The 43,516-nt window shown below is 46.0% G+C and carries 42 protein-coding genes and 1 pseudogene; 20 read left to right on the top strand and 23 right to left on the bottom strand.

Features of this window, described 5'->3' with window-relative positions; genetic code table 11:
* Positions 1 to 44: 44 nt before the first annotated feature.
* From NC796_RS22910 to NC796_RS22900, 3 genes and pseudogenes are all read right to left on the bottom strand, one after another.
* Positions 45 to 242 (bottom strand): annotated as a pseudogene (locus tag NC796_RS22910) (IS110 family transposase); the annotation flags it as partial.
* Between the two features lie 225 nt (positions 243 to 467).
* Positions 468 to 863 (bottom strand): PIN domain nuclease, encoded by a 396-nt coding sequence (locus NC796_RS22905; RefSeq protein ID WP_310688147.1) that lies wholly within the window; start codon positions 861 to 863, stop codon positions 468 to 470.
* Positions 860 to 1,057, bottom strand: a complete 198-nt coding sequence (locus tag NC796_RS22900) for a type II toxin-antitoxin system VapB family antitoxin (RefSeq protein WP_310688146.1) — start codon at positions 1,055 to 1,057, stop codon at positions 860 to 862. Before NC796_RS22900 ends, NC796_RS22905 begins: the two co-directional genes overlap by 4 nt.
* Before the next feature lie 361 nt (positions 1,058 to 1,418).
* Between NC796_RS22900 and NC796_RS22895 the strand changes: the two genes are divergently transcribed.
* The 7 genes from NC796_RS22895 to NC796_RS22865 all read left to right on the top strand — a co-directional run bounded on the left by NC796_RS22895 (position 1,419) and on the right by NC796_RS22865 (position 6,848).
* Positions 1,419 to 2,459 (top strand): serine hydrolase domain-containing protein, encoded by a 1,041-nt coding sequence (locus tag NC796_RS22895; protein ID WP_310688145.1) that lies wholly within the window; start codon positions 1,419 to 1,421, stop codon positions 2,457 to 2,459.
* Between the two features lie 87 nt (positions 2,460 to 2,546).
* Entirely contained in the window at positions 2,547 to 3,290 is a 744-nt protein-coding gene (locus NC796_RS22890) for an NAD(P)-binding oxidoreductase (RefSeq protein WP_310688144.1), read from the top strand.
* Positions 3,291 to 3,557: 267 nt separating this feature from the next.
* Positions 3,558 to 3,941, top strand: coding sequence for a DoxX family protein (locus tag NC796_RS22885; protein ID WP_310688143.1), 384 nt, complete (start codon positions 3,558 to 3,560; stop codon positions 3,939 to 3,941).
* A 9-nt stretch (positions 3,942 to 3,950) separates the two neighbouring features.
* Positions 3,951 to 4,529 (top strand): YdeI/OmpD-associated family protein, encoded by a 579-nt coding sequence (locus NC796_RS22880; protein ID WP_310688142.1) that lies wholly within the window; start codon positions 3,951 to 3,953, stop codon positions 4,527 to 4,529.
* Between the two features lie 53 nt (positions 4,530 to 4,582).
* Positions 4,583 to 5,161 (top strand): DUF4256 domain-containing protein, encoded by a 579-nt coding sequence (locus tag NC796_RS22875; RefSeq protein ID WP_310688141.1) that lies wholly within the window; start codon positions 4,583 to 4,585, stop codon positions 5,159 to 5,161.
* Positions 5,162 to 5,207: 46 nt separating this feature from the next.
* Positions 5,208 to 5,567, top strand: coding sequence for a YciI family protein (locus NC796_RS22870; protein WP_310688140.1), 360 nt, complete (start codon positions 5,208 to 5,210; stop codon positions 5,565 to 5,567).
* Between the two features lie 42 nt (positions 5,568 to 5,609).
* Entirely contained in the window at positions 5,610 to 6,848 is a 1,239-nt protein-coding gene (locus NC796_RS22865; protein WP_310688138.1) for a DUF6596 domain-containing protein, read from the top strand.
* A 25-nt stretch (positions 6,849 to 6,873) separates the two neighbouring features.
* Here the strand turns inward: NC796_RS22865 and NC796_RS22860 are convergent, their stop codons facing one another.
* Positions 6,874 to 7,335 (bottom strand): hypothetical protein, encoded by a 462-nt coding sequence (locus NC796_RS22860; RefSeq protein ID WP_310688136.1) that lies wholly within the window; start codon positions 7,333 to 7,335, stop codon positions 6,874 to 6,876.
* Between the two features lie 48 nt (positions 7,336 to 7,383).
* Positions 7,384 to 7,845, bottom strand: coding sequence for a MarR family winged helix-turn-helix transcriptional regulator (locus tag NC796_RS22855; RefSeq protein WP_310688134.1), 462 nt, complete (start codon positions 7,843 to 7,845; stop codon positions 7,384 to 7,386).
* Positions 7,846 to 8,176: 331 nt separating this feature from the next.
* Between NC796_RS22855 and NC796_RS22850 the strand changes: the two genes are divergently transcribed.
* Complete coding sequence (locus NC796_RS22850) at positions 8,177 to 8,641, top strand: cytochrome B (RefSeq protein ID WP_310688132.1); 465 nt, start codon at positions 8,177 to 8,179, stop codon at positions 8,639 to 8,641.
* A 32-nt stretch (positions 8,642 to 8,673) separates the two neighbouring features.
* Here NC796_RS22850 and NC796_RS22845 read toward each other — a convergent pair whose 3' ends face one another.
* The 4 genes from NC796_RS22845 to NC796_RS22830 all read right to left on the bottom strand — a co-directional run bounded on the left by NC796_RS22845 (position 8,674) and on the right by NC796_RS22830 (position 13,770).
* Positions 8,674 to 9,174, bottom strand: coding sequence for a hypothetical protein (locus NC796_RS22845; RefSeq protein WP_310688130.1), 501 nt, complete (start codon positions 9,172 to 9,174; stop codon positions 8,674 to 8,676).
* 65 nt (positions 9,175 to 9,239) lie between these two features.
* Positions 9,240 to 9,563, bottom strand: a complete 324-nt coding sequence (locus tag NC796_RS22840) for a metalloregulator ArsR/SmtB family transcription factor (RefSeq protein ID WP_310688128.1) — start codon at positions 9,561 to 9,563, stop codon at positions 9,240 to 9,242.
* A gap of 238 nt (positions 9,564 to 9,801) precedes the next feature.
* Positions 9,802 to 12,186 (bottom strand): glycoside hydrolase family 95 protein, encoded by a 2,385-nt coding sequence (locus NC796_RS22835; protein ID WP_310688126.1) that lies wholly within the window; start codon positions 12,184 to 12,186, stop codon positions 9,802 to 9,804.
* A gap of 489 nt (positions 12,187 to 12,675) precedes the next feature.
* Positions 12,676 to 13,770: an ROK family protein gene (locus tag NC796_RS22830; protein ID WP_310688125.1), complete on the bottom strand. Its 1,095-nt coding sequence runs from the start codon at positions 13,768 to 13,770 to the stop codon at positions 12,676 to 12,678.
* Positions 13,771 to 14,195: 425 nt separating this feature from the next.
* Here NC796_RS22830 and NC796_RS22825 point away from each other — a divergent pair, with 425 nt between their 5' ends.
* A complete protein-coding gene (locus NC796_RS22825; protein ID WP_310688123.1) occupies positions 14,196 to 16,175 on the top strand; it encodes a M1 family metallopeptidase in 1,980 nt (659 codons plus the stop codon).
* Between the two features lie 686 nt (positions 16,176 to 16,861).
* On the opposite strand, the gene NC796_RS22820 is transcribed toward NC796_RS22825, so the two are convergent.
* On the bottom strand, positions 16,862 to 17,809 hold the full coding sequence (locus NC796_RS22820) for a sugar phosphate isomerase/epimerase family protein (protein WP_310688122.1): 948 nt from the start codon (positions 17,807 to 17,809) through the stop codon (positions 16,862 to 16,864).
* 133 nt (positions 17,810 to 17,942) lie between these two features.
* Positions 17,943 to 18,491, bottom strand: a complete 549-nt coding sequence (locus tag NC796_RS22815) for an RNA 2'-phosphotransferase (RefSeq protein ID WP_310688120.1) — start codon at positions 18,489 to 18,491, stop codon at positions 17,943 to 17,945.
* Between the two features lie 222 nt (positions 18,492 to 18,713).
* On the opposite strand from NC796_RS22815, the gene NC796_RS22810 reads away from it, so the two are divergent.
* Both NC796_RS22810 and NC796_RS22805 read left to right on the top strand, forming a co-directional pair.
* Positions 18,714 to 19,436, top strand: a complete 723-nt coding sequence (locus NC796_RS22810; protein WP_310688118.1) for a hypothetical protein — start codon at positions 18,714 to 18,716, stop codon at positions 19,434 to 19,436.
* Positions 19,436 to 20,206 (top strand): hypothetical protein, encoded by a 771-nt coding sequence (locus tag NC796_RS22805; protein WP_310688116.1) that lies wholly within the window; start codon positions 19,436 to 19,438, stop codon positions 20,204 to 20,206. The genes NC796_RS22810 and NC796_RS22805 overlap by 1 nt, the downstream gene beginning before the upstream one ends.
* A 648-nt stretch (positions 20,207 to 20,854) precedes the next feature.
* On the opposite strand, the gene NC796_RS22800 is transcribed toward NC796_RS22805, so the two are convergent.
* Positions 20,855 to 22,942: a CARDB domain-containing protein gene (locus NC796_RS22800; RefSeq protein ID WP_310688114.1), complete on the bottom strand. Its 2,088-nt coding sequence runs from the start codon at positions 22,940 to 22,942 to the stop codon at positions 20,855 to 20,857.
* A 309-nt stretch (positions 22,943 to 23,251) separates the two neighbouring features.
* Here NC796_RS22800 and NC796_RS22795 point away from each other — a divergent pair, with 309 nt between their 5' ends.
* Positions 23,252 to 24,586, top strand: coding sequence for an OmpA family protein (locus NC796_RS22795; protein ID WP_409070411.1), 1,335 nt, complete (start codon positions 23,252 to 23,254; stop codon positions 24,584 to 24,586).
* Between the two features lie 42 nt (positions 24,587 to 24,628).
* A complete protein-coding gene (locus NC796_RS22790; RefSeq protein ID WP_310688109.1) occupies positions 24,629 to 25,084 on the top strand; it encodes a hypothetical protein in 456 nt (151 codons plus the stop codon).
* Between the two features lie 114 nt (positions 25,085 to 25,198).
* Here the strand turns inward: NC796_RS22790 and NC796_RS22785 are convergent, their stop codons facing one another.
* Complete coding sequence (locus tag NC796_RS22785) at positions 25,199 to 27,340, bottom strand: M3 family metallopeptidase (RefSeq protein WP_409070410.1); 2,142 nt, start codon at positions 27,338 to 27,340, stop codon at positions 25,199 to 25,201.
* A 540-nt stretch (positions 27,341 to 27,880) separates the two neighbouring features.
* On the opposite strand from NC796_RS22785, the gene NC796_RS22780 reads away from it, so the two are divergent.
* Positions 27,881 to 28,144, top strand: a complete 264-nt coding sequence (locus NC796_RS22780) for a hypothetical protein (protein ID WP_310688105.1) — start codon at positions 27,881 to 27,883, stop codon at positions 28,142 to 28,144.
* 477 nt (positions 28,145 to 28,621) lie between these two features.
* On the opposite strand, the gene NC796_RS22775 is transcribed toward NC796_RS22780, so the two are convergent.
* From NC796_RS22775 to NC796_RS22760, 4 genes are all read right to left on the bottom strand, one after another.
* A complete protein-coding gene (locus tag NC796_RS22775) occupies positions 28,622 to 28,954 on the bottom strand; it encodes a hypothetical protein (RefSeq protein ID WP_310688102.1) in 333 nt (110 codons plus the stop codon).
* A gap of 247 nt (positions 28,955 to 29,201) precedes the next feature.
* A complete protein-coding gene (locus NC796_RS22770; RefSeq protein ID WP_310688100.1) occupies positions 29,202 to 29,735 on the bottom strand; it encodes a hypothetical protein in 534 nt (177 codons plus the stop codon).
* Positions 29,736 to 30,607: 872 nt separating this feature from the next.
* A complete protein-coding gene (locus NC796_RS22765; protein ID WP_310688098.1) occupies positions 30,608 to 30,736 on the bottom strand; it encodes a hypothetical protein in 129 nt (42 codons plus the stop codon).
* A 97-nt stretch (positions 30,737 to 30,833) separates the two neighbouring features.
* On the bottom strand, positions 30,834 to 31,217 hold the full coding sequence (locus NC796_RS22760) for a hypothetical protein (RefSeq protein WP_310688096.1): 384 nt from the start codon (positions 31,215 to 31,217) through the stop codon (positions 30,834 to 30,836).
* Positions 31,218 to 31,328: 111 nt separating this feature from the next.
* On the opposite strand from NC796_RS22760, the gene NC796_RS22755 reads away from it, so the two are divergent.
* The 3 genes from NC796_RS22755 to NC796_RS22745 all read left to right on the top strand — a co-directional run bounded on the left by NC796_RS22755 (position 31,329) and on the right by NC796_RS22745 (position 34,386).
* On the top strand, positions 31,329 to 32,279 hold the full coding sequence (locus NC796_RS22755; RefSeq protein WP_310688094.1) for a DUF5996 family protein: 951 nt from the start codon (positions 31,329 to 31,331) through the stop codon (positions 32,277 to 32,279).
* 159 nt (positions 32,280 to 32,438) lie between these two features.
* On the top strand, positions 32,439 to 33,389 hold the full coding sequence (locus NC796_RS22750) for an NADP-dependent oxidoreductase (RefSeq protein WP_310688093.1): 951 nt from the start codon (positions 32,439 to 32,441) through the stop codon (positions 33,387 to 33,389).
* A 568-nt stretch (positions 33,390 to 33,957) separates the two neighbouring features.
* Positions 33,958 to 34,386 (top strand): fasciclin domain-containing protein, encoded by a 429-nt coding sequence (locus tag NC796_RS22745; protein WP_310688091.1) that lies wholly within the window; start codon positions 33,958 to 33,960, stop codon positions 34,384 to 34,386.
* A gap of 1,169 nt (positions 34,387 to 35,555) precedes the next feature.
* Here the strand turns inward: NC796_RS22745 and NC796_RS22740 are convergent.
* Positions 35,556 to 36,437 (bottom strand): hypothetical protein, encoded by an 882-nt coding sequence (locus NC796_RS22740; RefSeq protein ID WP_310688088.1) that lies wholly within the window; start codon positions 36,435 to 36,437, stop codon positions 35,556 to 35,558.
* Positions 36,438 to 36,898: 461 nt separating this feature from the next.
* On the opposite strand from NC796_RS22740, the gene NC796_RS22735 reads away from it, so the two are divergent.
* The 3 genes from NC796_RS22735 to NC796_RS22725 are packed head-to-tail and all read left to right on the top strand — an operon-like array spanning position 36,899 to position 39,741.
* Entirely contained in the window at positions 36,899 to 37,777 is an 879-nt protein-coding gene (locus NC796_RS22735; RefSeq protein WP_310688087.1) for a hypothetical protein, read from the top strand.
* Positions 37,764 to 38,222: a hypothetical protein gene (locus NC796_RS22730; protein WP_310688085.1), complete on the top strand. Its 459-nt coding sequence runs from the start codon at positions 37,764 to 37,766 to the stop codon at positions 38,220 to 38,222. The genes NC796_RS22735 and NC796_RS22730 overlap by 14 nt, the downstream gene beginning before the upstream one ends.
* Positions 38,223 to 38,268: 46 nt before the next feature.
* Positions 38,269 to 39,741, top strand: a complete 1,473-nt coding sequence (locus tag NC796_RS22725; protein WP_310688084.1) for a serine hydrolase domain-containing protein — start codon at positions 38,269 to 38,271, stop codon at positions 39,739 to 39,741.
* 24 nt (positions 39,742 to 39,765) lie between these two features.
* On the opposite strand, the gene NC796_RS22720 is transcribed toward NC796_RS22725, so the two are convergent.
* From NC796_RS22720 to pdhA, 5 genes are read right to left on the bottom strand one after another with little or no spacing between them, the layout of a single operon-like run.
* Complete coding sequence (locus NC796_RS22720; RefSeq protein WP_310688082.1) at positions 39,766 to 40,014, bottom strand: acyl carrier protein; 249 nt, start codon at positions 40,012 to 40,014, stop codon at positions 39,766 to 39,768.
* Positions 40,011 to 41,141 (bottom strand): dihydrolipoamide acetyltransferase family protein, encoded by a 1,131-nt coding sequence (locus tag NC796_RS22715; protein ID WP_310688079.1) that lies wholly within the window; start codon positions 41,139 to 41,141, stop codon positions 40,011 to 40,013. Before NC796_RS22715 ends, NC796_RS22720 begins: the two co-directional genes overlap by 4 nt.
* Positions 41,068 to 41,295 carry a biotin/lipoyl-containing protein gene (locus tag NC796_RS22710; RefSeq protein ID WP_310688077.1) on the bottom strand — a complete coding sequence of 76 codons (228 nt, stop codon included), beginning with the start codon at positions 41,293 to 41,295 and terminating at the stop codon, positions 41,068 to 41,070. The genes NC796_RS22715 and NC796_RS22710 overlap by 74 nt, the downstream gene beginning before the upstream one ends.
* Positions 41,288 to 42,286 (bottom strand): alpha-ketoacid dehydrogenase subunit beta, encoded by a 999-nt coding sequence (locus tag NC796_RS22705; RefSeq protein WP_310688075.1) that lies wholly within the window; start codon positions 42,284 to 42,286, stop codon positions 41,288 to 41,290. The genes NC796_RS22710 and NC796_RS22705 overlap by 8 nt, the downstream gene beginning before the upstream one ends.
* A gap of 12 nt (positions 42,287 to 42,298) precedes the next feature.
* Entirely contained in the window at positions 42,299 to 43,300 is a 1,002-nt protein-coding gene (pdhA, locus tag NC796_RS22700) for a pyruvate dehydrogenase (acetyl-transferring) E1 component subunit alpha (protein WP_310688074.1), read from the bottom strand.
* Positions 43,301 to 43,516 lie beyond the last annotated feature (216 nt).

Below are 43,516 nucleotides of genomic sequence, written 5' to 3'. Positions count from 1 at the left end.
ACAAAGTCGATGTCTTCAGCCTCACACAGGTCCGCCAGCCCCTACCAGCAGAAGATGCATTCGACCCCAACGACGAGATCTTCGCGGAAAGGAGTAATCGCTTTTAAAAAGCGCTCCGGAGTGCAGGGGATATTCTTGTGATAGACGATGTTCCCGAGCGCATCCAGGATACAGACGTACATACTTCTTGCATGCAAATCGATTCCACAGTAATATGAGTGTTGTTTATTATAGACTTTCATGGCTTTCCTTCCCGAAAGGGTTCGGGACAGGCTCTTGGGTTTATTAGGGTTGTACAGAACCGTAATCTACGATTCCGGGAGGAGGCCATGAATAATATCACGCGCATTAAGCGGAGGTGCCTCGTCAATTCTTTGCCGCTCTTGGTTTTAAAGTTCATCTTTCGTTAGTTGCTAGTTCAGCATTGATTTGCGTGCAGCTTATGCAAGGTCGTTAGGTGTACAACTTTAATCAGCGTAAATTTGCAATGGTAACTGGGTTGCTATCTGATCAAAGTCTTTATCGTTATGGAGCAACTCCATCTCATGCTCTATGCACCAACTTCCAATGAGCATATCTACTGTTTTTCGAATTGTAACACCTTCCGAGCGGAGAAAACGAAAATTAGATGCTGCTTTTATGGCCAGCGACTTCCCTCCAAGATGAACACAATCGAGCGGTTCAAGAGCTTGTCTGGCCAGTCTATACTCTTTATCACTATCAAAACCTTGCAGAATTTCAGTAAGAATAATATCTCCGATAAGTACTGTTTGCTCAGAAAGAATCTGGTCGAGGCTTTCGGTTTGTTTATTTTCTATGCCGTTGAAATAATCAATCCATACGCTGGTATCTACTAAAATCACTTCTCGTCAGTCCTCATATCTTCCAAATCGCCTTTCCAGTGCAATTTTCCTCGTAAGTCTTTGATATTTTCCTGCTTCTTACGCTGTACTAATAACTTCAAGCCTTCTTCGACGGCATCTTTTTTCGTTTTTAATCCACTTACCTTCAAGGCTTCATCCATCAAATCATCATCGATCACGACATTCGTTCGCATAATTGTATCGATTTAGTTAATGTGTATTTTTTACCAATCTATACACATAGCAGCTAATTTCCTAACTTTATTGTAAACGTAACAAGGCGCTTCAACGGGACGCACCTCGCCCTCATTTGCACACTTTTGGCTTTTTAGCTTTCCGTTCATTATTTACCAACTCGACATTCTTGGGTGCGCCCGTTATGCGCAATATCGTTAAATGGCTTACCATTTTAATATTAAATCTGAGTCCATCATGTTATCTTAATTATTATTAGTAACATTAACTTGAGCATGCAGTAAGGATAACATCAAGAGTTAATAGAATGCCATTGCAATAAACCTTTATTGGAATACCGCCCTGAAATAATATGAAACTATGAGGAAGGAGAAGACAAAACGAATACTCAGAATAGCATTGCCTATTGGTACCCTAATATCCATGTTTTTCGTCCCATGGATTTTGGTATGGGCCTGGATACTACCACTACCAGATACGGTTCAAGAACAAGTAGATGACGCCATTGGTAATGGGTTTGATGGAATCATTGTTTATGTGGACCAATCAGGCAACCCGCCGGAGTTTTATGCAGCTGGCTGGCATGACCGAAAAAATAAAATACCTGCCGACCCGAAAGCCTTGTTCAAGATTGCCAGCATCAGCAAGTTATATGATGCTGTTGCTATCACTAAATTGGTACTTGACCAGCGCTTGTCTTTGGATAAAACGCTCGCTGATTACTTTCCGGAACTCGTGGGAAGAATTGAACATGCTGGGAAAATTACCTTGAGAATAATGGTGCAGCATCGGAGTGGCATTCCCAATTTAACGGATACCCCAAATTTTTGGACAAACCCACCAAAAAGCAGCAAAGAAGCGCTTGAACGAGTACTTGATTTGCCGGCCAACTTTGAGCCGGATGAAGACTATGAATATTCAAACACCAATTATTTGTTGATCTCCGAACTTATTGAAAAGGTAGCTGGAATGAGTGAATCCCAATATATCAAGGAGGAAATTTTAGTACCCCTTGGGTTGAAGAATACTTTTAGTTCATTGAGTGATGTGGATATGGAAGATGTGATGAGTGGTTATTACGTTGGCATTGAGGACGATATCAAGACGGCTGATTATGGCTCAATGTTGGCTACAGCAGAAGACGTGGGCATATTCTTGCGGGCATTAAACGATGGGTCATTGTTTGAAGAAGGGGAACAGGAGATCTATTCCTCCATTTACGTGTATGAACATGCGGGTCTGGTTCCCGGCTATCAGAGTATTGCAAAATACCACAAAGATATCGACACGGTTGTCATTCAATTTGTGAATACAACTAATTTTGATGGATACACGTGGAATTTATCTGAAATTACCTATAACCGAATCGTAAAAATATTGAGGAATAAAAAAAGCTCGTAACAACATTAATCCGTGCGTACCTTATGCGCAAGATCGTTATACCCAAAAACAGCATCGAAGAAATCCAACCCCAAATACCCTCCTATAGTGAAAATCCTTGTTAATGGAGCAACTGGCAATACAGGACGAAAACTTGTAGCAGAGCTCATAAATCGCGGGCATCATGTCACAGCAATTGTACGATCACCTCACAAGCTACCCCTCGAAATAAGGGACTCCGACCAACTCTCTGTGATCCATGAGAGTGTCTTGGATCTCAGCAACAAAGAAATAGCTCATTGTGTGAAGGGATGTGGTGCAGTAGCTTCATGCCTGGGACATTCGATGAGTGCCAAGGGCATTTGGGGAGCCCCGCGCAGACTTGTAGCAGAGGCCACCCGACGTTTCTGCCGTGCAATAAAGAAAAACAACTCGAATACACCCACTAAGTTTGTGCTCATGAATACAGCAGGCTTTCACAACCCGGATCAGGATCAACAAATCTCTTTTGCCCAGAAATTTGTCCTGGCACTCCTTCGCCTAACGCTCCCACCTCATGCAGACAATGAAGAAGCTGCGAACTATCTCCGCAGAGAGATTGGCCAAAACGATCAATCTATTGAGTGGGCTGTGGTGCGTCCAGATAATCTGACTGACGACAATCGTATTTCAGAATACGAAGTGTATGACTCACCCAACAGAAGTGCATTGTTTGATGCCGGTGAGACCAGTAGAATCAATGTAGCTCACTTCATGGCTGACCTCATTGCTGATGATACCATATGGGACAAGTGGAGGGGACAAATGCCTGTGATATATAACAAGACGTCTAATCCAATATCTGGAGCATAACAGGACTTGCCTCGGCTCTCCTACGCCCTGAAAGTCGGGCTTCGCTGTGCCGGCTCATTTCTTTTCATTTTCATTTTTTAGCTCCTTGTTCATTTATTATCAGATTGGCTTAAACCGCCCACACATTACGTGCAAATGCCGCTAGCGGTCTTTATTCCGGTGCTTAAAATTAATATGTCCAATTTCTGCCATCTCAATCATTATAAGGGTGTAATACAAACATTCACGTAACCGATCACAAAAATAGTAAGCATAAAACAACGCCTTATGACAAAGAGAAATAAAATTATTTATTGGATTTCTACCATCTGGCTTGCATTGGGAATGCTTTCAAGTGGAATTGTGCAACTTTTTAAAATGAAAGAAGAGATAGATTTTATAATAGAATTGGGCTATCCTGTCTATTTCATGACAATATTAAGTGCCTGGAAAATATTGGGAGTTGTAGCCGTGCTTGTTCCTAAATTCCCTTTACTGAAGGAATGGACTTATGCAGGCTTTTTCTTTTCCATGTCGGGTGCGATATTTTCGCATATCGCAATGGGGGATCCCGTGAACGAAATATTTCCCTCGCTGCTATTGCTAACCCTGACGGTGGTATCCTGGTATTTCAGGCCTGCAGACAGAAAAATTGTTACCCTTAATCAATAAAGGAGCAGTATGAATCCAGAGATTGATAAATTTTTAAACAGCGCTAAACAATGGCAGGAAGAGATGGAGCAGTTGAGAATGATCAGTCTCGACTGCGGGTTGACGGAAGAATTGAAGTGGGGTAAACCCTGTTATTCGTTTCAGAATAGTAACATCGTTATCATACAGCCTTTTAAAGAATCTTGTGCACTCATGTTTTTCAAAGGGGTCTTGCTGGAAGATCCCAATGATGTACTGGAGAAACCCGGGGAGAATTCCAGGGTGGCACGTCGGATTCCTTTCACCAGCGTTCAGGAAATTGTTGAGATGGAGCCGATCCTGAAACGCTATATTTTTGAAGCCATAGAAGCGGAGAAAGCCGGTTTGGAAGTGGATTTAGAAGAGAAACCAGAACCTATCCCTGAAGAGCTTCAAAAGAAATTGGATGAAAATCCTGCCTTGAAAACTGCTTTTGAGGAATTAACACCGGGACGGCAAAGAGGTTACATTCTTTATATTTCTGATGCCAAACAATCCAAGACCCGAGAGCGAAGAGTTGAAAAATATATCCCAAAAATTCTTGATGGGAAGGGATTACACGACCAGTAAATTCGATAAAGAGTAAATTATTCCAAATTTAAGATATTACCTCGCTTTTGAGAATGAAACACATTAATAACAACAAGACGTTATCACCAGAACAACGGGAAGGAGTACTCAGGACATTACAAGTCCGTTTTGAAAACAATAGGAACCGCCATAAAGATCTTGAGTGGAAGAACGTAAAAGCAAAGCTGGATTCGCCGGCTGGTGGAGGAAAACTGTGGTCGCTCAATGAAATGGAAAGAACCGGCGGTAAACCGGATGTTGTTGGCTATGATAAAAAGACGGGGGAATACATTTTTTATGATTGTTCCCCGGAAAGCCCCAAAGGTCGCAGAAGTGTTTGTTATGATCGCAAAGGACTGGAGTCACGAACGAAACATAAACCGGAGAATAACGCTGTCGATATGGCTGCCTCCATGGGTATTGAGTTATTAACGGAAGAGCGATACCGGGAGCTGCAGCAACTTGGAGATTTCGATACGAAAACGTCGAGCTGGATAAAAACACCTGCTGATATCAGGGAGCTCGGCGGTGCTCTCTTTTGTGATTTTCGCTATGGCCATGTCTTTGTGTATCACAACGGAGCGGAATCATACTTTGGCGCCAGAGGGTTCCGGGGCTCGCTAAGAGTGTGAATATTAAGGTTCTATCACAAATACTCACTTCAAATAATTAAAGAATATGAAAGAATTCGTGTTATTATTCCGACAACCGAGCTATGACTATAGTGAGGTTTCTAAAGAAGAGATGGCCGAACTCTCAAAAAAATGGAAGGAGTGGTGGCAGGGCATCGAAGAACAGGGCAAACTGGCCAGTCGGGGACCGCTTTTGGAGATGAACGGTAAAGTTCTAAAGCCGGGTGGCGTGGTTACCGACGGCCCGTTCGTTGAGATCAAAGAAAAGCTGGGCAGTTTCATTATCGTAAAGGCAGAAAACCTGGAGGAGGCCACAACGCTGGCTCATGGCTGTCCGGCGCTGGATCAGGGCGGAAGTGTTGAAATCCGGCCGGTGGGAAAACCATGGTCAGGGACGAAGGGATAAATCTCATATAATCTCCATGAATAATTGGGATAAGGTACACATGTGGAACATCAGACCATAAAGCAGTTATTTCACCAGGAATTTTCAAAAATGGTTGCTGTCATCAGCAAGCTATATGGATTGTCTAATATTCAGATTGCTGAAGACGTTGTTAGTGAAACCTTTCTTCAGGCAGCAGAGACATGGGAGACGGAGGGTATTCCGGAAAACCCCACGGCTTGGCTATACGTGGTGGCCAAACGAAAAGCTTTGTACCATTTCAGGCGGAAAAAAATATTTGGCAATAAAATAACCCCTGAACTGACGTTAAGACAGCAACAAGATGATGGGATACCGGAGCCGGATTTTTCGCTGCAAAATATCAAAGACAGCCAGCTGCAAATGCTTTTTGCCATATGTCATCCCGCCATTGCCAGTGAAGCCCAGATTGGACTGGCCCTGCGTTCGCTCTGTGGCTTTGGCATTGATGAAATTGCTGAGGCATTTTTGTCTAATAAAGGTACCATTAATAAAAGATTGTACCGGGCCAGGAAAAAGCTGCGGACGGAAAACATCAAGATGGAACTTCCACCGGAAGATGAAATTAGCGAACGCCTCGACAGTGTGCTGCATATTATTTACCTGCTATTCAATGAAGGATATTACTCTAAAACACAAAACCAGGTTTTGAGGAAGGACCTGTGCCTAGAGGCCATGCGGCTGGGGCTGCTGCTAACCGAGCATGAAGAAACGGATCAACCCAACACGAACGCCCTGGTAGCTCTCATGTGCTTTCATGCTTCCCGGTTTGATGCCCGCCAAACCGCGGGGGATTCTATGGTCCTGTATGATCAGCAAGACTCAGCATTGTGGGACAGGGCATTGATCAAGCAGGGCATACGCTTTCTGAAGCGTTCGGCTGAAGGAAATGAAATCAGCTCATATCATTTGGAAGCACGCATCGCCTACTGGCATTGCATAAAAGAAGATAGTCCGGAAAAATGGGAGGAGATTCTCGACCTCTATGATCAGCTTTTGAAGGTCAATTACTCTCCGAATGTTGTTTTAAACAGGGTATATGCTCTTTACAAGGTGAAAGGAGCAGATGCTGCACTGGCCGAGGCCGAAAAACTGAGTCTGGAAGACAACCACTTTTATTTTGTCCTCTTGGGTGAACTTTACAGGAATAAAAATGCTAAAAAGGCAAAGAATCATTTTCAAAAAGCCCGGTCTTTAGCCAAAACACAGCCGCAAAAGCAAGTTATCCAGGCAAAAATTGACGATCTTCCCGATTTTTCCTGAAGATTTATCTATTTTTACCCAGTAATCATGCTTTCTGTTTTCTGATTATCCTTCCACTTAACATAAATCCCTCCTTCATGTTCAGCCCCATCAAAAAGATGTTGGCTGCCCCGGCTACTAGTTCTACTGCCTGCACGCTATAGAACAACATGCCAAATGCATTGAATTGAGCCAGATAGTTCAACAGGAAGGCAGCGGGGATCAATACCGCTACGCCCAGCATCATAATCCTTTTCATCCGGTTCTTCTTTTGTTGAATTAAACGCGCTCTGCTTTTCCCGGACAACTTGGTCCCGGTAAAACCGGTTACGGCCATCGCCGGCGCTAATAGTCCTATTCCATATACTATATATCGCTTTACCATTTGGATTTGTGTTATATCACCCTGCAGTTCCACTACTACTGTAGATGTAAAGAAACTTAGTATCAGCAATAACGCCAGGGTGCCAAACCCGGCATGCATTCTAACGAGTACTTTTCTATCCATTACCGTGCTCCACTTAGTTGTTTAGACAACTATTTTTGTTTTAAAAAATTAGTCATCCTGTTTGGGTTGATCTTCCAGTCGTCTCCTGAATTTCTTCATCGTTTCCAACAGCTGGTCCAATTCCTCTTGACTTACCACATCAAAGATCTCAGAAAAGTGATCTAACAGCTTTGTTCTTACTTCTTCTCTTCTGTTCTTTGCCCACTGTGTCGATTCTATGATATAGGCACGTCCATCTGTGGGGTCCTGACGACGCTTTATCCAGTTGTTTTTCTCCATACGGGCAATCATCCTGGAGATGTTATGCTTGTCCTTCAGGGTGAGATAGGCAATATCATTTTGATTTACCATATCATCAGTTGACCAAAGGGTCTGCATGACCTGCCATTGTTCGGGCGTTAAGTTATACTCCGAAAGGGCAGTCTGCAGCTCTTTGCGAAACAGTAATGCCACCCGGTACACATTAAAACCGACTGCGTCATCTAATATCTTTGGTATTTGGTTTGCCATGAGCTCAGATTATTTGATAGAGTATATAGTTGTCTATGCAACTAAACAAATAATTATTGAAAATTTATCTTCTGGAATTAGGCAAAGACCTTAAACTATGAGCGAGCACACTGTGAAAGGAGGCATACCGTTAAAAGTAAAGTACCATCCCAGTAAGGATACTCTCTTTCGGGGGTTGGGTAAGGTATCCAATAGAAGATGGAATGTTCCAGGCAAAAGTGGGGATTAGAAGTAAATACCCCTACATTTCCATTTGCTATAAATTTTGCTATATCATTGATTGATAAAAAGTTAATCCAGTACAAGAAAGTCTGAACTAAAAAAATCAGTCATGCATTCTGCCATATTAGTGCTTCATTCACTCTTCCGTTGGTTTGTTTTGATCAGCCTGCTCTATGCCATATACCGTGCCTACAGCGGCTGGTTTTCAAATAGAACTTTTTCACCATTTGACAATTCGGTTCGTCATTGGACGGCGACAATTGCACATATTCAATTGCTCCTGGGACTTTGGCTTTATTTTATAAGTCCCACAATTACCTATTTTCTGAATAATTTCCAAGAGGCTGTCAAACAGAGTGACGTTCGCTTTTTGGGGATGGAGCACAGCGTAATGATGCTTATTGCGATCATTATTATTACAATCGGCTCCGCTAAAGCGAAACGCAAAGAGACCGACCTTGAGAAATTTAAGACCATGGCCGTTTGGTTCAGTATCGGGCTGCTGATCATCCTGGTTACCATACCGTGGCCCTTCTCACCGCTTGCCAGCCGTCCTTATTTCAGGCTCTTTTAGCAACAGATACAAAGAATATTCGCGCTGCCAAACTAACTTTTTCGCTCGTACTCAAATGTCCCAGGCATCTCTTTATCTCCTTCACTCCAGGTCCAAACCTGGTTGAAGTGGTTGTCATCCACAAAAATTACTTTGAGTCCGGTCATATGTCCTTGAGAACTGCTGCTCAGATTAGTGGCATCTACAAAACGGAAATCTAAATTCCCGTCCTCAGCGGCAGATACTTCCATACGTGGCTGATTGCCGGCTGAGCAGTAATGCGTCATCATCAGTTTATCTCCATTCATATGATAAACCGACACCATACTGGGCTCACCTTCTGGAATCATTGTCTCAATAATAGCCGAGCCCCTGGACATAACTTTATACGAAACTTCTACCTTTTTACCATCCGGTTTTACACCTATCCATTCTCCCTCCAACTTTTTGAGCTGCTCAAAGTTGTCAGAAGACATTTCCTGTGCCCATCCATCGGTCACCATCAGGCAACCTAAAAGGATCCCAAAAACAATGTATACAACTCGCTTTTTCATAGTTTATCTCCGTTTATTAATGATCCATCCTGATATATTACGAACCAAGTTGATGATTCATCCCCTCAACTATTCTCTTTGTCTTTTTGCTCCTCCAGAAATTGCTCCAGCTCATCAAATCGTGCTTCCCAGAACTTACGATAGGTTTTAATAAGCTCTGAAACCTCAACCAGTGGCTCATAATTCATCCGACATAAATATTTACGCCCCTCTTTTCGCCGAACCACAAGGTTTGCTCTCTCCAGTACCTTCAGATGCTTTGATACAGCAGCCAGGGAGATATCGTAAGGTTCGGCAATTTCATTCACTGAGCGTTCCTCGTCAGCCAAACGCATAAGGATATCACGTCGCGTGCTGTCGGCTAAAGCATGTAATGTTGAATCAAGCATTCTTTGTAATCTTGGATATTAAACCTATTAGTTAAATATAAGAATAAATCCTGTTTATTCAACTGGAAGGTTAAATAAAATGGATCTCTTTATACCTCACTTTTACCTCAACCGGCGATTTTATTGAAAAAGTTTTTAGTCGGACTTTTAACGAATTTTTATAGGCAAAAAAATGTCTCTCTCCCAAGCCATGGGAAAGAGACATTAAAATCAATAGAAATGCCACTTGGGTGTTAAATCACTCCTGCTCTCCCAGCGAATATGTAGTACCCGCTTTGGCATAAAATTCGATAGTATTTTCTCCCACCGAGTACGTTTTGACCTGCTCTCCATTGTTATAAACCGCAAGCTTGCGGTCGGCTCGTATGCGGCACGGACCAGATTGGGTAACCTCTACTTTTCCAGAGGTGATCTTACCGTCTTGCCACGAAAAATCGACCTCGTAGCCACCACGGGCACGAAATCCTTTCACCGATCCATCCGGCCACGCCTCGGGCAGGGCGGGGAGGAGTTCGATCTCATCGTTTTGGCTCTGAAGCAGCATTTCAGCGATACCGGCTGTACCGCCAAAGTTCCCGTCAATCTGGAATGGGGGATGCGTATCAAACAGGTTCGTCAACGTTGACTTTCGGAGCAGGGCATACAAATGATCGTATGCCTGATCGGCATTAAGCAGTCGAGCGTAGAAGTTGATCATCCAGGCACGGCTCCAGCCGGTGTGTCCACCACCGTGCTCCAACCGACGTTCAATAACTTTAAGTGCAGCCTCCGCCAGCAACGGAGTCTCCCGCGCTGAAATCTGGTCGGCGGGATGCAACGCATACAAGTGCGACATATGGCGGTGTCCCGGCTCCACTTCCTCAAAATCTTCAGCCCACTCCAGGATACGGCCGTCGTCGCCAATCTCTATCGGTCGCAGCCTGCGCCGGATATCCAGCAACTGGTTGCGAAACTCGGCATCGGTGTTGAGGATGCGACTCGCTTCAATGGTGTTGGTTAGCAGATCCCAGATAATTTCGATATCCATGGTAGGTCCCATGCTGAGGTTGGCTACCTGCCCATCGGGGGTTCTGAACTGGTTTTCCGGGGAATTGGACGGGCCGGACACCAGGTAGCCGGTCTCGGGATCCTCCACCAAGTAGTCCACGAAAAAGAGGGCCGCTTCCCGCATCACCGGGTAAGCTTTCTCCCGCAGGAAGGTCGTGTCCTGCCCAAACTGGTAATGCTCCCAAAAGTGACGGGTGCACCAAGCCACGCTCATCGCCCACATGCCCCACTGCGGCTCCCCGATGGCAGAGGTCCAGTGCCATACGTCGGTGGTGTGATGGGCTACAAAGCCGCGGCTATTGTAAGTATTTTGGGCCGTAACACGTCCACGTGGTCGCAGGCTGTCGATCAGAGTAAAAAACGGGTGATGCGTCTCCGCCAGGTTGGTCACCTCGGCCGGCCAGTAGTTCATCTGGATATTGATATTGATATGGTAGTCGGAGTGCCATGGCGGAGTAAGTCCCTCAGCCCATATGCCCTGGAGGTTTGCGGGCAGGTCATCTTTGCGGGAACTGCTGATCAGCAGGTAGCGGCCATAGTTAAAATAAAGCTCTACCAAATCGGTATCGGTGCCGCCATTTTTGACAGCCTCCAGCCGCTGATCGGTGGGTGCATCGGCATTGGAAGAGGCGCCCAGGTCAATGGACGCCCGGTTATACAGGCGCTGGTGCTCCGTAATATGATCTTTCTTAATCTGCTCATAGGACTTGGCGGTTGCCTTTTTAAGTCGCTCGTTGCAGACGGCATGGGGGTCTTTTCCCCAGTAGTCGCTGGTGGCTACCAGGCGCATGGTCACGCTGTTGGCCCCGCGTACTATCACGCTGTCTCCCGCCGCTTCAAGGGAACCACCCTCGTTATCGATCTTGAGCTGCGTTTCATAATGTACACCGGGATGCTGTCCCTGCGTATCAGCATCGCCGCCGGTTACCTGTCCCTTCATGGTAATAATCCCATCTTCCTCAGCACTGACCTCGGCGTCTTTGGGGCGCGTCAATTTTGAAGAGAGCGTTATCATGTTGGACTGGTCAGACGTAATGTGTACGATTAAGCTTTGGTCCACTGGACTCGAAAATATTTCGCGGGTATAATTCACCCCGCCAACGGTATACGTGACCCGCGCGATAGCATCTTCGAGGTTCAATTCACGCCGATAATTGGTTGCTTCTCCACCGGAATGAGAAAAAGTAAGACGCAGATTGCCCAGCGTCTGGTAGGAGTGTCCCTCAATCCGTTCACTCATCATCTTCTCGTCGACCAGGGCTTCCGCCTTTTTGTATTCACCGTTGAACAGCAGTTCACGCACTTTCGGCAGGTAATCGCCGGCGTTGGGCAGCTCGCGTTCCACCGGGTGACCGGTCCAGATGCTCTCCTCGTTAAGCTGGATGCGCTCGCTGTGTACTCGTCCGAATACCATGCCACCCAAGCGGCCGTTGCCAACAGGCAGGGCTTCCACCCATTCTTCGGCGGGTTGTTCGTACCAGAGGGTGTGCTGGGCCGTCATGGTTGGAGTAATTCCAAAGCTCAACAGAATTGTCAACAAAAATGATAAGCGGAATGCGGGTGTCTTAGGTTTCATCTGGTGTAATTTTAGTTTTTTTGGGGGTCACTAAATTTTGACTGCTCCATGGGGACAACTTGTTTGTTCTAAAAGCAGGAAGCGATAGTATAATAATTTAGAGGCTCTGATAAAGCGACGAGTTTAATTGATATCGAAATAATATTGACAATAACTTCACAGTAAATAAGACGTAAGGGATGGATAAGAGCTTGAACGGTATTTGGTAGTTACAGTTATAAGGGGAAAACCAGGTGCATCTCTTAAATCTACACTTTTATTCACCCAACCATCACCTCTCATCTTTTTTAGAATTTTTCTTTTAACTTCCCCAAGGTTCTTGAAAAAACGTTGTCAATAATCCTAAAAAGTGATTAATGAAATTTCAAACTTTGATAACACCGCTATCTTCCTAGATCCAACTCAACGCATCTGCATGTGAATACAGTTGTAATTAAGTCAGCGTAAAACCCAGAAAACAAGACTAGACTGTGTCGCACACCATACCTTTCAAAGCTGGCTCAAGGCATACGCATAGGCCCCCAGTGCCGTGGCTTTGCTGGTCCCCAAGCGGGTGATGCCGACCGCCAGTCGTTTTTGCGGAACGTGGGACACCTCCTTCTCAGAAAACGGAACTGACACTTTCTCTGTCTCAAACTGATAAAAAGCTTTGGAGGATCGCTCATTTTCCAAATTGTACACAGCGGAAACCAGGCGGGGCACTTTCCCACCGCCTTTTTTCTCAATCTTTCCGTTCATATGCTTTACTGCTTTCGAGAGAAAAAACTCATATGCCCCACAGATTCCGCCGCCAATTACGATTAGACCGTCAACCAGCGTCACAGCATTGGCCAGGGCTTCCCCGAGCACGACCGCCATATCCTCAAAAGCCTTTACAGCGGCATCCCGGTTTCCTTTTTTCTCCCCGCGGGCGATCTGGAAAATTTCTCGAACCGTCATAACCTCGCTGTTTTCAGGTGCATATTCATTATATGACCGCTGTATGGCACGAATGCTGACACCTTCTTCAGAAAATAGTTTATCGTTACTGTAATTTCGTGACAGCCAAATCTCTCCAGCTGCAGAGTTATCACCCAGGCAGAGGTTGTTGTTCATGACAATGCCGCCACCAAAGCCGGTTCCGATCGTGATTCCCAGCAAATTCTGGTATTGTTTGGGGATCTTATTTTCTCTCAACTTACGATTCACCTCTGGCAATAGTCCCCCCATCGCCTCACCGTAGGTAAACAGATTTCCATCGTTATTGATAAAGACCGGCAGGCCAAACTGCTCCTCCAGCATGGGACCAAGTGCCACACCGCCGCGATAGCTCGACAGATTGGGTAAATTCCCAATCACCCCAGAAGCATAATCAGATGGGCCCGGGAAGGCAAAACTGATGGCATCGGGCCGCCCGTCAATTTGTGACTCCACTTCCTGAAATCCACGAATCATATTCTTGAGTGAACGATCCAGATCATCCGCCTGGGCAGGTAACGTTACCGGCTCCATAATCTCTTTTCCACTCTGCAGTGCAGAAAACACAAAGTTCGTCCCTCCCGCATCCAGCGTCATGACTGTTCGGCTATCACTGAAAACATCCATAATACAACATGTTGAATTAGATTTTAAAAACAGTATTTCCTCTGCCGGTAAAGATCAAATGGCAGAAACTCGTACCCTAAAAAATTGGTTAACAGACTGATTCCCAAATAAACCCGGTGATTAACATCAAAAGAATATTCCCACAAGAAGTATTTAACCTTGTTCTGATCCCCTGCCATAACCCTGATTGTGAAAAATGACTACTACTTATCGAATTATTTTCTGAATAATACGTTTAAAATATACGTCTTTCCATTTAGATGTATAATCCAGTTGACCGTCAATGATAAAGGTTGCAAATGTATGACCTGTTACCCTTGAAGAAATCCATTAAATTTTGAACCTTCTCATCATTCACAAAAAAATATGGTCCGCCAAGAGGCCATTCGTCAGCTATAACACAATTAACAGAAAACATACCTGTCATGAATTTCAAAGAATCATGTCTGATCTTCCTCTCGATACTATTATTCACTACCACCGCAACCGCCCAGGAGAGTAACCCGAACGTACAGGAGGCATTTCTTCCTTATGAAACGGGGAAAAGTACAATCTACCGAAGTGCCAGCGGAGCACCCGGAGAAGCCTACTGGCAAAATAGTGCTGATTACAACTTTGATGTGGCTCTTCATCCAAATCAACACAGCGTAGAGGCAACTGTTGAAATCCAGTACACCAATAATAGTCCTGAGGCACTTGAAGCGCTCTGGCTACAACTGGATCAAAACCTGTTTGACAAGGATTCCTGGGGATCAAAACTCACCCCACATACAGGCTCGCGATTCGGCAATCGGGGTTTTGAAGGCGGAATCAGTATAAACGAGATTGAGATTACCCACAACGGTAATATTTACGAACCCAAGCGCCACATGGTGGATACCAACATGAAGTTGCACCTGCAGGAGGCCCTGGATGCAAAAGGTGGAAAAATCGAAATCACGATCGACTACCAGTTCCAGATCCCGGAATATGGCTCGGACCGGATGGGGCGCCTTGAAACGAAAAACGGCTGGATCTACCAACTGGCGCAATGGTACCCCCGAATGGCAGTGTATGACGATATGGAGGGCTGGAACGTTCGCCCTTACCTGGGAGCCGGTGAGTTTTATATGGACTACGGCACTTTTGATTATGAGATTACCGCTCCTTCCGAGTTTGTGGTCGTGGGCTCCGGTGAACTCCTGAACAAGGAGGAAGTACTGACCGAAGAGCAGCAAAAACGGTGGGAAAAAGCGCAAAACAGTGATGAGCGCGTCTACCTGATTACCGAAGAAGAATTGGGCACCGAGGAATCACGTCCCAATCCCGGTGGCCGCCTCACGTGGCATTACCGCATGGAAAACTCGCGCGATATCGCGTGGGCTGCTTCCAAGGCATTTATCTGGGATGTTGCTCGCATTAACCTGCCGGAGGGAGACCAGGCGCTGGCGATGTCGGTTTACCCGGTGGAAAGCGCGGGCGACCCAGCCTGGGGACGTTCCACGGAATATGTGAAAGGGTCGGTTGAGCACTACTCCGAGAAGTGGCACAAGTATCCATACCCGATGGCGATCAACGTGGCCGGTACCGTGGGCGGCATGGAGTATCCCGGCATTATGTTCTGCAGCTGGAAGGCGACCGGCGGCAGCCTATGGGGCGTAACGGATCACGAATTTGGCCACATCTGGTTCCCGATGATCGTCGGTTCAAATGAGCGAGAGTATGCCTGGATGGATGAAGGCCTGAACACATTCATGAATGGCTACAGCACCATGGCGTTTAACAACGGAGAGTACGGCGGACACCGTATCAGCATCCGCGGCATCACCAACTGGATGAACAGTCCGGCGCATGAACCAATTATGACACATCCCGACCAGATCCAGACGGACAACTTGGGCTATGTGGCCTATTTTAAACCGGCGGTGGGGCTCCGCATTCTGCGTGAAACGGTTATAGGGCCCGAACTTTTCGATGAGGCGTTCCGCGAGTATATCGATCGCTGGGCCTACAAGCATCCCACCCACGAGGATTTCTTCAACACCATTGAGGATGTGACGGGACATGAACTCGACTGGTTCTGGAGAGGCTGGTTTGAAAAGACCTGGAATATGGACCAGGCGGTGGATTCCGTCAGTTACGTGGATGGTGATACCACCAAGGGGGCGCTGATCAGCATCAGCAACAAAAATAAGCTGGTGATGCCAGTGATTATGAAGGTTACGCTCGCTGATGGATCCACGCAAACCGTCAACCTGCCAGTGCACGTATGGCATCGCGGCAACACTTGGACGGAAAAACTGAACACCGACCAGCCCATTAAAAGCGTACAGCTGGACCCCAACAGGGAACTCCCGGATATTGATGCTTCAAACGACTACTGGACGGATAGCCAAAGCTCTGGTAAGAGTTCCGGTTCAGAGTAAAACATTCGACACAAACTCAAACTTTAAGAGCCTTATCATTTAGCATTGAAGTTCAATTCTGTGCTGGTGATAAGGCTTTTTCATTAAGTCCAGTTGTGAAAGAATAAATCACACCTTCAAGAGTCCCTTGGATAGTCGACCGCTATTTTAACGTAGTTGCATTATAGTTGGGAAGTAGTACTTAGTGCTTTACTGCCCAGGCTGCCTGTCCTTAAAAGCACCATGTCTGTGATATTATAATCTCATGCACTTTGATATTACTATATCACTGTGAATGATATACTCATATCATTCTGTCTGATATTACCATATCATGGTATGTGATATTACAATATCAGGCAGCGCGATATGCTAATATCATGGAGCACGATACAGTAATATCGGAGTGCGGAAGGTAGTAATATCGAATAGAATGTGCAGTAAGGATATCCCGGCTGTAGTTAGAAGGGCAGACAGGTTGTGGTTACAAAGAGGAAAGAATTGACAAGCGCTTACCAGTGTATGAGTGGTTCCCCAAGGTGCCCCATCTGTCTTTTCATGAAGCCTCAAAATCAAAACGGTTAGCAGATCGTTTGACACAAGTTGCAAACTTGCGCCAGAATGGGGATGATTCCGATACAGCCACAGTGTTAGACTACATTGATTCCCCTGTAAATACTCAATCCTTTATCATAATAATCATGACCTCATCCCAGCCCATGTTCACTCAGCCAGCCACGCAGGGTTTCAAGATCACGCTTTAATGCTTTTAACACTTCCTCTTCCGGAATAGTCAGTGTGGAGTCCCCGTGATTGGCGCCGCCCAGTGGATACTCGTAGTGCACCGACATCGGGGCCGTGACGCCATATTTCTTTAGGAGCTCGAAATACCGGTCAAAGTCGACCTGTCCCTCTCCCAATGGTACATTTTGTACCTGCCAGGACCCATCCTGTTTTGTCCAGTGAAAATCCTTTATGTCCAGCGTGCCAATGTGAGGATATATTGCCTTAAAGCCCACGGGCCACGATTCTGCTCCCTCGACTGTAGCGTGACGGATATCATATTGGGCGCCCAGCCAGTCGCTGCCGATCTCCTCCAGTACCATCCACAGGTCCAGGATAGAGGCCCCAAAACCGGAACCGGAGTGATTCTGGTAGTCGCCCTGGATCCCAAGCTGTTCGTTAAGATCGGCCAGGCTACTCAATCGCTCCTTAAACTGCTCCAGGTTCTGCTCAAACGAAATCCCGTCATCATATTCATACCAGTCGGTCCGGTAGTTGGTGATACCCAAGTCGCTCGCCGTTTTTAGGATGGGCTCGGTATGCTGCTGGTCTACACCCCCGATGGCAGTGCTGATCATCAAGACCTCCAGGCCAGCATTCCTGACCGCTTGCACCGCCTTCGGAAGATCCCTCGTTACATTTTCAGGCAACACATGACCGCCCGGGCGTACCGTCAGGTCGACCCCATCAAAGCCGAGCTCGGCAGCTGTTTCAGCCATCGGTTTGTAATCCAGCCACTCAAGGTGCTTGGAGAAGACGGCTACCTTTATAGATTCTGCTGACTTATTGATCTTCGATTTTGGGGGTGAAAAATTTTCAGCCAATGGACTAAGTCCTGTAGAAAATCCCGCCGCAGCGGCCAGAGATTTCATGATAAATCCTTTTCTAGTAGTTCCCATATTCCGAACACCTGTTTTGGAATTAAAATAAATATATGCTTCACTTACTGGAATATTTGCTCCCGCTGATTTCGCTGATACCGTAGATTACAGAAGTAAGAAAGAATTATTTTTCAATAAACGGAGGCGGCACCGATTCCACAAGCCATATATTGGGCTCGCTGTCTGATTGGTAGAATGGGTGTCCGGCATTATACATCTTCAGCGAAGCAATAGTAAGCAGGTAGGGCCTGCCGTGCCGCGATCCGACTTCCATTGCGTCACTTATATTTGCCGAAAGGTGCACCAGGTTCCGACTGCCGGGGTGGAGACCTTTGGCTAATATCGAATCCAGATTTTTCTTTGCCGTACCGTGGTAGAGTACGTCCGGCGGCCGGATCGGGTCAAGGTCCAAATCAACGTCAATGGAGTGCCCATAGCCCGCTCGAATATAATTGCCATCATCACTCAACCTGAACCGCTGCTTATCGCTCTGTGCAATTATTTTCTGAATTATATCTTCTGATACAGATCGACCGCTATTATTTGCTTTTTCCACCAGGCTCGGAAGATGGGCCCACCCTTGCCGGTCAACCTCAAGCCCGATGCTTTCCGGGTGATGTCGCAAAATGTAGCTTAGAAATTTGCTGGTTTTTTTGAATTTTGGAGAATTCATGCAGAACATGCCATTAACTTAGTTGTGAAACCAACATAGTAACGTAGTATTCTTTTTTTCAATGAAAAATAATGAAATCCCAAACAGTGAAAAGAAATGAGGTTTTTAGCGGAGATCATTTAACTTAGGCGGACAACAGTAAACATTCTCAACTCTTTAATTCTATTTGTGAGACCGAAGCTACTATCTCAAATACTACTCCTCCTTTGGGGAACTTTATTCTTGCCACTCCAGGCAGCAAAGGCCCAGGTATTTGAAACCTGGCTGGGCGTGGAAGGCGGGTACTTGCACCAAAAAATAGTGCCCATGCGTTTTACTCCCCCGGTATACCAAACCGCCGGTGGATTTAACTCCGGGCTATCTCTCTATTATGCTGATCAGGGCTCGTATCACCTGGCTACTTTTTCATACTCCCTGCAAAATGATCCCACGCTTAAACCCTCCAATATCCGATCATTCACCGATCGATACCTGTCGCTGAATATCGACTATGAATACAGCTATTTCTTTCTTACAGATATATTGGATCTGCACCTCGATTTTGGTGGCGGACCCTATCTTTTTGTGCAGAATCAGATCTCTGCCCTGATGGCCAGCAGGGAGATTCCCGTGGAGTATAACGACCTGTTCTATGGCGGAGCCCTGAACCTGGTATTGCGATATAATCATTCCGAACAACCGCTTTCCGGTCGCATTAATGTGGTGAATGGAGGCTTCTGGGGACGCCAGGAAATAAACCAGCAAAACAGCAGCTATGCTGATATTACCGCCAATGGATGGCTGTCGTCTGTTCAAGGACGGATAGGATACAGGTTCAATCCCAATTGGAGAGGACACCTGCAATACCAATGGACCGAGCGCGTGGAATACTCTTCTTCTCAAATAAACAGGAGAACGCTGCAGGGCGTTGGTTTCGGCGTAAGTTACAGGCTGGAGGACGACTAATGCGGATTAAGATAACATACTGGATTTTAGTTCTATTCTTTGGCATAAGCTGTACCAGGATTGTAGATTCGGTCGAGCAAAAAAGTAGTTCCTGGAATGAATATGAATCTGAACACTACATCTTTTACGTGCGGGAGGGCAGCCAAGCCGAAGAATCCATTGAAGCCATTAAAGTTGAGCAGGAGCGCGCATATCGGGAGCTTAATGAACGGCTTGGCCTTACTTTCGACCGAAAACTGCTGGTATATGTTTATGAATCTCGGCAGGATTTTGGAGAAACGGTAAGAACAGGGCGGGCACACCCAGAGCTTGGAATGATTGAAACAATATACGGCTCAGACGCCAAGACAATCGGGATGCGTGGCATTTCGCTGCATGAACTGAGTCATATTGTAGCGTTTTATGAATGGTGCCCTGTAACCGAACGATTGTTTTCTGAAGGACTGGCCGTATGGCTGGACGACTACTGGCGGGCTCCATCCATTACCTCAACCGATTTATTCCAGATAAGTAAAGTCCTCTTGCGCCGGGGTCAACTACCCAGCGTAGAAGATATGATAACCCAATGGGATGAGCTAGAGTCCCAGCATTCATATCCTGCGGCCGGGGCCTTCACAAAATTTTTAATCAGGGAATATGGCCTGGATTCTTTCAAGAGGCTCTATTGTGAGGCACGGACCCGCAACTTTGACTCCGTTTTCTTTGATATTTATGGGAAACGATTTTGGGAGATCGAGGAGGTGTACCATTCCTTTTTGCGGAATTATTAGGGTAATAAAATTTTCCTAGCATAACGTCAGTTCGAAATAAGGATCACAATAATCATAGCTGTCATCGCGAGGAGGCGTCTTTGATAGTAGTGGGCTCCATCGTGAGGTCGACGTGGCGATCTCACTGCCCAATTTTTTGTTCATCCTATTATGTAGATTGCCTCCCAGGCTACTGTCAGGATCCCGATGGTCGCTGAATCCCCCTTTGCAATGACAGTTTTTGTATCGAATTTAGGTTAGCATATGCTTTTGAACAGATTAAAGAGAACTCTTTTTATGTAAAAGACCTCTACAAAACCAAGGCCTTCTACAAGGACAAGCATCAACTGGTGGTTATGGGCAATGAGGAAGGTCGCCATATTTCTTTAGAACGGGATCCTCATACTGCTGTGTTTCATTGCAGGTAAGACGAAACTAGGTGAGAATTTGCCTGCCCCTTTTGAAGAGGGAAAAATGGATATCGCTTTTAGGCGCCAAAAGAAAAATACGAGGCTGCTAAAGCCTGGTTACAATCGAGAGGTATTGAACTAGAGCATGAGCAATCAGGGGGCGCGATTTCAAATCATGCTATTATCGCGATCCGGATGGCCATTCCCTCGAGATTGTGCCTTCCGGCATGTAGGGCTAGTTCTGCCTCAACAGCAATAATTAATCATCATCCAGCAATCGTTGCAAAGTAACTGTAGTAGATCTTGAGTTATTGTCCGCGTCGACATCTTCAAAGTCATGCGATGCAACGAGTGTGTGTTCACCGAGCCGGCTGTCAAAGGTCTGCCAAGTGAAATTCAATGTTATACTATCATCCTCATCAAGCCCATCATTCAGTACTTGTCCCCCAATAAAATCTCCACCGGTTTCATCAATTAAGCTTACCGAAATGGGCTCGTTTACATCCTGGTTGCCTATATTACGTATGGTGACCTGCACTTCTACCGGAAATCCCCTGTATGCAGTAGAGGGGGCACTGACGGCCGTGATAGCAATATCCGAAGTTATAGGCTCATCTATCGTTATTGTGGCCGACCTCATGTTGTTGCCCGGGGTTTCGTCGGAAAAATTATGTGAGGCCACCAAGTTGTGGCTCCCAACGCTTGCCCCTTCGGTATTCCACGAATATGTCAGCGTTACTGATTCCCCCTGGTTCAGTTCGTTTACATCTTGGCTGCCTATGGCCACACCGCCTGTCTGATCGGTGAGAGTTACCGTAAAGGGATTGGTAAGATCCAGGTTGCCAACATTCTGCACCGTTACCGCCGCCTCTACCGTCTCTCCCTGCACAGCAGTGGAAGGCACCGATATCCCAGCAATAGCAATATCTGCTTTCCTGGGTTCATCCACTCTGATGGTGGTCGTCTCAGAATCATTGCCGGAATTGTTGTCGTCAAAATTATGATGTGCCCGGATGGTATGAATTCCGGTTCTGGATTTTTCGGTGCTCCAAATGAATGTCAAGACTTCGTTTGCGCCACTGTTCAACCCATTGATGGTCTGTTTATCGATAGTTTCCGAATCGGTTTGATCGACCAGCGTCACATCGATTTTTTTGTCAGTATCGCTATTCCCGAGGTTACGCACTGTTACAGAAATAGTGGCATTGTCTCCCTGGAAAATGGATGACGGGCCATTAACTGCTGAAATGGCAATATCCACCACTTTTGGTTCATTAATTGTGACTGTTGTTGAGTTCACATTGTTATCAGCATTGTCATCATCATAGTTGTGGGTAGCAGAAATCGTGTGCTGGCCCAGCGAAATGTTGTCGGTATCCCAGGTAAAATCTAGTTTCTGGAATTTGCCCACTTCAATTCCGCCCTCAATGGAATTTGAACCGATACTTGTTCCATTGTCATTCACAGTCAAGGTTACATCTTCCGTAACATCCCGGTTGCCCGTATTTTTCACTACCACAGAAATCGTCACTTGCTCTCCTTGTGTGGCAGAAGATGGAGCAGTCACTTCTGAAATAGCTAAGTCCCAAGCTGCGGCCTCATTAATAATAACAGCCTTAGATACGGAATTGTTCTCAGCATTATCGTCGCCAAAGTTGTGAGAAACAAGAAGGACGTGATCGCCCGTGCGCTCTTCATTCGTGTTCCAATCGAAACTAAGTACCCTGGAATCTCCGTGAGCTAAACCCTCGTAGATAGTATGGCTACCGATCGATCTCTCCTTGGTTTGATTCACAAGATTCACAGTTATCGCTTCACTGACATCCTGGTTCCCCATGTTCTCAATAGTGGCTTCTACTGTCAGGACTTCTCCTCGTACCACAGATTCAGGAACATTCACTGTTGATATGGCGATGTCGATCGATTCGGGCTCATTAACCATCACCTTGGCGGAACGCTTATTATTTTCGACATCATCATCATCGAGGTTATGAATGGCTGAAAGGGTGTGCTCTCCAATGGAGGATTCCCCGGTATACCAAACATAGTTCAGGGTTGTTACCGTATCGGCCCGTAGCCCTCCATCGACAGACAATGTGGCGATGGTATCACTTTCGGTCTCATCTACGAATATGACAACCAAGTTGTCGGTAAAGTCATGTTTTCCAACGTTTTGAACAACTATTGACACCTCCACATTTTCACCTTTGGTGGCTGTGGAGGGCAGATTTACTTCAGCAATCGTGATATCATGCGAAGTGTAATAGTCGGACTCGTTGTTAAATAGGAGATCACACGACGCAGTTAAAAGTATTATAAAAATCAGCAGGACAATTTTATCCGTCATGACAGCCTCTGCTTTCCTGAATAGCTAAAAGTACTCTCGAATCATTTTATTTTTTGATTCAATGTATTAATATCATTTATGTGTATATTACATAAAAAGAAGATAAGCTTATAATAAATAATAGTTTACTTGAAAATATTTTTCCAAGAGCGGTAACATAATTGGGGCTGCGAGTATGATTACCCAGTAAAAATACGTTAGGGGTTATCCTGAAACAGAGAGACTTCTTTTAATCCCTAAATATGTTAACGTAACCCATTTCTTAAAGAAGAATGGCTATTCCAACATTATGTAAAGAGTGAAGTAAATATGAGAGCTTTGTTGGTAAGTTTGATATTGGTGCTGAATTGTTGGTTCGTAACTTTCTTCGATGCCCGGGCGCAGACAAGGATTGAACCTACGTGGATTTCCTTTAATTTTGGCCAGCAAGAATATTATGGAGATGTGGGCAATGAAACTGCACAGTTCCGATGGGGATATGACTGGGCATTGGGCATAGCTGTCAACCAATACTTAGGTCCCAGTTGGAATCTTGAGTTTTCTACAAACTACGGGGAGTTGGATTATGAGAATTTTTTTAATAGGTCATTTCTCAATACCCATGCGCTTCTTCAATTAAAGCCTCTTGGGGGCGCGGTTCAGCCATATCTGGGCACTGGGGCAGGCTTTATCACGTACTGGGAAAACAGTAGTAGGGTTGAGGAAAAGGGTTCCGCTTTCCATCTGCCCATCCAGGGAGGTGTCGATTTTCGCATTGCTGAGCGAACAATTTTGACAACAAGCGTTACCTACAACCGTACGTTCTCAGATGGAATTGACGGGTTTAACTTGGATGACAGGGACCATGACGACTTTATCGTTTACTCGGTGGGTTTTAAAATTGCTCTTAAAAAGGGAAATGACCCCGATAGAGATGGGGTTGACAGCAAACGTGATTTGTGCCCGGATGAATATGGAGAATCGTTCTGGGGTTGTCCTGATGGAGATAGCGATGGTATCCTCGATGCTGATGATGAATGTCCAACGCTTGCAGGATTTAGTGCCAAGGGAGGATGCCCTGATAGTGACCTCGATGGCATTATTGATTTAAAGGATTTGTGTCCGCAAACTCCTTCGGGTAGCACCGGAATAAATGGCTGTCCTTCCGAAACAATAGATGATATGACGGAAAGTATAACCATGACCCCAGATGATTCCACCAGTGTTGCAGGCATTCCAGAAGATTCCGTGGCTAATATTGCTGTTGCTCCAGATGATTCCGCAGAGAGTGTTGCTGTGACCCCTGCTGAAAATGAAGTCCCGAAAGGATTAGCAGAGTTGGAGCAGGAATTGGGAGGTATTTCATCAAACATTTTATTTGAAAACAACACGGCCGCGCTGGATACGTCTTCTTATGATGATCTTATCTTTTTGTCTGAACTTATGAGAGCAGATATAAATCTAAGGCTGATCATAAGAGCCTATACTAACAGTGCCGGAAAATCTAACGAGAATCTTCAATTATCAATTGCACAGGCAGAAACAATAAAACAATATTTGGTAAATCTTGGAATAGAAAATGAACGAATCTATCCATTTGGGTATGGGGATACAAAATCCTTTATGAGAAGTAGGGTTGAATTGGTGCCCTATTATCCCCGGTAATACCTGACGTGTCGGGGACAAGATTGAATAAACTAAGAGAGCATGAAGAAGCCATTATATTTAATAATCATTTTTTTGTTGATGGCATGCGAGGGACCAACAGGACCACGTGGGCCCTCGGGTACCGCCGGGGTGGCAAACATCCAAAGTTTTGAGTTTGAGTGGACCGAGGATGATGTAGTGTACGATGAGGATGACATTAACCTCGCCTATGTGACGTTCAGCCTCGAGGAATTAACAGAATCGATTGTTACCAATGGCGCAGTGCAGGCCTACTATTACAACGATTTTGTCACCAGCTCCCTCTGGCAGGCACTCCCCTACACACGGGGTATAGACGATAATGGGGATCAAGTGATTGATGTCCTAATCGAATTTACATATGGTTTTGCAGCCGGTGAAGTATCCGTAATATTTTATAATTCAACCGGGAGTGGTTTAATTTCCGGGGATGTCCTTGCAGGAAAAGTCCGGTTTGTGCTCATTCCTCCCGGATAACCACTACCAGAATAGCAGTGCTATTTTTTACCATCTGCGCAATCAGCAGCAGGGTAAAATTCCCACAGATGGCGCAGAAGTCATGGATGTCCTAAGCCCAGTATTACGCCGCACCTAGTCGCTAGTGTTTAGCCCTCTTCGCTCCAGCAGGTGTTTCACTTCAGGCTCTTGGCCGCGGTATTCTCTATAGAGCTCCATCGCTTCATCGCTGCCACCGCGGGAGAGAATATGCTGCCGGAACCGGTTGCCGTTTTCTCGTTCCAGCCCGCCCTCCTGCTGCATGTAGGCGAATGCGTCGGCAGCCAGCACTTCACTCCAGATATAAGCGTAATAGTTTGCCGAATATCCACCAGAAAAGATATGGGCAAAGTATGGCGATTTGTACCGCGGGGGCACGGCCTCCATATCCAGGTTGTACTTGGCAAGGGCCTGGTCCTCAAATGACTGCACATCCCCAGGAATATCCTCGGTCCCCAGCAGGTGCCATTCCATGTCCAGCATAGTCGCCGCCAGGTATTCCTGGGTGTCAAAGCCCTGGTTGAAGTCGCGGGCAGCAATCACCTTGTCGAGCAACTCTTGGGGAATTCGTTCCCCTGTTTCATGGTGAACGGCGTAGTTTTCAAGCACATCCGGCTGGATCGCCCAATCTTCCTCAAACGTAGAGGGGAACTCCACAAAGTCTCGGGGTACCGACGTACCACTCTGGGATGGGTATTTTACATCCGACAACAGCCCGTGTACCGCGTGCCCCATCTCGTGGAACATGGTGGTGACATTGTCAAAACTGATTAGGGCAGGCTCCCCTTCAGCCGGCTTGGGAATGTTCATGACGTTAACAATCACCGGTTTTTTGTCCAGCAAATGCGACTGCGAGACGAACGAATTCATCCAGGCCCCGCCCCTCTTGGAGTCGCGTTCAAAATAATCGGCATAAAACAGCCCGATCTGCGAGCCATCCTTGTCAAAGACATTATAGACGCGAACGTCCGGGTGGTATACCGGCAGGTCCTCCCGCTCCTCAAACGTGATGCCGAACAGCTTGTTCATGGTATAGAAGACGCCGTCTTGTAGCACGCGGTTTAGTTCAAAATAGAGGCGTACCTCCGATTGGTCGATGTCATACTCGGCCTGCCGAACCTTTTCGGCGTAGTAGTTCCAGTCCCACGGCCTGACTTCACCCTCAATACCATCCTTGCGCATCATTTTCTGTATGGCTTCTGCCTCTTGCCCGGTGTTTCTAATGACCGGTGGAATAAGGTCTTTTAGCATGTCGAGTGCCGCCTCAGGGGTCTTGGCCGTTTGGGGATCCAGCTTGTAAGCGGCGTGATTGGGGTAGGCCAGCAGCTTGGCTTTTTCAGCCCGTAATTTCACCAGCTCCAGGATAAGTGGCCGGTTGTCAATGCCGCCATCCTGACCGATACCCCGGTATGCGGAGGCTTCCCAGACCCGTTTCCTGAGTTCGCGATTATTCAGTTCCTTCAGTATGGGCACCCGGGTGGTATTGGTAATTGAAATCAGGTATTGACCCTCATCTCCGCGTTCGGCTGCGGCTTCCCGGGTCGCGGCAATGCGGTCGTCGCTGAGCCCGTCGAGCTGTTCTACATCATCCACCAGCACAGCACGCTCTTTGGTGATAGCCAGCAGATTTTCCTGGAATTCGGTCGTCAGTGAGGAGAGCTGCTCATTTATTTCACGCATGCGTTGTTTCTGCTCCTCGCTGAGCTGGGCTCCGGCGCGGACGAAATCACGGTGTGTATCCTCCAATAGTTTCAGGGAAGCCTCATCCAGGTCCAGCTCCTCCCGTTTATCATAGAGCGTTTTCACCCGATCGTACAGGTCGGCATTCAGCAGGATGTTGTCGGAATGGGCGGCCAGCTTGGGCGCCATCTCCTTTTGGATCTCTTGAATTTGGTCGTTGGTGTGGGCGGACGTCAGGTTGTAAAATACAGCGCTGGTCCGCCGCAGCAGGGCTCCACTTTTCTCCATCGCCACGATGGTATTTTCAAAGGTTGGGGCCTCGGGATTGGAAGCAATTTCTTTAATCTCCTCCAGTTCCTGCTCCATCCCCGCCTCAAAAGCCGGGCGAAAATGATGCACTTTGATAGCATCAAAGTCAGGGGTTTCAAACGGTAAAGAACTGGGGGTAAACAGGGGATTCGCGTTCATTTGGTCTGTATTGTTACTATTGGTTTTACTGCAGGATGATAACAATAGGCTACCTGCCAGGATGATAATTAGTGGAGTAAAAAGTCTCATAACGGGTAGATTGAAAATGAATGATATCATTGATCTAGAGCCATAAACGTAAATTGGGTAAAAGCTGGAAAATAAATGTAGGTATTACTCTTTTGAAAAGGTAACTCAATAGGAAATTTCGACTTGGCGTTCCATATGCAACTGCCAACCTAATCAACCAAAGATGAAAGCACAACCAGCGTACTTTGCCTGTGAGAAAAAACAACCCCGGCCGCGATCAAACAGCCGGGGTTCCATTCATTCATCAATAACACTATGTCTATTTCATATCACTAGGTCCCAAAGACCACATGACATTTATAGATCGGTTTCAAAGCAAATCCTTACAAAAAAATTTAATTTTTTTTCTCGGACAGAGAATGAGGCTATTTGTTGATTCAGGTATTACGACTAAACATCGGTTTTGGACACAAGAACAACCCCTATAATTCTAATAAATAACAGTATAAATCATAGGTTAAATTAATTATTTAGGAATTTGTTTTATTTGCATTAATAAATTAAGTTTTCAAAAAATTTGAATCAAAAAGGATCAGCGCATTGAAGACCTGGAAAAAGTTCAAGAATCATGATGGAATCTATGAGTATAGTGGGTTAATTATAACCCATGAGCTCATTTTGGATCCCGAATCTTCTCTAAAACACAGAATGATGTGCGAGAGAGATTACATTCGCAGGCAGGAAAAGAAAAGCATCAAGCTAGAAGTCATTGGTGAGACATATATCCAGGCGAAAGAAAAAATGATCAGTGATATTAATGGATTAAAGAAGTTAGCTAAAGAGTGGCGCCCGATATTGGGTTGAGCTAGTGAAGGTATTAGAGATATTTCTAAATCCCAGGGCGTAATACAGATTTATTCCTGAACATGAGAAAGAACTGTTGAGGATAGGTATTTTCAAGTGAGACCAAAATAAAGAACCCCGGCCGCGTTCAAGCGACCAGGGCTAACTTTCAAAGAGAAAGTTAATGCCGAATCTGACACTTCACTGAACAAACAGCCTATCAAAGTAAACCGAGCCTCTGCTAAAGGCCCATAACCCATATTCTCCAGATAAATGTAAGCTCTGATATTAACACGCTTTAAGCTTTATTAGTCAATACAAGAATTTGTAGCGTATGGTTGCCTAGGCAAAGGTAATTTTTTGCTTTTAGGTGCGGAAAGCCAATGGGATAAATTTCATGGGAAGAAATGCGGGCTAATTCTTAAAATAGTAGGAGCCTTTCAAGCGCAGTCCTTTAAAAAATCTTGATCTCGCATAGTAGGGAAGTGGCGTATAGTATTACTTAGCACCAGCGATTATATCATTTGCCCGGCCCAGCTTGTCAAACCATTCCTGGCGTTTTTCGTTGGGTTTTGGAAGTTGATCGTATGCAGCTTCAATTGCCTGGTAATATTCAGCTTTAAGAAGATTTTGACCACTGGATTCATCTTTTTCTTTTAGGTCAAACTGCATTTTCTTTTTAATCTCATTGAGTTCCCGGATGATATTGGCCTGGACGGCGTCCTCTTCAAAGGGTTCCTTGCCAACCAGGAAGTTAAACATGGAATCCAGCTCGTTGTTATACCAGTTAATGCGTTCATCAAGCGACGTGTTTAGCCATTCTTTTTCCATAGGTAATCCCCCCGAGTTTCAATGAATACACTGCAATATAACAAAGAGTTACTCGCGGACAACTATTAATCAAGTGGGTGAATTTATTGAGTGGGGAGATCTTACATCAAAATAACCCCTGCAGCGATTAAGCAGCCCGGGTTTCTATATTCATCAACAATTATCATCTAACCAGGTCCCAAGACTAAACCGGGCGGTAATCAGTATGATTTCACCCTTCAAATTATCTTGGAGGCAATCCTAACTATCATCTGGGATGAAGTTTATTAGCTTCTATTTCCTTGATAAAAGACTCCACCATCCATCCAAAAGGATTGAACTCTCCTTCATAATAATTTAAATCAGAATCCCAATAACCAGTATGAAATTCTGTTTGGCCGAATCCATAACTCATTTCAACGATGACAGGGCTATCATTATCAAGGATAAAATCAAATGCAACTGTTTGTAATTTTAGTTTTTTTGCGATTTCAAAAGCGATTTTTAAAGCCTCCTCCGGGACCTTGCTGGTGTCAAAGTCAAATAAACCACTGCCAGATGCTCTGAAATCATTTTTTCTGACTTTGCGTCTCGCTCCGGATGCTTTTCCATCAATGATGTTAATTCGTATATCATGTTTATTCCCCGGGATAAAATCCTGGAAATAGATATAGCCTTTTTCCCGGCCTGCTATGCGATCAAATTTCGGCCGGTATCCGAGGCGTGCGAACGCTTTTGCCATATCGGTCCAGTCTGTCTTGCCGAGTCTGCGTTTACGCCATCTTTCTTTAAAATTAGACACCGGATTATACTGCCTGAATCCAGATCTGAACGCTTTCTTGACACATTTTTTTGCAGTGGCCACATCTTTAATTAGTCGTACACTGGTAGCACCTGCTCCTGTTCGCAGTTTTAACACCTTGGGGAAATTTGTGTTTTTTACCCACTCCAATGCTTTGTCTCTGCTGTAGAAAACATATGAGGGAATGAGTGGGGCATTAATAGCTTCAAAAAGATATTTTTGGCCTACTTTGTCATTAAAATGCCAAGAGGTATAAAAATCGGGAAAATACATTAAAACCTGCAGAATGCAGCGAAAAAATCAATTGTTTGGCAAACAATATATCTTTAGGGTTGGACTGGTGAAAGTGCCACATTAATCCGTCACAATCTGAGATATTTTTAATGATGTCATTCTCATAACAATTCACCAATTTGAAAGGAATTCCATTCTCTGAGCAGTATTCGACCCACCTCTTACTAAATCCACTATTCTTTTGATGTATAGCAATTGTCATAATTAAAATATTATCTCTGGCATGTCTATTTATGCCGGAAAGGCCATTCGCATTATGAATATTTTACGAAAAATTTGACAGATTTCAATTTGCTTTGTAAAAGCAGCCAACATTTAAAACATAGTAATAGCTTTGAAAACCGACGTTCAAGTTTCCATCAACAAAATAACCCCGGCCGCGTTCAAACAGCCAGGGTCATCATTTAACCGATTACCATTGTGATCTTAATGATCACATGACATCTATAGATCGGTTTCAAAGCAAATCCTTACAAAATAATTTAGATTTTTTTGAGGTTATCGCTAGTATGAAGTAATTACTTGGGTTACGGGCTTCCCAGCACGGCTCGAAAACCCTGGTTACCCGTCAATCCTTTTTATCCTTTTTTCTTCCACTGGTCATAAACAATCGGGATGATAAAGAATGAAAATGCAACAATACTGATAATTATAGAGGATAGATCGACATCCATCTTGGTTAATTTTTGATTTAAGGTATTAGCCATACCAGCTAAGCCTGGGTAAAGCAGACTCAGTGGGCCTGGCGTGTTTATCTGGACGGAATGATTGCCTTTTGGGACAACCCGGTACTACCAAGAGGTGTTACAAGAAAAAGTGGAAGGGAAAAATGAGATTCTTAACTGTAAAACCGTGTTCTATGGTCCTTGAGACAGATAGGTAAGTTGAAGCATGTCGTTGGGAGAGCGCTTCAATAGCATCGATTGCGTGCTTGTCGTCATCAGCGTCATGCAGAACATTCGGAATAGAAAGCGTGTTTGATGTATTGATGCCGCTTTCTGCCTGGTGATGAAGCGTAAATAGAGCTGCTCCGCCTAACGGATGGGTCGACGTAGTGCTTTCAGCTTTGACAGGAAGGATTTCTGCTGTGTCATAAACAGGTTGATTGTCACCCTGCCCCGACATCCCTAATGGGGTGAAAAGGACAAGAAATAAAGCTAGTATTTTCAACCTAGTATTATTCATCACTGGGTGATGATACGAAATAAGCGAGACAATATTAGAAATGTTTGCCTGCAAACCGACCTTTCTAATTCGATTTTGTTAGTTAACGTATAACCCTCTTCAAATACATATATCATGAATCAAGAAAATTCTGTAAACGACAGCAATCATTCCTGGCCCGAACTGCCGATCCCAGCCGAGTGGGAGAAGACGCTGGACGCCGTACATCTCTGGTCACAAATTATCGGGAAAATCCGTCTCGAACATATGCCCTGGATTAACCACTGCTGGCACGTCACACTGTATGTTTCCGCCCGCGGCTTAACCACCTCGTTAATTCCGCATCCGTCGGGCGGTTTCGAAATTGAGTTTAACTTTTTGGATCACAGGCTGGATATTCGAAAAGTAACGGGCAAAAGGATTTTCTTTGACCTGAAACCGATGTCGGTCGCCGATTTTTACGTTAAAACACTGGACGGCCTCAGGCAGCTGGATATTGCAACGGATATCTATCCCAAACCGGTTGAGCTTCCCGATCCCATAGTACCGTTCCCAGAAAATACCGACCAGGCTCCCTACCATGCAGAAGCGGTACATCATTTCTGGCGGGCTCTTACGGATGTCCACCGGGTGTTTACCCGTTTCCGGGCCGACTTTACGGGCAAGGTAAGCCCGGTTCACTTCTTTTGGGGTGCGTTTGACCTGGCCGTGACCCGCTTCTCTGGACGATCAGCCCCGAAACATCCCGGAGGGGTTCCCAACTGCCCCGATTGGGTCATGGAGGAGAGCTATTCCCATGAACTGTCGAGTGCAGGGTTTTGGCCCGGCACCGGTTTGGGAGAAGCGGCATTCTATTCTTACGCCTACCCCGAGCCCGAAGGATACCGCACTGCCGATATCGAGCCCGGTGAAGCCTGGTATCATGAGGATCTGGGAGAATTTATCCTGTCCTATGAAAGCGTCAGAACCGCAGAAAACCCAGATAAAACACTGCTTAAGTTCCTGCAGAGTACCTACACCGCAGCGGCGGCCAACGGGAACTGGGACAGGAATGCGCTGGAACCAAAAGGGCATCCGAACCATTAAAATGGCCTCGAACAGGGCAAGCCTGATCTGCATTTCCGGGTCCGTTTAGGCACGCTTGTTATGAGGGTCGATTTTCCTGCAGCGGAAACGACACCCGGGTATTGGATGTTAATAAGACCCCATTACGAGACGTTTTTAATCAACCCACACAGAATTTCTATGAGTTCACAAATGAAGGCATCGTATTTTGATGAATTTGGAGAGCTGGACAATATTAAAACAGGTACTCTTGAACGCCCCGAAGCCGGTGAAGGCGAGGTGCTGGTACGCGTGAAAGCGGCGGGTGTCAATCCCGTGGATGCCGCTATCGCACGTGGTATGTTGAATGAGGCCGTACCCGCAGAATTTCCGGCGGTACCGGGCTGGGATATGGCTGGAGTGGTTGAGGAGTGCGGATTTTCGGCTCGTCGTTTCGAAGAGGGGGATGAAGTGTATGCGTATGCACGTCGGCCAACCGTACAACACGGCACGTTTGCCGAATATGTGGCTATTCCCGAGAGCTACCTGGCCCATCGCCCGCAGCAGGTTAGCATGGAGGAGTCCGGCGGTATTCCGTTGGTGGGACTGACGGCCTATCAGGCGCTCTTCCAGTTTGGCAACCTGCAAGAAGGGCACACACTGTTGATTCTCGGTGCGTCGGGAGGCGTGGGTACGCTGGCTATTCAGCTTGCAAAGGCAAAAGGAGCGACCGTGATCGGCGTGGCCAGCGGGCGCAACCAGGAGTATATGGCAGGGCTCGGTGCCGATGAGACCATCGATTACAGTGCCGGCGATGTGGGAGAGCAGGTAGAAGAAGTAGCGCCTGAGGGCATTGACTTTATTTTCCACTGCTCCCGCGGCAATTCACTGAAACAAAGCATTAGCACGCTAAACAGCGGGGGACAACTTGTTTCTATCACCAACCGTAATCCGGATGTTCCGGATGATATCAGTTTCCAGTATGTGTTTGTAGAGCCCAATGCGAAACAGCTTCAAAAGATAAAGGAGCTGGCCGATGAGGGGCATATTGAGGTACCGATCTCGCAAACGTATTCACTGGAGGAGACTGGGAAAGCGCTCCGGGAAATTGAATCCCTTCATTCGCGGGGAAAAACGATTATCACTCCGTAATCCAGCTGTTGTTTTTAATGGATTCTATTTAAAGCAGTTCGATATATCAAGCTGCCTTGCGAGGGATTTCAACGTTAGCATGTACTTCAATAAAATAACCCCGGCCGTTTTCACGCGACCGGGGCCTATCCATCAAGAGAGTCATCATGCCAATTAGATCCAATGACCACATAACATTTATAGATCGGTTTCAAGGCAAATCCTTACAAAATAATTTGGATTTTTTTATCTAGTGAGAAATAAGTGTGCGATTGGTAAAAAATGGCCTTAATAGAGCCTATTCGTTGTTTTTCAGTTTCCCAGGCGTTACATTAATTCAAGGTAAAGCATTCACTCCATCCAACATGACTGGTTGAAGGTCAGATTCTGTTCGAAGAAAGCGTTTGATATCTCACAACAAGTCCCACCTTTTGAAGAAAAATATTGCACAAATAGAGCATATTATTTGGAGCTTTATTAGCCAGAAACAAAAAGCAGCCTTTGCTATATAGTATTAATGAAGCGCCATTAAACAGAAGTGTAATTGATTCTTTTAGTTGTAATCCTACTTAAAAAAATACATAGTATTATGGAGACACTATTTAAACGTTTCTTTGCAGGTTCTTTAATGTTAGCTTTTGCAGTACTATTCATTTCCAATACTGTACATGGACAGAATGATTCCGAGTTGGACACCCAGCAAAAGACCGTGTATGAGGTGGTAAATGCCAATGATAATACCTCAGAATTTGCCACTCTATTGGATAAATCTGGTTACGGCCGGATTTTGAAGCAACCGGAAAGTACCTTCACAGTGTTAGCCCCAAGTAATGAGGCAGTACAAAACGCAGATACCAAACTGAAAGCAAGTCCCAAAAAATTGATGCAAGGACAAATCTTCCAAGGAGAGGTAACGAAGGACCAGGTTGAAACCCAAACAGGAGTGACAGTACAAGAAACAGATAAATCTGCGGCCAACGGTGTAGTGTATATTGTAGATACGGTGGTTACACAGTAGTCTTAACAAACAGTTTTCCCAGATAGAAAGCCTTTCCATCAGTGGAGAGGCTTTTTTATTGCATTTTCAGATGCAATAATTTCATGTATAAAATGCTCTGATTCCCAGCTGACAAATGAATAGGTTTAAACTTTACGTGTCTGCTCTCTTTGCTCACGGTAAGCATACACCACTAATACAAAATAACCCCGGTCGCTGTCAACGACCAGGGCTAACTATTCAAACATGAGTATCTCCTATTCGCCACTCTATAGATCGATTTTAGAGCAGATCCTTACAAAATAATTTAGATTTTTTTATTTGGAGGGGTAAAAAGGGTAAAAGTGCCTTAATAGACGTTATTCGGGGGTTTTGCCATTACTCGGGCTTTGCATTTTGCCGAGGATAATTACTCATTCCACTTTAAACGACGGGGGGAGGCAAGAATTCTGTGCGTAAAGAGCGGCTGCATCCAACAAACAGGCCTCAAATTCCACATCATTTTAGAGCACTACGGAGAGATCTTCCCGCACCATACATTTAACACCGTTCCCTCGCACATTTTGGCTCTACAACGGTGCAATCCATTCACTTAATGGCACCGACACCTCTAATATTCACGCTCTGCACCTAATAACACACGATTTATTTTTTTGTAACCAGCTGGAATTCAAAAAGATATTTAGGGGCTAGTTTGATTACTACACGTAATGTACGTAGTGAGTTGAACAAAAAATCAGAACTAGGATTTACGGGATTAGACGATGAGCAGGATGGAATGTTATGCTAATGAATGATTCTGGAAATCCAGTTAATCCTGCCCATCCTGATTCTAAGTATGAGATGATGAACTAGGATAATATCATGGATAGGACGATCGGTTGCACTGAGAAAATGAATTGATCAATTGAACACAGCTTGGAACCGGGATTTACAGGATTAGAGGATGAACAGGATGATGTAAGAAGAAATCCAGTTAATCCTCTCATCTTTCCCATCCTGACTCCAATGGATGAAATGTGAACTTTGATGACCTTGCATACAATATAATCGGCTATCAACAAAGCCAAAGTAAATAGATAGTAAAGGTATTTTGTTACCCCACTGTTACCCCGAAATGATTCTTCCTCTTTCTTCGAGTCGATGTTATAAAACAATAAACCTTAACTCTGTATGGGCTAGGCTTACCACTAATTTCCAAACGGCAACGTAACGCCCAGCCAGGGGATACCAATAAAATCCCCTGCTTCTGTGGGACGTGCCAAAGCGAAGTCGACTGCAAAATTTTCTGGTGCCCACCGCACACCAGCCGAGAGAAGCCCCTGGTATGTGCCATCTACAGGTATGAGATAGTTTTCTGTTATCAAATAAAAGGTCCGGCCGGTTCTGTGCATAATACTGGCGTTTATTACGGGCGAATTGGACCAGTCATCACCGGTATAGCCGAACCCGAGTCCCAACGAGAAGTTGGTGTCGTCAGACCCGATGGTACCTACGCTATACAACAAACCCAGCCCGGAATTTTCTTCACCAATTATCCCTCCCAGCATCGCTCCAGCCGACAGGTAAACGTTGTCATTTTGAATCGGTATTGAGACCTTGGGCAGAAACCAAACGGGAGTCCCTACGCTGCCGAATAAAAAAGTAGGCACGATTCCTCCTCCAAGCGATATGTTTTCGGAAATACCCACATTGATGTTGTTGAAAAGAACCCACGTATTTTGATAGTATCCGTTGCCGGTGCCAAGGGGACGAGCATTAGTGGAGAAAAAGTAGCGTGTGGAATGTGGGTTTTTAAACCAATAGCGTCCGTCTATAACCTGTTCTGGACTGATGATCTCAGCCTTTTTTATGTCGGATCGTTGGATCGTTATCTCACCAATATCGGTTGTTTTCAACACCATTTGCTGATCGTTTTCTGTCACCAGCCTCCCGATGAATACATTTCCATTGTGAGTCTCAATTCGGTATAGTGTAGAATCGGTGGGTGTATCCTGTCCAAAAGCACCGGGAATACTACACATTAGTAAAAATGACCAGAAACAAACTGATGATATCAGTGCTGTTTTCATTGTGGTTCCCCCTTTTTCTCTCAAGTTGGCAATAGGATTTAAAATAAAAAATCAGAGTTGATAACCAGCCTGCTGTAATATTACGATTTTTTCGGATCTCATTAAGGATTCCTTTTGAACACGTGTTATTATCATTTCTGTTACGATCGGATCTCAAACAGAAATGGTTTCTTAACGCTCCGGCTCTGGTCACTCTGGTCAACAAAAATTTCGAAGGCCAGAGAATACTGCGGTTTTACTATATCTTTGAGCTTCTTATTCCGAGTTGACGTTATTTTATGCTCAACTTGCCGACTTGTACTGCTCCCGGTTAACGCTTCTCCCTACATTCAGGTCAGGAATATCATTACAAGAGAAAGGCCGGAAATATCCTATCTACAATTAAGTCAGAGTTAAATAAAAGGGGTATCTCGAATTTAGACCTTGTCACGGGATGCGCTGAGTGGCCATACAGATACATTATGAAGCACAAGCAATCAATTACGATTCTTTCTTCTATAATAATCCTGCTGGCTGTTGTAGCCTCCACAAGCGGAATCTTTTCGGGCGGCGGCCCGGGGCCATATCAAATAGAAACAGTTCGTGGAGAAACTGTGACTGTTTATGGCAAAGGGCTTTACATGCATATGTCGCAGAATGTAGCACCACAGGGGGTAGCGCAGGACTATATTACACTCGGCATAGCCGTTCCACTTCTCCTGGTTTCACTTCTGTGGGCACGGAGGGGATCCCTGAAAGGACAATTATTGCTTGCCGGGACGCTGGGCTACTTCCTGGTAACCTATCTTTTTTACCTGGTGATGGGTATGTACAACGTGATGTTCCTGGCATACGTTATCCTGCTGGGTGCTTCCTTTTTTGCCTTTTCGCAGACGCTGCTCTCCATAGATATTAACAATCTCCGGACCCATTTCGCTGAATCGACGCCCGTAACATGGGCGGGCGGTTTCCTGATTTTTAACAGCATAGCGATCGCACTAATGTGGCTGGGTATTGTGATCCCACCGCTGCTGGATGGCTCAATAATACCTGTGCAAGTTGAGCACTACACTACGCTGATTGTCCAGGGCCTGGATCTCGGGCTTCTGCTGCCGCTATCCTTTGTATCCGGCCTGTTATTAATACGGAGAAAGCCCCTGGGATATCTACTTGCTCCGGTGTACCTCGTGTTCCTCTCCATACTGATGACGGCGCTTACGGCCAAAGTGATCGCCATGGGGATTCTCGGGCAAAACATAATGCCGGCCGTTGTCATTATCCCGCTTTTCACCCTGAGCGCGATAGCCTTCTCAGTCATCATCATAAAATATGTCAAGGAGCCTGTTTATGAATACGCCTGACACCCAATCCCGACTCCCCAGTTTTTATCTACTTGCTTTTTTGATCTTTTTCCAGGCCATCAGTGGTTTGTTGGGAGGCGCAATGCTGGTGCTTGATCCAACGGGCAGTATGCTTCACATGCCGCTTACTCTGCTTGAGGATTCTCCATTCAACAGCTACCTGGTGCCCGGCCTTATCCTTTTTTTCGTATTGGGAGTAGCTCCACTCGTGGTTTTCTACGGATTGTTTCGAAGTGCAACATGGGCCTGGCCAGGAGCGGTTTTGGTGAGCATGGCACTGATTGCATGGATCGGGGTGGAGATAGCCATGATCGGCTATCAATCCGACCCGCCTCTTCAACTTATCTATGGATTGGTGGGGATAGTGTTGCTGATACTAACGCAATGGCCGGCCGTTCGAGAGAAATTCAAATCCAACTCTTTATTATCTGATGATCTCGGCTGATACCGAAAAAATGTTCATTCTGAGGAACGACAAAAGAGAATTGAGAATGTATAAACTATTGGTCTTCAGCAGTTTCTGCCTGTTGCTATCCGTTGTCGCTACTACTCAAAATTTTGGTGTAAGACAGGGGACTGTAACCAACTTCACTTCAAAAATTGAGGATCATGTTACCGGGTTAATGGAGCGCTATAATATTCCTGGAGTTGGAATAGCACTGATTGAGGACGGGAAATTAACCTGGTCAAGCGCTTACGGATACGCAGATATCAAGCAGAAACGCAAGATGACTGTCGATGCGATCTGTCGTGCGGAGTCCATATCCAAGTCGGTAACGGCCTTGGGCGTGATGAAATTGGTTGAGCGGGGCCTGGTCCAGCTTGACGCTCCCGTACAAAAATACCTTGCTGACTGGGAACTACCCGCATCAGAATACCGCTGGGAAGAGGTAACTATACGAGGTCTATTGAGCAACAGTGCCGGGATGCCGCTGGGAACGCTGGGAGAGGAGTACGGTCCACAAGCCAACATGCCGACGTTACGGGAGTACCTCACGAAAGAGGCTCTGTTGGCCTACGAGCCCGGTTCCGGTTTCCTTTACTCTAACGCTGGGTTTAACTTGCTCGAACTGGTTATTGAAGAAGTAACCGGCCGTGATTTTTCGGAGTACATGGAGAACGAGGTGCTCATTCCGCTGGGTATGCACCAGTCGAGTTACTCATGGAATGATAAATGGACTGCCAATATACCGATGGGATACGATCTCAACGGTCAGCCGGTTCCAGCATATATTTACCCGGCGAAGGCGTCCGGGGGACTATTTTCCAGTCTTGAGGATATTGCCCGATTTGTATCTGCGGGGATGACCGCTGACACTGCGGACTCCCCCATACTTAATAAAAAAAGTATCCGGAATATATATGCTCCCCAGGTAACCACTTCGGGTATCTTTGGATTTGTTGCGGACGCTTACGGCCTGGGCCATTTTATTGAAGCACTGCCGGACGGTACATCAGCGATCTGGCACGGGGGGCAGGGCCATGGCTGGATGACACATTTCCACGCTATCCCTGAAACTGGAGATGGCATCGTAATTTTTACCAACAGTCAACGCAGCTGGCCCCTGATCGCACAAATTCTTAGTGACTGGGCAGTGTGGAACGGGATGGGTCCGGTAAAATTCAGCCGAATTAATACTGTTGTTGATAGTCTGTGGTTTATAACTGATGTCATTTTTTTGTTTGCGTTATGGCATGCAGGAAAAATAGTCTATGGAATAACAACGGGTAGAAGGAGGGGGACACTTTCCCTGCGAGTATATTCAAAGCAACGGGTGGCAGAATTCCTGTTGTCAGTAATAATTATTGGCTTCTTGTTATGGGCATATAATCAAAATTACTTATTTATCACTTCAATATTCCCGGATGGTACTTCATGGCTGGGAAGAGGACTTTTGCTTCTATCTGCCGTGTTGTTGCTGTCCGTTCTATTTCCCACTTATCAAAAGGAAAATCTTCTATAATGCCATGCATTGGATGCTAGTCGATTACTTATTGATCGATTCTGTCAAGAATTGATTGATCCTGTTCAAGCTCCTGAGCTTACCATACTCTTCTTCCGGGATATCAACCTTTAGCTCTTCGCTGATTGCTACCATCATGTTGTAAAAATCCATCGAGTCGATATCCAGGGCCCGACCCAGATCTTCATTGGGCTCCAGCGTCTCAAGGTCCGCTTCCGGGGCTACCCGGTGAAGGTGCTTTTTGATGATAGTATCGATATCTGTGGTGTTCATAATTCATCCGGATGCTGAAGGTTCTCATTTAGTATTTCCAGGAATCGCGAGCCGGTATGTCCATCGGTGGCACGGTGGTCGCCCGCCAACACGGTGGAAAGCACGGGCCGTATCCCGATCAATCCGTCGACAGCACAGGGACGTTCCGTGATCTTCCCAAACCCGACAAGGGCTACCTGTGGCGGATAAATAACACCATACACTTTTTCGGCGCCCCGTTCGCCCAGGCTGGTAATGGTGATGGTGGCACTGCTCAGCTCCCGGCTGCGTAGATGCCCCTCACGGGCACGCATCACCATATCGACAAATTCGGTTCGGATTTCTTCCAGGGATTTCAAATCGGCATTCAGGATGGCCGGAATGACCAGTCCGCCCTGTCGCAGCGAGATGGCAAAGCCCACGTGTATACCCTCCTCGATATGCATCGCCTCGTCCGTCCAGAAGCCGTTGAGCTCCGGAATTTCTGTGAGGCTATTGGCCACAGCTTTTATCAGCAGCACCGGGGGTAGCAGGCGTTCATTGACCGGGCGCTTCTTGTTCTGCTCCTCAAGCCACTCAAGCGAAGCCTTCATATCGATTTCCGTCTCCAGGTAGTAGTGGGGGATCTCCCGGTTGGACTGGCTCATGGCTGCGGCAATCGACTGCCGCATGCTCTTCTGTGCTTTAATAGTGGAAACCTTCTCCGCCATCTCCACCTCTTTTTCGAAGGTCTCATCGGCTACTTTTTGTTGAGCAAAGGCTTCTACATCTTTACGATGGATCGTCCCGCCAATGCCCGACCCTTCAACTTTGCTGATATCCACATTCAGATCTTCGGCTACGCGCCGCGCCAATGGTGAGACCTTGACACGATGCAGCGGCACCTCTGCTTCCTTTTCTTTCAATTCAGGCTGCTCGGCAGAGGTTTTTAGTTCTCCATTTTCTTTCACTTTCTCCTTCTTTGGGCGGGGGGACTCAGCCACATCCTTTTTCTTTACCTCTTCCATTATTTCTTTCTTTTCTTCAGCTACCTCTTTCAATTCCACTTCCTCTTTCGCCGCTCCTTTCTTGCCATCAATAACTGCCATTACCGATCCCACCCGTACTACATCGCCTTCTTTGGCCCACCAGTTCTGTGATGATACCATCCTCAAAGACCTCTACGTCGATTAGTCCCTTTTCCGTATCGATCTCCCCGATGATATCACCTTTTTTAACGGTATCACCGGGTTCTACCAGCCATTTGACCAGCTTGGCCTCAATCATTTGGGATCCAAGGCTCGGCATGATGAATTTACCCATGGAGACCTCCCATTTTATTGACGGTATCTACAATGTTTTGGGGTTGGGGGAGGGTAGCCTGTTCCAGGTGCTTGGCATACGGTGCGGGCACCTCCTCGCCACAAACCCGCTCTACCGGGCAGTCGAGGTCGTAGAAGCAATGCTCCATAATACGAGCACTCAGTTCCGCAGAAATACCGCCGCTCTTCCATCCCTCATCTACAATAACCGCCCGACTTGTTTTCACTACGGAAGAAAGTATCGTCTCATCATCAAGGGGTCGCAGTACACGCAGGTCCACCACTTCGGCCTCAATACCTTCTTCAGCCAGCGATTCTGCAGCTTCCAGGGATTTGTGCAATCCAATGCCATAGGTGAGGATCGATACGTCACGGCCTTCGCGACGCACTTTGGCTGACCTGATGTCAACGGTCACCCCATTGCTCGACCATGCTTCTTCATAATTATAAAGCGTAGAGTTTTCGAAAATCAGCACCGGGTCGGGATCTTCGAGGGCGGGCCACAGCATGCCACGCGCATCTTCGACCGTAGCCGGAGTCAAAATTTTCAGGCCTGGGATATGAGCGTACCATCCCTCCATGCTTCGCGAGTGCTGGGCTGCCAGCTGCTTGCCCCTGCCCGTGGCCATTCGGATGACAATGGGTACATTAAATTGTCCGCCGGACATATACTGCAGGATGGCTGCCGTGTTAATAATTTGATCGGCAGCAAGGAGGCTGAAATTGACGGTCATAATTTCCACAATCGGGCGCATGCCTTCCACGGCGGCCCCGATGCCGCACCCGGTAAACCCTGATTCGGACAACGGAGTGTCGATGATGCGATCTTCTCCAAACTCCTCCAGCATCCCCTCACTAACGTTGAAGCAGCCGCCGTAGCGACCCACATCTTCGCCCATCAGGAATACGCGGTCGTCTTTTTGCATCGCCTCGCGCATCGCGTCTCGTACTGCCTGGCGGTAGGTCATTGTTTGTTGTGCCGTAGTTTTCATAGTTTTTCCCTTTTAATCACTGTAAACATATCGGGCCAGGTCTTCGACCGGTTCTTCCGTGCCATTTTCTGCAAATTGAACCGAGGTCTCCACTTCATCCGCAACCTTGTCCTGCAATTCTTTTAGCTCTTCTTCGGAGAGAATACCTTCTGTTTTCAATGTTTCCGTGAATGTGGTTATGGGATCCTTCTTCTTCCATTCCCGGACCTCTTCTTTCTTTCGATATCGCTCGGGATCAAACATGGAATGGGCCCGGTAGCGGTAGGTCTGGCACTCCAGGAAAAACGGCTTTTGTTCCTTGCGAACATACCCGATCGCTTTTTCACTGGCCTTAACTACTGCCATCACATCCATCCCGTTTGCGATTTCACCTTTAATATCATAAGACTCCGCTTTTTTGATGAGGTTGGTCTCCGCCTCGGCGAGTTCGAACGGCATCCCCATGGAATAGAGATTATTCTCACAGACAAAAAGGACCGGGAGCTCCCAAAGAGAAGCCAGGTTCAGCGATTCATGGAATTCGCCTTCATCAACGGCGCCCTCCCCAAAGAAACAGCAGGCAATGGCGTTGTTTTTCTGTCTCTTGTAGGCAAAAGCCACCCCCACCGCCATCGGCAGGCCGTTGGCCACGATCGCCGATCCTCCCAAAAAATTAGTTGCCTTGTCATACAGGTGCATCGATCCGCCCCGGCCGCCGCTGCATCCCTCGGCTTTGCCATACATCTCTGCCATAATGCTGTTCATGGAGACGCCGCGGATAAGGGCATGTCCATGCTCGCGATAGGTACCTACTATGCTATCATCTTTTTGAAGGTTCTCAATGACGCCTACAGCCACCGCCTCTTCCCCGTCGTACAGGTGCAGAATTCCCCGGATCTTTTCCTGAGTATAGAGCTCATAGGCTTTCTCTTCCATCGCCCGGATTCGCATCATCTGGTGAAGGAGATGAATCTTCTTTTTATTTCCGGCAGTGGGGGACTTGGCTTTTTTCGGGGCTGTCTTTTTTGTTGGCATCTGTTTCTCCTGTTATCGTGATTGAGATGAAATCGGTCTAAGAACTCACCTAAATCCACATTTATTTGTCAATCAAAGGGGTTTGTTACTGTTCATTTTTTGTACGGCCAAAAAACGAACCTTTAGATTCCCGTTAGTAAAACGTTCTATATTGAAGGGACAAGTAACAGACTGGAGCTGTCGGGGTGACCTAGAAAACGAACCAGCTTAAAGAGC

Source organism: Aliifodinibius sp. S!AR15-10, from assembly GCF_031569985.1.
Taxonomy (GTDB): Bacteria; Bacteroidota; Rhodothermia; order Balneolales; family Balneolaceae; genus JAMQKA01.
The sequence above is the reverse complement of the archived record's forward strand: the minus strand, read 5'-3'. Positions and strand labels throughout refer to the sequence as shown.

Bases quoted from the DNA above. Each gene is read 5' to 3' on its own strand.
- NC796_RS22725 (WP_310688084.1), top strand. From the start codon at position 38,269: ATGTATAAACTATTGGTCTTCAGCAGTTTCTGCCTGTTGCTATCCGTT.
- NC796_RS22745 (WP_310688091.1), top strand. From the start codon at position 33,958: ATGGAGACACTATTTAAACGTTTCTTTGCAGGTTCTTTAATGTTAGCT.
- NC796_RS22720 (WP_310688082.1), bottom strand. From the start codon at position 40,014: ATGAACACCACAGATATCGATACTATCATCAAAAAGCACCTTCACCGG.
- NC796_RS22835 (WP_310688126.1), bottom strand. From the start codon at position 12,186: ATGAAACCTAAGACACCCGCATTCCGCTTATCATTTTTGTTGACAATT.
- NC796_RS22705 (WP_310688075.1), bottom strand. From the start codon at position 42,286: ATGAAAACTACGGCACAACAAACAATGACCTACCGCCAGGCAGTACGA.
- NC796_RS22800 (WP_310688114.1), bottom strand. From the start codon at position 22,942: ATGACGGATAAAATTGTCCTGCTGATTTTTATAATACTTTTAACTGCG.
- NC796_RS22750 (WP_310688093.1), top strand. From the start codon at position 32,439: ATGAGTTCACAAATGAAGGCATCGTATTTTGATGAATTTGGAGAGCTG.
- NC796_RS22875 (WP_310688141.1), top strand. From the start codon at position 4,583: ATGAAACACATTAATAACAACAAGACGTTATCACCAGAACAACGGGAA.
- NC796_RS22790 (WP_310688109.1), top strand. From the start codon at position 24,629: ATGAAGAAGCCATTATATTTAATAATCATTTTTTTGTTGATGGCATGC.
- NC796_RS22775 (WP_310688102.1), bottom strand. From the start codon at position 28,954: ATGGAAAAAGAATGGCTAAACACGTCGCTTGATGAACGCATTAACTGG.
- NC796_RS22845 (WP_310688130.1), bottom strand. From the start codon at position 9,174: ATGAAAAAGCGAGTTGTATACATTGTTTTTGGGATCCTTTTAGGTTGC.
- NC796_RS22735 (WP_310688087.1), top strand. From the start codon at position 36,899: ATGAAGCACAAGCAATCAATTACGATTCTTTCTTCTATAATAATCCTG.
- NC796_RS22815 (WP_310688120.1), bottom strand. From the start codon at position 18,491: ATGAATTCTCCAAAATTCAAAAAAACCAGCAAATTTCTAAGCTACATT.
- NC796_RS22730 (WP_310688085.1), top strand. From the start codon at position 37,764: ATGAATACGCCTGACACCCAATCCCGACTCCCCAGTTTTTATCTACTT.
- NC796_RS22740 (WP_310688088.1), bottom strand. From the start codon at position 36,437: ATGAAAACAGCACTGATATCATCAGTTTGTTTCTGGTCATTTTTACTA.
- NC796_RS22885 (WP_310688143.1), top strand. From the start codon at position 3,558: ATGACAAAGAGAAATAAAATTATTTATTGGATTTCTACCATCTGGCTT.
- NC796_RS22855 (WP_310688134.1), bottom strand. From the start codon at position 7,845: ATGGCAAACCAAATACCAAAGATATTAGATGACGCAGTCGGTTTTAAT.
- NC796_RS22840 (WP_310688128.1), bottom strand. From the start codon at position 9,563: ATGCTTGATTCAACATTACATGCTTTAGCCGACAGCACGCGACGTGAT.
- NC796_RS22820 (WP_310688122.1), bottom strand. From the start codon at position 17,809: ATGAAATCTCTGGCCGCTGCGGCGGGATTTTCTACAGGACTTAGTCCA.
- NC796_RS22870 (WP_310688140.1), top strand. From the start codon at position 5,208: ATGAAAGAATTCGTGTTATTATTCCGACAACCGAGCTATGACTATAGT.
- NC796_RS22805 (WP_310688116.1), top strand. From the start codon at position 19,436: ATGCGGATTAAGATAACATACTGGATTTTAGTTCTATTCTTTGGCATA.
- NC796_RS22880 (WP_310688142.1), top strand. From the start codon at position 3,951: ATGAATCCAGAGATTGATAAATTTTTAAACAGCGCTAAACAATGGCAG.
- NC796_RS22795 (WP_409070411.1), top strand. From the start codon at position 23,252: ATGAGAGCTTTGTTGGTAAGTTTGATATTGGTGCTGAATTGTTGGTTC.
- NC796_RS22785 (WP_409070410.1), bottom strand. From the start codon at position 27,340: ATGAGACTTTTTACTCCACTAATTATCATCCTGGCAGGTAGCCTATTG.
- NC796_RS22900 (WP_310688146.1), bottom strand. From the start codon at position 1,057: ATGCGAACGAATGTCGTGATCGATGATGATTTGATGGATGAAGCCTTG.
- NC796_RS22765 (WP_310688098.1), bottom strand. From the start codon at position 30,736: ATGGCTAATACCTTAAATCAAAAATTAACCAAGATGGATGTCGATCTA.
- NC796_RS22850 (WP_310688132.1), top strand. From the start codon at position 8,177: ATGCATTCTGCCATATTAGTGCTTCATTCACTCTTCCGTTGGTTTGTT.
- NC796_RS22860 (WP_310688136.1), bottom strand. From the start codon at position 7,335: ATGGATAGAAAAGTACTCGTTAGAATGCATGCCGGGTTTGGCACCCTG.
- NC796_RS22895 (WP_310688145.1), top strand. From the start codon at position 1,419: ATGAGGAAGGAGAAGACAAAACGAATACTCAGAATAGCATTGCCTATT.
- NC796_RS22755 (WP_310688094.1), top strand. From the start codon at position 31,329: ATGAATCAAGAAAATTCTGTAAACGACAGCAATCATTCCTGGCCCGAA.
- NC796_RS22715 (WP_310688079.1), bottom strand. From the start codon at position 41,141: ATGGTATCATCACAGAACTGGTGGGCCAAAGAAGGCGATGTAGTACGG.
- pdhA (WP_310688074.1), bottom strand. From the start codon at position 43,300: ATGCCAACAAAAAAGACAGCCCCGAAAAAAGCCAAGTCCCCCACTGCC.
- NC796_RS22825 (WP_310688123.1), top strand. From the start codon at position 14,196: ATGAATTTCAAAGAATCATGTCTGATCTTCCTCTCGATACTATTATTC.
- NC796_RS22830 (WP_310688125.1), bottom strand. From the start codon at position 13,770: ATGGATGTTTTCAGTGATAGCCGAACAGTCATGACGCTGGATGCGGGA.
- NC796_RS22710 (WP_310688077.1), bottom strand. From the start codon at position 41,295: ATGGGTAAATTCATCATGCCGAGCCTTGGATCCCAAATGATTGAGGCC.